General features: G+C 71.6%; 55 protein-coding genes and 1 pseudogene (1 of these 56 only partly in view). 28 read left to right on the forward strand and 28 right to left on the reverse strand.

The annotated features are described in order from the left end of the window. Positions 1–770: pseudogene (locus I7X39_RS15370) on the reverse strand (hypothetical protein); the annotation flags it as partial. A gap of 50 nt (positions 771–820) precedes the next feature. On the opposite strand from I7X39_RS15370, the gene senB reads away from it, so the two are divergent. The 3 genes from senB to I7X39_RS15385 are packed head-to-tail and all read left to right on the forward strand — an operon-like array spanning position 821 to position 3,219. Then, on the forward strand, positions 821–1,795 hold the full coding sequence (gene senB, locus I7X39_RS15375; protein WP_198112043.1) for a selenoneine biosynthesis selenosugar synthase SenB: 975 nt from the start codon (positions 821–823) through the stop codon (positions 1,793–1,795). A 26-nt stretch (positions 1,796–1,821) separates the two neighbouring features. Next, entirely contained in the window at positions 1,822–2,862 is a 1,041-nt protein-coding gene (gene selD, locus I7X39_RS15380; protein WP_198112044.1) for a selenide, water dikinase SelD, read from the forward strand. A 33-nt stretch (positions 2,863–2,895) separates the two neighbouring features. Next, positions 2,896–3,219 carry a hypothetical protein gene (locus tag I7X39_RS15385; protein ID WP_198112045.1) on the forward strand — a complete coding sequence of 108 codons (324 nt, stop codon included), beginning with the start codon at positions 2,896–2,898 and terminating at the stop codon, positions 3,217–3,219. Positions 3,220–3,222: 3 nt separating this feature from the next. On the opposite strand, the gene I7X39_RS15390 is transcribed toward I7X39_RS15385, so the two are convergent. Beyond that, positions 3,223–3,576 (reverse strand): ankyrin repeat domain-containing protein, encoded by a 354-nt coding sequence (locus I7X39_RS15390; protein ID WP_198112046.1) that lies wholly within the window; start codon positions 3,574–3,576, stop codon positions 3,223–3,225. 147 nt (positions 3,577–3,723) lie between these two features. Here I7X39_RS15390 and I7X39_RS15395 point away from each other — a divergent pair, with 147 nt between their 5' ends. Further along, entirely contained in the window at positions 3,724–4,086 is a 363-nt protein-coding gene (locus I7X39_RS15395) for a DUF4124 domain-containing protein (protein ID WP_198112047.1), read from the forward strand. Positions 4,087–4,117: 31 nt separating this feature from the next. Here the strand turns inward: I7X39_RS15395 and I7X39_RS15400 are convergent, their stop codons facing one another. The 6 genes from I7X39_RS15400 to I7X39_RS15425 all read right to left on the reverse strand — a co-directional run bounded on the left by I7X39_RS15400 (position 4,118) and on the right by I7X39_RS15425 (position 9,857). Further along, positions 4,118–4,399: a hypothetical protein gene (locus I7X39_RS15400; RefSeq protein WP_198112048.1), complete on the reverse strand. Its 282-nt coding sequence runs from the start codon at positions 4,397–4,399 to the stop codon at positions 4,118–4,120. Between the two features lie 17 nt (positions 4,400–4,416). Continuing rightward, positions 4,417–5,436: a bifunctional nicotinamide-nucleotide adenylyltransferase/Nudix hydroxylase gene (locus I7X39_RS15405; protein ID WP_198112049.1), complete on the reverse strand. Its 1,020-nt coding sequence runs from the start codon at positions 5,434–5,436 to the stop codon at positions 4,417–4,419. A 128-nt stretch (positions 5,437–5,564) separates the two neighbouring features. After that, a complete protein-coding gene (locus I7X39_RS15410) occupies positions 5,565–6,110 on the reverse strand; it encodes a 2OG-Fe(II) oxygenase (protein ID WP_232351984.1) in 546 nt (181 codons plus the stop codon). A gap of 5 nt (positions 6,111–6,115) precedes the next feature. Further along, entirely contained in the window at positions 6,116–7,828 is a 1,713-nt protein-coding gene (locus I7X39_RS15415) for an NAD+ synthase (protein ID WP_198112050.1), read from the reverse strand. Continuing rightward, a complete protein-coding gene (gene pncB, locus I7X39_RS15420) occupies positions 7,822–9,021 on the reverse strand; it encodes a nicotinate phosphoribosyltransferase (protein ID WP_198112051.1) in 1,200 nt (399 codons plus the stop codon). The genes I7X39_RS15415 and pncB overlap by 7 nt, the downstream gene beginning before the upstream one ends. A 2-nt stretch (positions 9,022–9,023) precedes the next feature. Next, a complete protein-coding gene (locus I7X39_RS15425) occupies positions 9,024–9,857 on the reverse strand; it encodes a cysteine hydrolase family protein (protein WP_198112052.1) in 834 nt (277 codons plus the stop codon). Positions 9,858–9,992: 135 nt separating this feature from the next. Here I7X39_RS15425 and I7X39_RS15430 point away from each other — a divergent pair, with 135 nt between their 5' ends. Together I7X39_RS15430 and I7X39_RS15435 are read left to right on the forward strand one after the other, a co-directional pair. Continuing rightward, positions 9,993–10,676, forward strand: coding sequence for an NUDIX hydrolase (locus I7X39_RS15430; protein ID WP_310739933.1), 684 nt, complete (start codon positions 9,993–9,995; stop codon positions 10,674–10,676). A 70-nt stretch (positions 10,677–10,746) separates the two neighbouring features. After that, positions 10,747–11,343 carry a hypothetical protein gene (locus I7X39_RS15435; protein WP_198112054.1) on the forward strand — a complete coding sequence of 199 codons (597 nt, stop codon included), beginning with the start codon at positions 10,747–10,749 and terminating at the stop codon, positions 11,341–11,343. A 31-nt stretch (positions 11,344–11,374) separates the two neighbouring features. On the opposite strand, the gene I7X39_RS15440 is transcribed toward I7X39_RS15435, so the two are convergent. Continuing rightward, complete coding sequence (locus tag I7X39_RS15440) at positions 11,375–11,629, reverse strand: VF530 family protein (RefSeq protein ID WP_375140796.1); 255 nt, start codon at positions 11,627–11,629, stop codon at positions 11,375–11,377. A 64-nt stretch (positions 11,630–11,693) separates the two neighbouring features. Here I7X39_RS15440 and I7X39_RS15445 point away from each other — a divergent pair, with 64 nt between their 5' ends. Both I7X39_RS15445 and I7X39_RS15450 read left to right on the forward strand, forming a co-directional pair. Continuing rightward, positions 11,694–11,984, forward strand: coding sequence for a hypothetical protein (locus tag I7X39_RS15445; RefSeq protein ID WP_198112056.1), 291 nt, complete (start codon positions 11,694–11,696; stop codon positions 11,982–11,984). 135 nt (positions 11,985–12,119) lie between these two features. Then, positions 12,120–13,442: a M48 family metallopeptidase gene (locus I7X39_RS15450; protein ID WP_198112057.1), complete on the forward strand. Its 1,323-nt coding sequence runs from the start codon at positions 12,120–12,122 to the stop codon at positions 13,440–13,442. Here I7X39_RS15450 and I7X39_RS15455 read toward each other — a convergent pair. The 3 genes from I7X39_RS15455 to I7X39_RS15465 form a co-directional block, all read right to left on the reverse strand. After that, positions 13,439–13,723 (reverse strand): hypothetical protein, encoded by a 285-nt coding sequence (locus I7X39_RS15455; protein ID WP_198112058.1) that lies wholly within the window; start codon positions 13,721–13,723, stop codon positions 13,439–13,441. The two genes, I7X39_RS15450 and I7X39_RS15455, sit on opposite strands and share 4 nt — an antisense overlap. Positions 13,724–13,834: 111 nt before the next feature. Beyond that, on the reverse strand, positions 13,835–14,416 hold the full coding sequence (locus I7X39_RS15460) for an RNA polymerase sigma factor (protein ID WP_198112059.1): 582 nt from the start codon (positions 14,414–14,416) through the stop codon (positions 13,835–13,837). Next, positions 14,416–14,625: a YgaP-like transmembrane domain gene (locus I7X39_RS15465; protein WP_198112060.1), complete on the reverse strand. Its 210-nt coding sequence runs from the start codon at positions 14,623–14,625 to the stop codon at positions 14,416–14,418. The genes I7X39_RS15460 and I7X39_RS15465 overlap by 1 nt, the downstream gene beginning before the upstream one ends. Positions 14,626–14,823: 198 nt before the next feature. Here I7X39_RS15465 and I7X39_RS15470 point away from each other — a divergent pair, with 198 nt between their 5' ends. Continuing rightward, on the forward strand, positions 14,824–16,251 hold the full coding sequence (locus I7X39_RS15470; protein WP_198112061.1) for a peptide MFS transporter: 1,428 nt from the start codon (positions 14,824–14,826) through the stop codon (positions 16,249–16,251). Here the strand turns inward: I7X39_RS15470 and I7X39_RS15475 are convergent. Next, positions 16,233–17,516, reverse strand: coding sequence for a glycosyltransferase (locus I7X39_RS15475; protein ID WP_198112062.1), 1,284 nt, complete (start codon positions 17,514–17,516; stop codon positions 16,233–16,235). The two genes, I7X39_RS15470 and I7X39_RS15475, sit on opposite strands and share 19 nt — an antisense overlap. Before the next feature lie 220 nt (positions 17,517–17,736). Here I7X39_RS15475 and I7X39_RS15480 point away from each other — a divergent pair, with 220 nt between their 5' ends. Together I7X39_RS15480 and I7X39_RS15485 are read left to right on the forward strand one after the other, a co-directional pair. After that, positions 17,737–18,210, forward strand: coding sequence for a cupin domain-containing protein (locus I7X39_RS15480; RefSeq protein WP_198112063.1), 474 nt, complete (start codon positions 17,737–17,739; stop codon positions 18,208–18,210). A 59-nt stretch (positions 18,211–18,269) separates the two neighbouring features. Next, positions 18,270–19,190 (forward strand): hypothetical protein, encoded by a 921-nt coding sequence (locus I7X39_RS15485; RefSeq protein ID WP_198112064.1) that lies wholly within the window; start codon positions 18,270–18,272, stop codon positions 19,188–19,190. A 17-nt stretch (positions 19,191–19,207) separates the two neighbouring features. Here I7X39_RS15485 and I7X39_RS15490 read toward each other — a convergent pair whose 3' ends face one another. Beyond that, on the reverse strand, positions 19,208–20,098 hold the full coding sequence (locus I7X39_RS15490; protein WP_198112065.1) for a class II glutamine amidotransferase: 891 nt from the start codon (positions 20,096–20,098) through the stop codon (positions 19,208–19,210). A gap of 64 nt (positions 20,099–20,162) precedes the next feature. Then, complete coding sequence (locus tag I7X39_RS15495; RefSeq protein WP_198112066.1) at positions 20,163–21,557, reverse strand: MFS transporter; 1,395 nt, start codon at positions 21,555–21,557, stop codon at positions 20,163–20,165. A 100-nt stretch (positions 21,558–21,657) separates the two neighbouring features. On the opposite strand from I7X39_RS15495, the gene I7X39_RS15500 reads away from it, so the two are divergent. After that, entirely contained in the window at positions 21,658–22,581 is a 924-nt protein-coding gene (locus tag I7X39_RS15500; protein WP_198112067.1) for a LysR family transcriptional regulator, read from the forward strand. Between the two features lie 817 nt (positions 22,582–23,398). Here the strand turns inward: I7X39_RS15500 and I7X39_RS15505 are convergent. Next, complete coding sequence (locus I7X39_RS15505; RefSeq protein WP_198112068.1) at positions 23,399–26,737, reverse strand: DUF748 domain-containing protein; 3,339 nt, start codon at positions 26,735–26,737, stop codon at positions 23,399–23,401. A gap of 749 nt (positions 26,738–27,486) precedes the next feature. On the opposite strand from I7X39_RS15505, the gene I7X39_RS15510 reads away from it, so the two are divergent. Both I7X39_RS15510 and fghA read left to right on the forward strand, forming a co-directional pair. Beyond that, positions 27,487–28,587, forward strand: coding sequence for an S-(hydroxymethyl)glutathione dehydrogenase/class III alcohol dehydrogenase (locus I7X39_RS15510; protein ID WP_198112186.1), 1,101 nt, complete (start codon positions 27,487–27,489; stop codon positions 28,585–28,587). A 2-nt stretch (positions 28,588–28,589) separates the two neighbouring features. After that, on the forward strand, positions 28,590–29,429 hold the full coding sequence (gene fghA, locus I7X39_RS15515; RefSeq protein ID WP_198112069.1) for an S-formylglutathione hydrolase: 840 nt from the start codon (positions 28,590–28,592) through the stop codon (positions 29,427–29,429). A gap of 4 nt (positions 29,430–29,433) precedes the next feature. Here the strand turns inward: fghA and I7X39_RS15520 are convergent, their stop codons facing one another. From I7X39_RS15520 to I7X39_RS15535, 4 genes are read right to left on the reverse strand one after another with little or no spacing between them, the layout of a single operon-like run. Next, positions 29,434–29,775: a hypothetical protein gene (locus tag I7X39_RS15520; protein WP_198112070.1), complete on the reverse strand. Its 342-nt coding sequence runs from the start codon at positions 29,773–29,775 to the stop codon at positions 29,434–29,436. Continuing rightward, a complete protein-coding gene (locus I7X39_RS15525) occupies positions 29,772–30,500 on the reverse strand; it encodes a lysozyme inhibitor LprI family protein (RefSeq protein WP_198112071.1) in 729 nt (242 codons plus the stop codon). The genes I7X39_RS15520 and I7X39_RS15525 overlap by 4 nt, the downstream gene beginning before the upstream one ends. Continuing rightward, on the reverse strand, positions 30,497–31,429 hold the full coding sequence (locus I7X39_RS15530) for a VTT domain-containing protein (protein WP_198112072.1): 933 nt from the start codon (positions 31,427–31,429) through the stop codon (positions 30,497–30,499). The genes I7X39_RS15525 and I7X39_RS15530 overlap by 4 nt, the downstream gene beginning before the upstream one ends. Before the next feature lie 10 nt (positions 31,430–31,439). Next, entirely contained in the window at positions 31,440–32,411 is a 972-nt protein-coding gene (locus tag I7X39_RS15535) for a GlxA family transcriptional regulator (RefSeq protein ID WP_198112073.1), read from the reverse strand. A 109-nt stretch (positions 32,412–32,520) separates the two neighbouring features. Here I7X39_RS15535 and I7X39_RS15540 point away from each other — a divergent pair, with 109 nt between their 5' ends. From I7X39_RS15540 to I7X39_RS15550, 3 genes are read left to right on the forward strand one after another with little or no spacing between them, the layout of a single operon-like run. Beyond that, positions 32,521–32,826, forward strand: a complete 306-nt coding sequence (locus I7X39_RS15540; protein ID WP_198112074.1) for a putative quinol monooxygenase — start codon at positions 32,521–32,523, stop codon at positions 32,824–32,826. A 25-nt stretch (positions 32,827–32,851) separates the two neighbouring features. Continuing rightward, entirely contained in the window at positions 32,852–33,241 is a 390-nt protein-coding gene (locus I7X39_RS15545) for a DUF488 domain-containing protein (protein WP_198112075.1), read from the forward strand. Then, complete coding sequence (locus I7X39_RS15550) at positions 33,238–33,750, forward strand: GNAT family N-acetyltransferase (protein ID WP_232351986.1); 513 nt, start codon at positions 33,238–33,240, stop codon at positions 33,748–33,750. The genes I7X39_RS15545 and I7X39_RS15550 overlap by 4 nt, the downstream gene beginning before the upstream one ends. Here the strand turns inward: I7X39_RS15550 and I7X39_RS15555 are convergent, their stop codons facing one another. Further along, complete coding sequence (locus I7X39_RS15555; RefSeq protein ID WP_198112076.1) at positions 33,751–34,263, reverse strand: GNAT family N-acetyltransferase; 513 nt, start codon at positions 34,261–34,263, stop codon at positions 33,751–33,753. 172 nt (positions 34,264–34,435) lie between these two features. Here I7X39_RS15555 and I7X39_RS15560 point away from each other — a divergent pair, with 172 nt between their 5' ends. Genes I7X39_RS15560 through I7X39_RS15585 form a run of 6 tightly spaced genes read left to right on the forward strand, consistent with a single transcriptional unit; the run spans position 34,436 to position 37,949 of the window. Then, positions 34,436–35,299 (forward strand): hypothetical protein, encoded by an 864-nt coding sequence (locus tag I7X39_RS15560; protein WP_198112077.1) that lies wholly within the window; start codon positions 34,436–34,438, stop codon positions 35,297–35,299. Beyond that, on the forward strand, positions 35,296–35,661 hold the full coding sequence (locus I7X39_RS15565; RefSeq protein WP_198112078.1) for a nuclear transport factor 2 family protein: 366 nt from the start codon (positions 35,296–35,298) through the stop codon (positions 35,659–35,661). The genes I7X39_RS15560 and I7X39_RS15565 overlap by 4 nt, the downstream gene beginning before the upstream one ends. Before the next feature lie 26 nt (positions 35,662–35,687). Continuing rightward, positions 35,688–36,176 (forward strand): nuclear transport factor 2 family protein, encoded by a 489-nt coding sequence (locus I7X39_RS15570; protein ID WP_198112079.1) that lies wholly within the window; start codon positions 35,688–35,690, stop codon positions 36,174–36,176. Beyond that, positions 36,177–36,668, forward strand: coding sequence for a GNAT family N-acetyltransferase (locus I7X39_RS15575; protein ID WP_198112080.1), 492 nt, complete (start codon positions 36,177–36,179; stop codon positions 36,666–36,668). Then, positions 36,665–37,045 (forward strand): hypothetical protein, encoded by a 381-nt coding sequence (locus tag I7X39_RS15580; protein ID WP_198112081.1) that lies wholly within the window; start codon positions 36,665–36,667, stop codon positions 37,043–37,045. The genes I7X39_RS15575 and I7X39_RS15580 overlap by 4 nt, the downstream gene beginning before the upstream one ends. Before the next feature lies 1 nt (position 37,046). Then, entirely contained in the window at positions 37,047–37,949 is a 903-nt protein-coding gene (locus I7X39_RS15585; RefSeq protein ID WP_198112082.1) for a hypothetical protein, read from the forward strand. A gap of 28 nt (positions 37,950–37,977) precedes the next feature. On the opposite strand, the gene I7X39_RS23710 is transcribed toward I7X39_RS15585, so the two are convergent. From I7X39_RS23710 to I7X39_RS15610, 5 genes are all read right to left on the reverse strand, one after another. Beyond that, a complete protein-coding gene (locus I7X39_RS23710) occupies positions 37,978–40,023 on the reverse strand; it encodes a sensor histidine kinase (RefSeq protein WP_198112083.1) in 2,046 nt (681 codons plus the stop codon). Further along, the gene (locus I7X39_RS15595) at positions 40,020–40,706 is read right to left on the reverse strand and encodes a response regulator transcription factor (protein WP_198112084.1); all 687 of its coding nucleotides are present in this window, start codon (positions 40,704–40,706) and stop codon (positions 40,020–40,022) included. Before I7X39_RS15595 ends, I7X39_RS23710 begins: the two co-directional genes overlap by 4 nt. A gap of 814 nt (positions 40,707–41,520) precedes the next feature. Further along, entirely contained in the window at positions 41,521–42,795 is a 1,275-nt protein-coding gene (locus tag I7X39_RS15600) for an ankyrin repeat domain-containing protein (protein ID WP_198112085.1), read from the reverse strand. 91 nt (positions 42,796–42,886) lie between these two features. After that, positions 42,887–43,552, reverse strand: a complete 666-nt coding sequence (locus I7X39_RS15605) for a penicillin-insensitive murein endopeptidase (RefSeq protein WP_198112086.1) — start codon at positions 43,550–43,552, stop codon at positions 42,887–42,889. Positions 43,553–43,575: 23 nt separating this feature from the next. Further along, on the reverse strand, positions 43,576–44,475 hold the full coding sequence (locus tag I7X39_RS15610) for a LysR family transcriptional regulator (protein WP_198112087.1): 900 nt from the start codon (positions 44,473–44,475) through the stop codon (positions 43,576–43,578). 106 nt (positions 44,476–44,581) lie between these two features. Between I7X39_RS15610 and I7X39_RS15615 the strand changes: the two genes are divergently transcribed. After that, positions 44,582–45,598, forward strand: coding sequence for a zinc-binding alcohol dehydrogenase family protein (locus tag I7X39_RS15615; RefSeq protein WP_198112088.1), 1,017 nt, complete (start codon positions 44,582–44,584; stop codon positions 45,596–45,598). 13 nt (positions 45,599–45,611) lie between these two features. Here the strand turns inward: I7X39_RS15615 and I7X39_RS15620 are convergent, their stop codons facing one another. Further along, complete coding sequence (locus tag I7X39_RS15620; RefSeq protein ID WP_198112089.1) at positions 45,612–46,451, reverse strand: substrate-binding periplasmic protein; 840 nt, start codon at positions 46,449–46,451, stop codon at positions 45,612–45,614. 220 nt (positions 46,452–46,671) lie between these two features. Here I7X39_RS15620 and I7X39_RS15625 point away from each other — a divergent pair, with 220 nt between their 5' ends. The 3 genes from I7X39_RS15625 to I7X39_RS15635 are packed head-to-tail and all read left to right on the forward strand — an operon-like array spanning position 46,672 to position 49,988. Beyond that, positions 46,672–47,877: an SPFH domain-containing protein gene (locus I7X39_RS15625; protein ID WP_232351987.1), complete on the forward strand. Its 1,206-nt coding sequence runs from the start codon at positions 46,672–46,674 to the stop codon at positions 47,875–47,877. A gap of 50 nt (positions 47,878–47,927) precedes the next feature. After that, positions 47,928–49,406: an SH3 domain-containing protein gene (locus I7X39_RS15630; protein ID WP_198112091.1), complete on the forward strand. Its 1,479-nt coding sequence runs from the start codon at positions 47,928–47,930 to the stop codon at positions 49,404–49,406. Positions 49,407–49,433: 27 nt separating this feature from the next. Then, a complete protein-coding gene (locus tag I7X39_RS15635; protein ID WP_198112092.1) occupies positions 49,434–49,988 on the forward strand; it encodes a DUF5063 domain-containing protein in 555 nt (184 codons plus the stop codon). 686 nt (positions 49,989–50,674) lie between these two features. Here the strand turns inward: I7X39_RS15635 and I7X39_RS15640 are convergent. Then, positions 50,675–51,190 carry a hypothetical protein gene (locus tag I7X39_RS15640; RefSeq protein WP_198112093.1) on the reverse strand — a complete coding sequence of 172 codons (516 nt, stop codon included), beginning with the start codon at positions 51,188–51,190 and terminating at the stop codon, positions 50,675–50,677. A gap of 106 nt (positions 51,191–51,296) precedes the next feature. Here I7X39_RS15640 and I7X39_RS15645 point away from each other — a divergent pair, with 106 nt between their 5' ends. Then, positions 51,297–53,040, forward strand: the 5' portion of a protein-coding gene (locus I7X39_RS15645) for a M3 family oligoendopeptidase (RefSeq protein ID WP_198112094.1). It continues 116 nt past the right edge of the window; the window shows 1,744 of its 1,860 coding nt (coding positions 1–1,744); its start codon is at positions 51,297–51,299; the stop codon falls past the right edge of the window.

A 53,040-nucleotide genomic window follows, 5' to 3' on the forward strand; every position in this document is an offset into this window, starting at 1 on the left:
CGCGCCGCCTCGGCCGCCGCCACGCGCTGCGCCTCGCGCCGCTCGGCTTCGCGGCGCAGCGCCTGCGCCCGCTCGGCCTCCTGGCGGGCCGCGGCCTGCGCGGCCTCCCGTGCCAAGCGCTCAGCGTCCTCAATCGGCAGCGCCGGCCCCCGCCAGGCCAGCGCTGACGGCGGGCGCAGGGCCTGCAGCGGCAAGGGCGCCAGCCGGGCCAGCGGCAGCACACGCAGCCGGCGTGGGGCCTCGGCGCGCTCCACCGTCAGCACGCCCAGGGTCGGCTCCGGTTCGGCGGGCTGTGCGGCAGGTTCCGCCGGCGCCTCTGCGGGCTGGGCGGGTGCGGGCGCTGTCGGGGTCGGCTGCGCGGGGGCGGGTTCGGGCTTGGGCTCGACCTGCGGCACCGCGGCGGTGCGCGGCACGCTGACCTCGAAGGCCTCGGCGGGCGGCGCACCCGGTTCCGGCAGGGCCAGCGGCGTGGGCTCGGGGGGCGCAGGCGGCAATGGAGCCGCCGCTGCCGGCGAGATGGGTGCCGGCGGGGGCAGCACCAGCTCCAGCTCCGGCACCTCCACGCGCCGCTCCTGCCAAGGCAGCTGGAAGCCGGGCAGCCCCGGGCCCAGACCGCCCAGGCTCAGGCTGGCCAGCAGCAGATGCACCCCCAGCGAACCCAGAAGCGCCAGGCTGAGGCGCCGCTGTTCCGCGCGCGGCCAGGCATCGCCGCCTTGGGCCGCGGCCACGGGCAGCGGACCAAAAAAGCTCGGGCTCGGCGAAGACGGCATGGCGCGAGAGGGGGCGGGCGGGGGGCGGCGACACTGCCGAGGCCCGCATCATGCCCAAGCTAACCCTCGTCACCCCCGCACCGGCCGATGTGCACAACGGCAACGCGCAGACGGCCGAGCGCTATGCGCGCCTGCTGGCGCCGGAGCACCGCGTGGACCTGCGCACGCAGTGGCGCCCCGGCGACCCGGCCGGCGCGCTGCTGATCGCCCTGCACGCGCGCCGCTCGGCCGCCAGCATCGCCGCCTGGCCGGTGCAGCAGCCGCTGCTGCTGGTGCTGACCGGCACCGACCTCTACCGCGACCTTGCCGCCGGCGATGCCGACACCCGCGCCAGCCTGGCGCGCGCCGATGCCCTGGTGCTGCTGAACCGGCTGGCGCCGCAGGCCCTGCCGCTGGCCTGGCGGGCCAAGGCCCGGGTGATCCTGCAAAGCTGCGCGGCCCGCGCTGGCGGGCCGCGGCCCCGGCGGCATCTGCGTGCGGTGGTGGTCGGCCATCTGCGCGCCGAGAAGGACCCTGCCACCCTGTTCGAGGCCGTGCGCCGCCTGGACCCGCAGGCCGGCATCCACATCGACCACCTGGGCGCCGCCCTGGACCCGGCGCTGGGCCGCGCCGCCCAGGCGCTGATGCGCGAAGCACCGCATTACCGCTGGCTGGGTGCGCGCCCGCATGGCGAGGCGCGGGCGCGCATCGCGCGCGCCAACCTGCTCGTGCACCCCAGCCGCATGGAGGGCGGCGCCCATGTGCTGATCGAGGCGCTGCGCTCGGGCACACCGGTGCTGGCCTCGCGCGTGGACGGCAACCTGGGCCTGCTGGGCAGCGACTGGCCGTTGCTGTTCGAGCCCGGCGACGCCCCCGCGCTGGCCGCGCCGCTGCAGCAGCTGCGCCAGCAGCCGCAGATCCTCGACCGCCTGGCGCCGCAGGTGCAGGCGCTTGCCGCCGACTTCGAGCCCGCGCGCGAGCGCGCCGCCCTGCAAGCCCTGGTGGCGCAACTGCTGGCGGGCGCGGCACGCGGGCCGGCTTCCTAAACTGCGGCCCTGTTCAAGGAGAGCCCGTGACCGAACCCCGCCTCACCTCCCTCAGCCACGGCGGTGGCTGCGGCTGCAAGATCGCCCCCGGCCTGCTGAGCGAGATCCTGAAGGGCAGCACCGCGCTGCCCGTGCCGCCGGAGCTGCTGGTCGGCATCGAGACCGCCGACGATGCCGCCGTCTACAAGCTGAACGACGAGCAGGCCCTGATCGCGACGACGGACTTCTTCATGCCCATCGTCGACGACCCCTTCGACTTCGGCCGCATCGCCGCCACCAATGCCATCAGCGATGTCTACGCCATGGGCGGCCGGCCCATCCTCGCGCTGGCCATCGTCGGCATGCCGATCGCCCAGCTCTCCACCCAGACCATCGGCCGCATCCTCGAAGGCGGCGCCTCGGTCTGCCGCGCCGCCGGCATCCCGATCGCAGGCGGCCACACCATCGATTCGGTCGAGCCCATTTACGGCCTGGTGGCGCTGGGCCTGGTGCACCCGAGCCGCGTCAAGCGCAATGCCGATGCGCGGGCCGGCGACCTGCTGGTGCTGGGCAAGCCGCTGGGCGTGGGCGTGTACTCGGCCGCGCTCAAGAAAGAGCAGCTGGATGCCGCCGGCTACGCCGAGATGATTGGCGCGACGACCAAGCTCAACACCCCGGGGCCGGAACTCGCGGCCATCGAAGGCGTGCACGCGCTCACCGACGTGACGGGCTTCGGCCTGGCCGGCCACGCGCTGGAACTGGCCCGCGGTGCGGGCCTGGGCGTGGAGATCGACTGGCCCGCCGTGCCCCTGCTGCCGGGCGTGCGCGAACTGGCCGCGCGCGGCTTCGTCACCGGCGCCAGCGGGCGCAACTGGGCGGCCTATGGCGCCGAGGTCGAGCTGCCCGCCGGCTTCGACCCCGTGGACCGCGCCCTGCTGAGCGACCCCCAGACCAGCGGCGGCCTGCTGGTGAGCTGCAGCGCCGCGGCCCTGCCCGCCGTGCAGGCCTGCTTCGCCGCCCAGGGTTTTGCGCAGGCCGCGGTGGTCGGGCGCATCATCGAGGGCCGCGGCCTGAGGCTGCGTGCCTGAACGACTGCGGGCCCCAGGCCCCTGGAGAACGCCATGCTGAAGGGGCTGATCGTGATCGTGCTGCTCGCGGGCGGCTTCTGGCTGTGGCGCCGCGCGCGGCGCGCGGCCACACCGGCAGCGCCGGGCGACCGCCTTCGCCGCCGCGGCGCCAGCCGGCGCGATGACATCGACAGCGTGCCCGCCTACTCCTCGGCGAGCAGCGGCAGCGCCTTCGCCTTTGGCAGCGACGCCGGCGACAGCCGCCCGCGCTGTGGCGACGGCGGCTCCGACGGCGGTTCGGACAGCAGCTCGAACGGTGGCGGCAGCTGCGACAGCGGCGGCGGTAGCGACAGCAGCAGTAGCAGCAGCAGCGACTGAGCCTCAGCCCCCGCCGAACAGGCGGCGCCAGCGCGCCCGCGGTGCAGGTGCCGGCCGCGCCCAGCGCCGCGCCGGATCCAGCCGCAGCGCCAGCGCCTCATGCCCACCCTGCCAGGCCGCCTGGGCCGGGTTCAGGCCATCGGCCTCGGAGTGCAAATCGGGGCGGGCGCCGAACGCCAGCAGCAGCTCGGCCGCCGCCAGCTGCCCCTTCAGGATGGCCGCCACCAGGGCCGTGGCCAGGTACTCGGGGTGCGCGAAGTTCGGGTCCACGCCGCGCTCCAGGTGGTAGCGCAGCAGCTCCAAGTCACCGTCTTCGGCGGCGCCGAACATCTCTTTCCAGTTGCCACCGTCGGGCATGGGCCGGGCTCCAGGTTCGCGGGGGCGCCAGTGTGCCGTGCGCGGGTCCGGGGCCCCAAAGATCAGGGGGTGGCGCGCCGCCGGCGCGGTGCCACGGCGTGCGCACAATGCCGCCGCCCGGCCGACCGGGCAGGGAGGAAGAACACGATGAGGATTCGCTTGTGGGTGGCGCTGGCGCTGCTGGTGGTGGGCGGCATGGCACTGCTGGTGGGCATCGGCCCGGCGGGTTGGTCGCCGCTGCGCCTGCCGCAGGCGCCGAAGCTGCCGAGCCTGCCCGGCAAGGACGCCAGCCAGGTGCACAAGTGCCGCGGCTCCGACGGCCAGCTGCTCTACAGCACCGAGCCCTGCCCCAAGGGCCAGCGGTCCGAACCCCTGGGCGGCCAGCTGAACGTGGTGCCCGCCACGCCGCTGCCCCAGGCGCCGGCCAGCAGCGTGCTGCGTCAGCTGAACGACCCGGCCGAGGCTGCGGCGCTGCGCGAGAAGCGCATGGAGAAGGCCATCCAGCCGTGAAGCCGCGGGCCCTCACGGGTCTCACGGGTCGCTAGCTCCGCCGGCGCTTCCGCCACTGCAAGACGGTGATCAGCAGCGCCGCCAAAAACAGCCCTCCCAGCACCGGCAGGCCCGTCTGCACCCAGACCATGACGGTGGTCAGCAGCCAGCCGGGCAGTTCCACACCCGGCGTGCAGGTGCCTCCACCGCCAAAGCTCAGGCAGCTTTGGGAGAACGCCCGGGCCGCCAGCACCCAGCTGCCCGCGCCGATGGCGAAGGCCAGCCACCAGCGTCCGGGGCGCTCCCAGGGCGTCCAGCCGTCTGCCGGCGCCACGGTCGGTCCTGCCTCTTTCAACGCGTCAGCCCCAGGAAACGGTCCAGCATGTGGAAGTGGTCGTCGAAGAACTGGTCTTCCATGCCGGCCAGCTCGGCAATCGGCACCCAGCGCGCCGCGCTGGCGTCGTCGGCGGCGCGCAGCTCGGGCAGTTCGCGCTCGCCCAGGTCGAAGTAATGCGCGTGCGTGACGGTGCGGCCGCGCTGGCTGCGGTCAGGGTGGTCGAACACCGCCACCTCTTTGAGCGCACGCGCCAGGGTGTCGGGCAGCAGGCGCAGGCTGGTCTCTTCTTCCAGCTCGCGCAGCGCCGACTGGTAGAGCGTGTCGCGCGGCTCCAGAAAGCCACCCGGCAGCGCCCACAGGCCCTGGCCCGGGTCCTGCCCGCGCTGGATCAGCAGCACATGGTTCGAGCAGCGCAGCACCGCGTCCACAGTGACGAACACCGGCGCATAGGGCGCGGCCGCCCAGGCCTGGCGATAGGTCTTCAGCATGGCCCACTCGCGCTTCAGCGCGGCCAGGTAGGGCAGGCGCGCCCAGGCCTGCACGAAGGCGCGCGTGCTCGGGGGCACCTGGTCCACCCAGCTGGCCAGCGTGGCGTCCAGGTCCTCGGTTTCAAAGAGTGCCGCGCGCAGGTCGGTGGCATCGACGCGGTGCTGGCGCGGCAGGCTGAGCAGCTGCCAGGGCGCGAAGCGGCGCAGGTAGTCGCTGGTGGCGTCCTTGAAGTGGCCCACCAGCAAGGCCTCGCTCTTGCCTGTGGCCGCTTGGACGCCAGCGCGAACGGCCTCGACCCAGCGGGCTTCGTCGTACAGGTCGCGCAGCGGCAGGAACCCGACCCGCGCGCGCTCGGCTTCCGGCAGCGCGAGCTTGACCATCTCGGCGCGCTCCTGCCAGCTGAAAGGGTGGCGCGGCGAACGCGCCTGGTGGGCCGAACCCAGCACCACGATGACGCGCTCGGCCTTTTGCAGGGCTTGCTGCAGCAGGGCGAGGTGGCCGTTGTGGAGGGGTTGGAAGCGGCCGATGAGGACGGCGGTGTTCATGGTCGTTCTGCTTTCGAGTGGATGTTCCGTTTCGACAGACCCCGCAGGGGCTTCACCCCTGCGGGCTCTTACGACCTCCGCCTCAAAGCGGCGAGTGAAAACGGCGTGCTGGCTCATCGAGGCTCCTTTCAACTGACGCTTGGGCCGTAAAGCAGATCGGAACGCAGCACGTACTTGGTGCCCTCGACAAGGTTCGCGCCCTCATGCCAGGTGTCGTGCACGAAGAGCAGCCCCATGCCGGCCTCACCATGAATGGCGAACTCGCGGAAATCCGTCTCTCCCCCTTGGTAGCCGTGAGTCAGATAGATCAGCACCGTCAGCTTGCTGGTGTGTCCGGCCTCGTGCCACGGACCATCCTTGTGCATCTTGAAGCGTTGGCCGGGTCGGTAGCGGTAAAAGCGCAGTGCCTTGGGTAGGCCAATCGGCACCTGCCCGTCAAGCTCAGGCAAGGGCAGCGCCCGCAGACGCCCCCAAATGCGCGCCACCCAGACGGGATCCTCGAACATCGCCCGATCGTTGTTGCGGATTTGGGGCATTGCCACAGGACCTTCCGCGGTCCGCACACCGGCCGGTTCAAAGCCAACTGCCTCGGCCAGCGCCACCAACTCGTCACACTCGCGAGCATTCAACAGGTCCGGCACCGTGCAGACGCGCTCGCCATGCCAGCGCAGCAAGCCACTCACTCAAACACCCCCGGCACCCGCGCCGCAATCGGCATCTGCCTCCCCTGCCCGAAGGCCCGCGAACGCAGCCGGATGATGGGCGGCGCCTGGCGGCGCTTGTATTCGCTGCGGTGGATCATGCGCGCCACCTTCTCGATCAAAGCCCGCCCTTCGGCGGTGGCCTTGAGCGCATCGAACTGCGCAAACGCAGCGGCGCGTTCCCACGCGGCCAGGCGCTCGCCTTCGATCAGCACCTTCAGCACCTCATCCAGCACCGGGTAGGGCGGCAGCGAGTCGCTGTCCTTCTGCCCCGGCGCCAGCTCGGCCGAGGGCTCTTTCTCGATGATGGCCACGGGAATCAACTCGCGCCCGGCCGCTTCGTTCAGATGGCGCGAGAGCGCGAACACCTCGGTCTTGAACAGGTCGCCGATGAGCCCGAGGCCGCCGTTGGTGTCGCCGTACAGCGTGCAGTAGCCCACCGAGACCTCGCTCTTGTTGCCAGTGGTCAGCAGCAAATGGCCGCGCGCGTTCGAGAAGGCCATCAGCGTGGTGCCACGCACGCGCGCCTGCAGGTTCTCCAGCGTCAGGCCCTGCATGGGCTGGCCGAAGCTTTCCGCGAACTGCGCCTTGAAAGCCTCGACCGCGCCTTTGATCGGGTGGTTCAGCAGCTCGATGCCGAGGTTGCGGCAGAGCGCCTCCGAGTCCGTCACCGAGCCGCTGGACGAGAAGCTCGAGGGCATGGTGATGCCGACCACGTTCTGCGGCCCGAGCGCCTCGGCGGCCAGGGCGAGCGTGAGTGCGCTGTCGATGCCGCCCGAGCTGCCCACCACCGCCTGCGTGAAGCCGCAGCGGCGCGCGTAGTCGCGCAGGCCCAGCACGATTTGCGCGCGGTAGAAGGCCATCGGGCTCAGGCCTTCCGGCACCGGGCGCGGCAGACGCGCACCGCCGGGCTCCAGGAAGCGGCCGTTCTCGAAGCGCAGCGTGCGCACGGATTCGGCAAAGCGCTCGGCCTCGAACACCACGCCGGCCTCGGGTTCGACGGCGAAGCTGGCGCCGTCGTAGACCAGCTGGTCGTGCCCGCCCACATGGTTGACGTAGAGCAGGGGCAGGCCGTGGCGGCGGCTGGCGGCGGCAAAGATCTGGTGGCGCTGCTCGCGCTTGCCGATGTTGCTGGGGCTGGCGTTGATGCTGACCACCAGCTCGGGCGCGGCGTCGCGCAGGCGCTCGAAGGGGTTGACGCGGTAGTCCGCACCCTCGTCGTTCCAGCCGTCCTCGCAGATCAGCAGGCCGATTTGGGTATTGCCCAGGCGCAGCACCTTGGCCACGTCCGGGCCGGGCTCGAAGTGGCGGCGCTCGTCGAAGATGTTGTAGGTGGGCAGCAGCTGCTTGGCGTAGCGCAGCAGCACCTCGCCATCCTTCAGCACCAGCAGGCCGTTCTCCAGCTTCTTGCCGGGCCCCGTGCGCTCCAGCGGCGCACCGAACACCCAGGCCAGGCCGGGCAGTTCTGCCGAGGCACGCTGCAGCGTCGCCAGCCCCTGCTGCACCTGGCGCAGGAAGGCGGGCTCGTCGAGCAGGTCACCGGGGTAGTAGCCCCCTACCGCCAGCTCGGGGAAGACGATCAGCTGCGAGCCCTCGCGCGCCGCCTGCTGCGCGGCTTCGACCATGCGGGCCACGTTGCCGGGCACGTCGCCGACGGTGAGGTTGAGTTGGGCGATGGTGAGGTTCAGCATGGCTGGACTCCAAACACCTGGCGCAGGTAGGCCAGGAAGGTCTCGTCCTCGCACAGGGTCTTGCCGGGCGAGTCGCTCAGCTTGGCCACCGGCTGGCCGTTGGCGTGCGTCAGCTTCATCACGATGTTCAAGGGCTTGGGCCCGAGGTCGTTGCTCAGGTGCGTGCCGATGCCGAAGCCCAGCTGCACGCGGTCGGCAAAGTGGCGGTAGAGCTCGATAGCCTTGTCGACGGTGAGCCCGTCGCTGAACACCAGGCGCTTGGTGTGGGCGTCGATGCGCAGCTTGGCGTAGTGCGCCAGCGCCAGTTCGCCCCACCACACGGGGTCGCCGCTGTCGTGGCGCAGGCCGTCGAAGAGCTTGGCGAAGTAGAGGTCGAAGTCGGCCAGGAAGGCTTGCATGCCCACCACATCGGTGAGCGCCGTGCCCAGGTCGCCGCGGTACTCCTGCACCCAGTCCTCCAGTGCGGCCTTTTGCGAATCGCGCAGGCGCACGGTGCCCAGCGCCTGGAAGGTCTGCAGGTACTCATGCGCCATGGTGCCGATGGGCACCAGGCCCAGCTCCTTGGCCAGCAGCACGTTGCTGGTGCCCTTGAAGTGCTGCGGCAGCGCATCGCGCAGGCGCTCCACCACCTCGCGCTGCCAGCCGCCCGAGAAGCGCCGGCGCAGGCCGAAGTCGAACAGCTCGAAGGGGTGGCGGTAGGCAGCGGCCGCGGGGGCAAAGGCCTGCAGCGCGTCGATCTTGGCGGCCAGGCGGCGGCCACCCTCGGCGCGCACTTCGGGGTTGTCGAAGCGGCGGAAGTAGAGCTCGTTGACGATGGCCAGCACCGGGATCTCGAAGCCCATCACATGCACCTGCGGGCCCTTGGCGACGATGCGCAGCAGCTCCCCTTCCGCACGCACCTCAATGAAATCCCGCTGGAAGCGGAAGATGCGCAGGAAGTCGACGAAGTCGCTCTTCATGAAGCGCAGGCCGCGCAGGTAGGCCAGCTCGTCGGCGCGGAAGCTCAAGGCGCACAGCGCATCCAGCTCGCGTTCCACATCGGCCTGCAGTTCGGCCAGCGGGTAGGCCGGCTGGTTGCGGCAGACGAAGTGGTACTCGGCCTGCGTCTCGGGGTGGCGATGCAGCAGGGTCTGCCACATCGTGAACTTGTAGAGGTCGGTGTCCAGCAGGCTGGTGATGACGGGGTTCGACATGCTCAGACCTCGGTGCTGAGGGCCAGTTGCACGCCCTGCGCGCGCATGGCCTCGAAGAACTCGGCCTGCTGGGCCTCGAAGCCGGTGACGGGGCTGATGCAGTCGGTCAGCAGCACCAGCTTGTCCAGCTTGCGCGAGGGCAGATGCGCGGCCAGGTGCTCGACGGTGGCGCGCACACAGTGGCTGCCGGCCTCGCCGGCGATCAGCACGCGGTCAAAGCGGTCCAGCTCGGCCAGCAGAGTGGCGTTCAGCGTGGTGCGCACATCGCTCGGGTCGGGCACCTCGGCCTGCAGCGCGCTGTAGTGCTCGGTCCAGGGGTTTTCGCCCTTGGTGACGATGGCCACCGAGCGCCCCTGCGCATCGGCCCAGGCATCCAGCGCGGCCTGCAGGCCGGCGTGCACGGTGTGGCCCCAGGTGCCCATCTGGCAGTGCACCGGCCACACCATCAGCGTGTAGCGGCCGCTGGCCTCCAGCGCGTCCAGGTAGGCCAGCACGCGCTCCAGCGCCTGGGCGTCGCGCGGGCGAAAAGCCCCGGCGCGCACCTGCGCGGCGGTGATGGGCGTGAACGGTGCCGGGGTGTGGCCGGCCAGATCGCGCCAGAAGCCGGGGTGGGCCACGTCGATGCGGTGGTGCGAATCCAGCGTCACCGTGATGGCGTCCAGCTTCGCGCCCAGGCGCTGCACCAGCGCGGCGGCGCGCAGCAGGTCGGCATGGGCTCCCGTCACCGGCAGCGCGGGTTGCAGGGGTTCTTCGCCTGGCATGGCGTGCGGCCGCCAGTTCTCGGGCAGGTCGCAGAAGTCGTTCTGCGGGTCGATCAGCAGCAGATGCGTGTGCATGGTCTTCGTCCTTTTCGTCTGTGTGCGTGCCATCCTAAGCCTGTTAATTGCACTTTGCAATTAACAAGACTTGATGCCGACCGCAGCCCCCGTGAATGGGTGCACGACCCGACCACGGGCGCTATCCTTGCTTCGGTGAACCGCACAACAAACTCCGAGAGCAAGCTGATCTGCACCGTGGACGTGGTGCTGCTGACCCTGCACGAGGGCCAGCTCCAGGTGCTGCTATTGAAGCGCGAACGCGAGCCCTTTGCCGGCGCCCTCGCCCTGCCTGGGGGGTATGTGCACGAGCAGGAGGACCAGGACTGCGCCGACGCCGCCCAGCGCGTGCTGCGCGACAAGCTCGGCCTGCAGAGCCCCTACCTGGAGCAGCTGGCCAGCTTCAGCGGCCCCGGGCGCGACCCGCGCGGCTGGTCGGTCTCGGTCGCCTACTTCGCCCTGGTGCCCGCGCTGGAGGCCCTGCCGGCCGGCGCGCAGTGGCGCCCCGTGGACAAGCTGCCCACCCTGCCCTTCGACCACGGCGCCATCGTGACTACCGCGCTGGAGCGGGTGCGCAACAAGAGCCAGTACTCGTCGCTGCCCGTGCACCTCTGCCCCGAGCCCTTCACGCTGCCGCAGCTGCAGGCGGTGTACGAGGCCCTGCTGGGCGAGCCGATCAACCCGGTGAGCTTCCGCCGCAAGATGGAGGAACTGGATGCGATTGAGGCGATCCCCGGCGCCAAGAGCAGCGGCGGGGCGCATCGGCCGGCGCAGCTGTATCGGGTGCGGGAGGGGTTTCGGGAGCGGTTGCGGGTGGTGGGACGGGGGTTGAAGGCGTGACAGTGCGCGCAAATGGAAAGTTTGGATCCGCGCAGGTTTTGCTGCGACCCGGCGCAGAAGGAAACATTGCGTGAATCTGATTCTGGAGAAGACGACCCATCCGCCCTACTTCACCAATATGCGCTGGACGCTCGACGCCATGAATCTGAAGGCCGCAGCGTTCGACTGGTACGTGAGGGAGATCGAAGCCAACTGCGGCGAGTCCGTCTTTTCGGATGCCGATCGCTGGGTGGACGGCGATGAACTGCAGCGCGTGCTGGAAACGCATGAGATCCAGTTCATATGGGGTGTGTTCAGCGCCTTCCCGAAGGGCCAGCGCCTCGACCTTCAAGACTTGAAGGGCGCTCCCAGCGATGGGCGCCCGTGGACCCGCGATCCACTGACCGATCCACTGCCCGGAGCCCTCTTTGAAATTGAGTGCTTTGACGGTGGCGCGACCCTGCTGATCGGCGTGCCGGATGAGGCGGGACGCTGCTTCTGCAAGGCTTTTCCAGATGCTCGCCCGCTGTCCAGTTCCGATTGGCAGCAAGGCTCACAGCAAGACGCCGACTGGGATGACCTGGTCACAGCCCGCGCCGAGCGGATCGAGCAGGGTGGCCCCACGCTGAGCCTGGATGAGCTGAAGTCCCTCGGACACTGGCGGAAGTCCTCGCAGAAGTCGCGCTGAACCGCCCATTGCCTCAGCGGTCGGACCGGCATCAGCCCCGCCGCCGCTCCCGCAACATGAACAAGTAGAGCCCCTCCACCTTCTCCCGCGCCCAGGGCGTCTTGCGCAGCACCTTCAGGCTGGAGTTGATGCTGGGCTCCTGGCTGAAGCAGCGCAGCGCGATGCGTTCGCTCAGGCCCTGCCAGCCGTACTCGGCGACCAGCTCGGTCAGGATCTTTTCCAGCGTCATACCGTGCAGGGGGTTGCGCGGCTGTGGGGTGGGGGTCGGGTCGCTCATCGGCGCCATGCTGCCTCAAGTGGCGGCAGGCGGTGGCCGCGATGATGCGGCCCCCCTCGCTTCCACCCCCATGATGAGCCGCCTGCTGAAGTTACTGACCCCGCTGCTGGCGCTGGCCGCCCTGCACAGCGCCCCCGCGCAGGCCGCCGTGAGCGTGCAGTACTACAACCGCGACAGCCAGATCCACATCTGGGAAGCCTGGTGCGGCGGCAGCCGCTACAGCGTGCGCTTCGATGCCAATGCCTCGGGCACCACCACGATTCCGGGCGAAGGCCCCTGCAGGGTGAAGACGCCGCATGGCGAGGTGCGCCTGGGTCAGGGCGCGCACATCGAGATCAAGGACGGCAAGATCCGGATCCAGTAGCAGCCAGCGCTCGGCGGCCCGGCCCGGGTTGCAGCTGGTGCAGCCCAAAGCACCATCCGTCGCACAGCGCCGCGGCGCCCGGGCGCGCTCCGCAAGACTGCCGGCCCTCTGCACCATGCGCCCCGCGCCGCCGCCATGAAACCCCTGCGTTTGCTTGCCGCCTTGCTCGCCCCGCTGCTCCTGTTGCTGCTGTGCCTGGCCGGCCCCGCGCGGGCCGACGAGGGGCCGGACCCGAAGGCGCCCATCGCCGTGGCGCCGGTGGACGACGCCTGGCGTGCCGCCCTGCCGCGTGACGCCCAGCTCGCCACCCAGGCCTATCTGGACCGGCTGGCCCCGGCCGCCGTGCAGCGCGCCAACCAGTACGAGGAAGGCGGCTACTGGCTGCAGCTGGCGGAGTTCCTGCTCGGCCTGGGGGTGGCGGCGCTGATGCTGGGCGGGCGCCGTTCGGCGCGGGTGCGCGACTGGACGCAGCGCGTGGGCCGCCGGCCCCTTTTCCGCGACGGCCTGTACGGCGCCGTGTACGGCTTCAGCGCCGCAGTACTGATGCTGCCGCTGCGCTTCTACCAAGGCCATGTGCGCGAGCACGCCTATGGCATGTCCACCCAAAGCGTGGGCGCCTGGTGGGGCGAGTGGGCCATCGGCCTGGGCCTCGAAGCCCTGGGCGCGGCCCTGGTGGTGGCGCTGCTGTATGCGGTGATCCGGCGCGCCGGCGCGCACTGGTGGCTCTGGGGCACGGCCCTGTGCGGCGGCCTGCTGGCGCTGCTGCTGCTGGTGCACCCGGTGTGGATCGCACCGCTCTTCAACACCTACACCCCGCTCGAACCCGGGCCGGTGCGCAGCGCAGTGCTGGCGATGGCGCAGGCCAATGGCGTGCCCACGGCCGAGGTCTACACCTTCGACGCCTCGCGCCAGACGCAGCGCATCAGCGCCAACGTCAGCGGTCTGGGCAGCTCGGCCCAGGTGCGGCTGAACGACAACCTGCTCAAGCGCACTTCACTGCCCGAGATCCGCGCGGTGATGGGCCACGAGCTCGGTCACTACGTGCTGAACCACGGTCTGAAGATGCTGATGCAGTTCACGCTGCTGATCCTGTTCGGCTTCCTGTTCTGCCAATGGGCGCTGAGCCGCCTGTTCGCCCACTTCGGCGCGCGCTGGGGCACGCAGGCGGTGGGCGATGTGGCCAGCCTGCCGCTGCTGGCCGCGGTGTTCTCGTTCTTCATGCTGCTGGCCACGCCGGTGTTCAACACCATCGTGCGCACGCAGGAAATCGAGGCCGACCGCTTCGGCCTGAACCTGGCCCGCGACCCGCACGGCTTTGCCGAGGCGATGCTGAAGCTGGCCGACTACCGCAAGCCCGACCCCGGCGCGCTGGAAGAGTTCGTGTTCTTCCACCACCCGAGCGCCCGCCACCGCATCCATGACGCGATGCGCTGGCGCGAGGCGATGGGGACGCCCTAAGCCCTGCCCATGCCGCTGCTGGCTGGCGGCGCCGGCTGCACGGCCTGGCCGCTGTCCGGCGGGCCCAGCACCCAGGGCGAGGCGGCCTGCTGGGCATGCAGGTACAGCCAGGCGGCCAGGCCGAGCAGCAAGGCCAGCAGCAGCAGGCCGGCCAGGCGGCGCCACAGGCTGACGGGCGCGCGCCGCGAGGGCAGGCCGCGCGGCCTCAGGGGTTCGCGGGCACGGCGGCGGTGGATCTCGTGATCCTCCTGCCAGGGGTTGGAAGTGCGTTGCGGGTCCATGCGGAGCGGAAAAGGGTCGGCGCGATCCGGCCGGACCGCCAGGGCCGCAGTCTGAAAGCGGCGCCGCGCGCCGAATGTGGGAGCAGCGCGCGATCGCCTGTAGGACGGTGGCTAGGGCGCGCCGCTCGGGGCGCCCTTTTCGCCCCCGTCCTGGTCGCCGTCCTTCTCCCAGTAACCGCTGGCCAGCAGGCGCTTGCGCAGCTGGGCCCGGGCACGGTGCAGGCGACTCTTCACCGCCTCCAGGCTCAGGCCCAGCTGGGCTGCCACCTCGGGGGCACTCAGCTCCTGCACATCGCGCAATAGCAGCACCTCGCGGTGGGGCGGGCTCAGCGCCGCGAGCGCGCGCTGCAGGTCCAGGCGCAGGTCGATGGGCAGGCCGGCGGCGGCCGGCTGCTCGGCCTCGGGCAGCTCGTCCAGGGGTTCGGCCGTCTCGCGGCCCCGCCACTGGCGCCGGCACTCGCGCTCGACGATGCGGAACAGCCAGCTCGCGAAGGTGGCGACCGTGCGCAACGCACCGAGCTTGCGGTAGAGCTGCCAGAGCGCGTGCTGCACGGCGTCCTCGGCGTCCTCGGCCTGGCGGCAGCTGCGGCGCGCAAAGCGCCTCAGATCGGGCTGGCAGACGGCCAGCAGCTCGGTCAGGGCGGCGGCCTCGCCGCGCTGCGCCGCCTCGATCAGTGCCGGCTGGACGCGCATCAAGGCCGACGCTCCAGGCTGCAGCGCCCCAGCAGCGCGCAGGCTGGGCAGAAGCCGGCCAGGGCCGTCAGCGCCAGGATGGCAGCCGTGGCCAGGGTCAGCAGCAGCCAGGGGCCGCTGGCCAGGGGCACCAGGCCCAGCAGCATCAGGGCGGCCAGGCCGCGCAGCAGGCGTTCCCAGCGGGGCAGTTTGCTTTTGAAGAGAGACATGGGGGACAAAGGAGGGAAGTGGTTGACCCTTGTCTGGAGGCAGGCGGGCGGCAAAAGGATTCGGCCGACCGCGAATTCTTTCCTGCACTCGGCGGCCTTCAGCCATCGGCTTCGGCGAACCCCAGGCGAACGCCACTTGCGCGCGCCGGGGCTTTCGCCAACAGTGCCGCCCTTCCCAAGTCCGGCGCCTGCCCCATCGTGTCCAGCATTCCTGTTCCCTCCTCCACCGCCGCGGCGGTGCCTTCCGCCGGCCCGGCCGGCCGCAGCTTTCTCGGCCACCCGGTGGGCCTGGGCTGGCTGGCCTTCTGCGAGTTCTGGGAGCGCTTCTCCTACTACGGCATGCAGGCCCTGTTGGTGCTCTACCTCAGCAACCACCTGTTCCTGCCGGAGCACGCCGGCAGCGTGGCCGGCCTGCAGACGCTGCGCGGCTGGATCGAGGGCGTCACCGGCCCGCGCTCGCCGCAGCAACTCGCCTCGGTGGTGTTCGGGCTGTATGCGGGTCTGGTCTATCTGACGCCGATCTTCGGCGGCCTGCTGGCCGACCGCTGGCTCGGCCGCACGCGCACCGTCGTCATCGGCGCCAGCCTGATGGCGGCCGGCCATTTCCTGATGGCCTTCGAAGCCGCGCTGCTGCCGGCCCTGGGCTGCCTGCTGCTGGGCGTGGGCTGCTTCAAGGGCAATATCGCCGCGCAGGTGGGCGATCTGTACGTGCCGGGTGACCAACGCCGCGCCTCGGCCTTCCAGATCTTCATGCTGGCGGTGCAGGTCGCCGTGATCGCCTCGCCCATCGTGTGCGGCACGCTGGGCGAGAAGATCGGCTGGCACTGGGGCTTCGGCGCGGCCGGCGTGGGCATGCTGATCGGGCTGCTGATCTACCTGGCCGGGCGCAAGCACCTGCCGCCCGAGCTGCCGCGCGGCCAGGCCGCACGCGCCGCCACTGCACCGGCCGAAAGGCTCGGCCGCGAAGGCTGGGCGCGCCTGCTGCTGCTCGTCGGCCTGCTGCCGCTGCTGATGCTCTCCATCGTCGGCAACCAGCAGTTCAACAACGCCTACCCGCTGTGGTCGCAGAAGCACATGGACCTGCTGCTCTGGGGCTTCCAGGTGCCGGTGAGCTGGCTGCAGGCGGTGGATGCGGCGGTGAGCCTGGGCACGATGCTGGCCTCGATCGCCTTCTGGCGCTGGTGGGCCACCAAGCGCCGCGAGCCGGATGAGCTGAGCAAGATGGCGCTGGGCTCGCTGATTGCCGCCTGTGCCCCGGCCCTCTTGATCCTGGCCGCGCAGCAGATCGAGAGCAATGGCGCCAAGATCAGCCCGCTCTGGACCCTGGGCTACACGCTGATCAACAACCTGGGCTTCGCCAACATCCTGCCGGTGGGCCTGGCGCTGTACTCGCGCGTCTCGCCGGTGCGCCTGCAGGGCGTGCTGATCGGCGTGTACTACCTGCACCTGTTCTTCGGCAACAGCTTCGTGGGCTGGCTGGCGGGCCTGCTGGACGAGATGCCCGGCACGCAGTTCTGGGCCCTGCACGCGGTGCTGGTGGCCAGCGCGGGCGTGGGTCTGATCGTGGTGAAGCTGGTGTTCGGGAAGTTGCTGGCGCCGCAGCCGACTCAGGCCGTGGCGAGCTGAGGCGCACAACGCGCCAGGATCGCCTCGCAAGCCTGCGCCATCGCCTGCCCCGGGCCTTGCAGGCGCGGGGCCAGGGCCTGGCAGCGGGCGCGCAGGGCGGCGTCGCCCAGCAGGGCGGTGAGCGCGCCGGCGGCGCGCTCGGCACGGTAGTGGGCGGGCAGCAGCTCGCGCGCCACGCCCAGGTCGATGAGTCGGCGGGCGTTGTCGAACTGGTCATAGGCCTGGGGCCGCACCAGCTGCGACAGGCCGGCGCGCAGGGCCTGGGCGCTGGTGCCGATGCCGCCGTGGTGCACCAGCGCCGCCAGCTGGGGCAGCAGCCGGGCATAGGGCGCAAAGGGCACATGCAGCAGCTGCGGTGGCAGCTGTGCCGGCACCTGCTCGGGGAAGTGGCTGAGCAGCAGGCCGCGCAGCCCGGCCTGCGCACAGGCCTGGGCAGATTCCGCAAAGAAGCCGCGTGCCGTGGCGGTAGCCGTGCCGGCGCTGAAGCCGACCGGCGCGGGGCCGGCGGCCAGGAACGCCTGCAGCGCCTGCGGCAGCGGAGCAGCATGGGCCGGGTCGTCGAGCGGGAAGTCGAGCAGCTGCAGGTGCGCAGGCCAGTCGACGGGGGGCGGGGCGAACCAGGCCGGGAACAGACCCAGCAGCGCGTCGCTGCGGTGGATCCAGTCGTTGAACAGATCGCGCACCGGCGCCAGGCCGAGCCGGGCACGCAGCTGGTTGAGCGGCGTGCGGAAATGCGGCTCCATGAAGGCCTTGTCCATCAGCCACCAGGCCAGGCGCTTCAAGGCCCGCGGCGTGCCGCTGCCCAGCTCCTGCAGCGCATGCGGGCCCACGCGAGCCGGCTGCAGCGTGGAGCGGATGGCCGCCGGCGCGAGGTGCACGGTGGCACAGGGCATGCCGGTGGTTTCTGCCGCCAGGCGGTGCGAGAACTGCAGCGCGCTGCCGATGAGCACGCTGCCGGCCGGGTCGATGTCGGCACGCATGGCCTCATAGCAGGGCGCCAGCAGCGCGGCCAGTTCCTGCGCCACGCGCGCCATCGCTTGGTCAGGCTTGGCGTCGCTGAGTTGGGCGAACAGGCGGTGGTAATCCGCCACCTCGCCCACCGGCCGGAACTGCACTCTGCTGGGGGCGAGTGCCGCTTCGAAGTAGGGGTTGGCAAAGAAATGGACGCGATGGCCGCGCCGCACAAACTCGGCCGCCAGGGCAGCAAAGGGCAGCACATCGCCATGGCTGCCGAAGCTGGCGATCAGGATGCGCGGAAGGCTCACGCTTGAAGGGGTGCAAGGGCCGGGCAGGCGGGAGCGCCAGTGTCCGGCCCGAGCGCCGGGCTGGCCGCCACAAACCCCCGGACTGGGGAGAGGGTGCCGAATGGCAGGGGGTTGGCCAACCCCGCGCCCCGCTGCCGTGCTGGATTGATAGACCCAGCGCATCAATCCCGGCCAAGGATTGCATTGGACGGCAGCGCCCGGCGCGCCCAGCATCGCGGCCATGCACACCCCTCCCGAACTGCTGCGCGCCGCCGCCATTGCGGCAATGCCGGCCCAGACCAAGACGCATCTGCTGAACCCCAACGCGGTGCGCAGCGCCAAGGCGCTGGGCGCGGCCACCGGCTTGAAGCACCTTGGCATCCACCTGATGACGGTGCAGCCCGGCCATGCGGCCACCGAGTACCACCGCCACCACTACGAGGAGCAGTGCTTCTACGTGCTGGCCGGCCAGGGCGAGGTGTGGATCGACGAGCAGCCCTATGCCGTGGGCGTGGGGGATTTCGTCGGCCTGCCGGCGCGGGGCGCGGCCCACACGCTGCTGAACACCGGCAGCGAACCGCTGGTCTTCCTGGCCGCCCGCCAGATGCTGGCCCAGGACGTGTGCGACTACCCGCGCCAGCGCCAGCGCCTCTACATGGATGGCGACGAGGAGGTGCTGGTGGCGTACGAGCAGATCCGCCCCGCACCCGGCTGAGCGGCGCGCGGGCGCCGAGAATGCGCGCGCGCCGGGCCGCTTCCCGCGCTGCCCTGCCCATGAACGTTCCGCCGCGCCGCCTCCTTCTTGCCGCCCTGGCCTGCCTGGCCCTGGGCCTGCCCGGCGCCGTGCGGGCCGACCCGCTGCGCATCCTCTGGGTGGTGACGCACAGCCCGCCGATGTTCAGCCTGGAAAACGGCCGCGCGCCCCAGCGGCCCGAGCAGCTGGGCCAGGGCGAGCTGGACGGCATGCTGCGCCTGCTGACGCAGCGCATGCCGCAGTACCGGCACGAGTTCGTGGTGGCCGAGTACCCGCGCCTGGAGGCGCTGGCGCGCCAGGGCGAGCCGGTGTGCTCGAACCTGCTGCTGCGCACCCCCGAGCGCCTCAGCTGGCTCCACTTCACGCACACCCATGTGCCGCTGCAGGCGCGCCAGATCCACTTCGTCACCCGCGCCGAGCTGCTGCCGCGCCTGGGCCTGAAGTCCGGTGCGGTGGTGGACCTGGCGGCGCTGCTGGCACGGCCCGAGCTCAGGGGCCTGCTGGAGCGTCACCGCTCCTACGGCAAGGAAGTGGATGCGCTGCTGCAGCGCCACGGTCAGGACCTGCTGGCGCGGGCCATGCCGCGGCGCGGCACCAATTTGCTGCGCATGCTCAGCGCCGGCCGCATGGACTTCACGCTCGACTACGGCGTGACGGTGGCCGCCTACAACCGCAACGAGACGCCGCAGACGCCGCTGGTGGCCCTGCCGCTGAGCGGCGCACCCCCCACCACGGCGCGCGCCACCCTGGCCTGCGTGCGCAATGCCGAGGGGCGCGAGCGCATCGCGGCGGTGGACGCCGCCGTGCGCCGCCTGGCCGCCGAGCAGCCGCGCGAGGCCTGGATGCGCAGCTGGCTGGGCCACGCCCCCGAGGGCTCGGACCGCGAACGCCTGGAACGCTACTTCGACGAGCGCGCGCGCGGCGGGCCGCAGATCGACTGAGGCTGCGACGCGGCGCCTCAGTGCGCCAGCTCGGCGCCGGCCCCCAGCGGCAGCAGGCGCGGCGCCGCACCGCGTTCCAGCACCACCAGATGGTTGCGCGGCACCGCGGCCCAGGCACGCGCGGGCGTCAGGCGCTCGGACGAGACGATGCTCGCCGGCTCGCGCTCTTCCTGCGCGCGCTGGCCGAATTCCTGCGCCGTGGTCTCGTACAGCTGGCCCTGCAGCACGTAGAGCGAATCGCCTTCGCTCGCGGGGTCGGTGGTGAAACGGCTCACCACCGCCTGCTGGCCGTTGGACACCGCCAGGTTCAGGTAGTGCGGCGCCTGCACGCCGGCCGCCTGGCTGGCGGCCAGCACGCGCTGCAGCGTGGCGGCCAGGCGCTCGGCCAGGCGCAGCGCGGGGTCGGGCGCACGCTCGTCGGCCTTCTCATGGCGCAGCAGCTGGTCCACGAAGACGGCGAACACATGTTCGGTATCGGTGCTGCCGCGCACCCGATTGAAGGCCTCGTCGCACAGCGGTTCGAGCAGGCGGCGGCGCAGGCGGGTGAACTCGTTCAGGTAGCCGTTGTGCATCAACAGGTGGCGGCGCCAGGCAAAGGGGTGGCAGTTCGCCAGGTCCACCCCGAAGCCCGGCGTGGCAGCGCGCACATGGGCCAGCACGCAGGGCGAGGCCACCACGCGCGAGAGCTCGCGCAGATTGCGGTCGCTCCAGGCCGGCGTGACCGAATGGAACACCGCGGGCTCGCGCGACAGGCGCGGCGCGTACCAGCCCACGCCGAAGCCGTCGCCGTTCAACGGCTCGCGCCGCTCCTTCGAGCGCACGCTCTGGTGGATGAGCGAATGCTCGGGCTCGATCAGCAGCTTGCTGAGCCGGATGGAAGGGCCGAGGTAAAGCGTGAAGCGGCACATGGCGGGGCATCCGATTGCCAGGGCCGCAGCGTAGCGCTGCGCACACGGCTCGCGCGCCGGGCATTCAGGCCGGTGGCCGGGGCGGCGCCAGCCGGGCCCAGGCCACGGCCAGCGCCAGCAGCAGCAGGCCGCTGGCCAGCACAAAGCTGTGGCGCAGCGCCGCCGCCACCTCGGCCGGCCCGGCCCGGCCCAGGCCGCCAGACGGCAGGGCCTGCACGAACACCGCGCCCATCAGCGCCGCGCCGCTGACCAGGCCCAGATTGCGCGCCAGGTTCAAGAGCCCCGACACCAGCCCGCGCTGCATCGGCGCCACCCCCGCCAGCAGCGCGCTGGGCGTGGCCGCCTGGAACAGCGCGTAGCTGCTCGTCAGCGCCACCAGCGGGCCCAGGTAGCCGGCCAGGCCCCAGGCCAGCGGCGCCAGCGCCAGGCCGGTGCTGGCCAGCAGCATGCCCAGCAGCCCCAGGCGTCCCACGGCGGCGCTGCCCCAGCGGTCCACCGCGCGGCCGGCCGGCCAGCCCACCAGGGCCACGCAGGCCGGGCCCACGGCCATGGCCAGGCCCAGGCCGGCAGCATCCAGGCCCAGGCTGTGCACCAGGTGGAAGGGGCCGAGCACCAGCGTCGTCATCAGCACCACCGCCACCAGCGCCGTGGCCAGCAGCTGGGCGCGCAGACGCGGTGCGCGCAGCTGCGCCAAGTTCACCAGCGGTGCCGCCACGCGGCGCTGCGCCCACACGAACAGCGCCAGCCCCAGGGCCGCCAATCCGAGCAACGGGCCGCGCAGGCCCCAGGCGGCGCCTTGGGTCAGCGCCAGCGCGTAGGCGGCCAGCGTCAGGGCCAGCAGCAGCGCACCCAGCGCATCGAAGCGCTCGGCCGTGCGCGCCGGCCCATCGGCCGGCAGAAAGCGTACGGCCAAGCCAAGGGCCAGCAGCGCCAGCGGCAGCTGCAGCAGGAAGAGCGCGCGCCAACCCAGGCCGGCCAGCAGCAGCCCGCCGAGTGCGGGCCCGAGCGCGGTGCCAAAGGCCGAGAGCGTGGCCATCAAGCCCATGGCCTGGCCGCTGCGCTGGGCCGGCACGGCGGCCGCCACCAGGGCCAGGCCCAAGGCCATCATGCCGGCCGCGCCGGCGCCCTGCAGCGCCCGCGCCGCCACCAGGCTCCACAAGCCCGGCGCGGCCGCGGCCAGGCCCGAGCCCAGGCCGAACAGCGCGATGCTGGCGAGCAGCAGCCGGCGCCGCCCCAACAGATCACCGAGCCGCCCGGCGCTGACCACCAGCGTGGTGCTGGCCAGCAGATGGGCCAGCACCACCCACTGCACGCTCTCGAAGCGGCTGCCGAAGGCCTGCACCAGCGTGGGCAGGGCGACGTTGGCAATGCTGGTGCCGAGCGCCGGCAGCAGGGCACACAGGGCGAGTGCAGCGAGCGCCGAGCGGCCCGCGGCAGCGGGGCTTGGGGGGTGGGTCATCAGGGGCTCCAGGGTCTGTTTTGAACCTGGCGCCACGGTAGGCAGGCCGGTGAGCAGGCGGAAGGCGCATCATCTGCACTTCATCTGTGCACCAGACGCCATGTCACCCCCCGATCTGAACCTGCTGCCGACGCTGGACGCCCTGCTGGCCGAGGGCAGCGTGGCCGGCGCGGCACGCCGCCTGGGCCTCAGCCCCTCGGCCATGAGCCGCGCGCTGGCGCGCCTGCGCGCCGCCACCGGCGACCCCCTGCTGGTGCGCGCCGGCCGCGGCCTGGTGCCCTCGCCGCGCGCGGTCGAATTGCGCGAGCGCATCGGCAGCCTGGTGCAGGAGGCCGAAGCCATGCTGCGCCCGGCGCGCCGGCTGCGCCTCAAGCAGCTGCAGCGCCGCTTCACGCTGCGCAGCCGCGAGGGCTTCGTGGAGAACTTCGGCGCGCGCCTGCTGCAACGCGTGGCCGCCGAGGCCCCGGGCGTGCAGCTGCACTTCCTGCCCAAGCTGGACAAGGACAGCGCACCGCTGCGCGACGGCCGGGTGGCCCTGGAGACCGGCGTGGTGGCCGCCGACAGCGGCCCCGAGCTGCGCACCCAGGCCCTGTTCCGCGACCGCCTGGTGGGCGTGGTGCGGCCTGGCCATCCCCTCAGCCGCGGCCGCGTCACGGCCGAGCAACTGGCCGCCGCCCGCCACGTGGCCGTGGCCTTGCAGGGCAGCGGGCCGGAGGCCATCGACACCGCACTGGCCGCCCTGGGCCTGCAGCGCGAGCAGGCCGCCACGGTCGGCGGCTTCGCCGCCGCCCTGGCCCTGGTGCGCGACGCCGAGCTGGTGGCCTGCGTGCCCGAACGCCACACCGGCAGCCTGCGCGCCGGCCTGCACAGCTTCGCGCTGCCGGCCGAGCTGCAGATCGGCGCGCTGACGATCTCGCTGCTCTGGCATCCGCGCTGGGACGGCGATGCGGCGCACCGCTGGTTGCGGGGGTGTGTGCAGGAGGTCTGCGGTGATTCGGAGCAGGGCTGCACCCACCGTGGTTGAGGCCTGCGGGACAGCCCTCGGGGGCTTCACCCCCACCCCAGCCAGTCCGCTTGCAAGCGGACTGTCCTTCGCCCGGGGTCGCAGGGCCCGCAGTGGGCCCTGCTCGCTCCGGGCTCAGCCCCTCCCCGCATTTCTTTGCTGCGCCAAAGAAAAGGGGGAAAAAGAAAAGCGCTGAATGCGCGCACGCCGCCTAGGGCGGCGCGCGATTGCACGTCCGGTTCACATGGCTCCCACACCCCTCCTGGGACTGCGAAAACCTGCCCGCTAAGCTGGCCGGAGTACCGGCCGACTAGACCACCGCAAACCATTGCGGGCTTTCTGCGATGAATGGACCCCCAACGAGCAACTGGGTACCCCAGGGCGCTGGTTGGGGGTCTGTTCTTCGGAGCGCCGAGGGTGATGGTCTGCGGTGCCCGGGACGACCGGTACCCCGGGCGCCTTCGTCGTCCTGACCGTCGAAGTCAGATGAGGGCTCCTCTCAGTGTGAGCCCAAGCACCGCCATCACAGTTCGCCCCTAGGGCTGAGCGCGGAGCGAGGTGAGTCCCAATGGACTCACCGACCCCGCCGCGAAGGCCCGAGCCCGTCTCGCGGGCGAGGGCGACTGTGTGGGTTGGCGCCTTTCTTTGCCCCGCGTTTCTTTGGCGCAGCAAAGAAATGCGGGGAGGGGCTGAGCCCGGAGCGAGCAGGGCCCACTGCGGGCCCTGCGACCCCGGGCGAAGGACAGTCCGCTTGCAAGCGGACTGGCTGGGGTGGGGTTGAAGACCCCACGGGCTCTCACAATCAGCGCTCGACACGCTTCAGGGCGCCGTCACCCCCTCACTGCTTCGGCAGCACCTCTACCTGCAAAGGCAGCTCAAGCGCATCACCCGGCAGCGCCGCCGGAGCTTCCACCCGCAGGCGCTGCAGGCCCTGGGCGCGCAGCCAATCCGCCATGGCAGCGGCACGTGCCTGGCCCAGCTGTTCCAGCGCCTGCGGGGCCAGCGGTTCGGCGGCCAGCAGGCGTTGCCAGAGCAGCTCGGGCAGGGGCCGGCCGGCCAGTTCGGTGCGTTCGGCCTCGCTGAGCGGCGCCGGCGCGCGGCCCAGCGCGGCCTGGGCGCGGGCCAGCAGGCGCTGGGCCATGTTGGGGGGCGGTGCGGGCTGGGCCAGCGCGTGGCGTTCTTCCAGGCGCTCCAGTTCGGCGGCGCTGAAGCGTCGCGCGTAGAGCTGGCGCAGGGCCTTGGCGGATTGGGCGGGCAGCAGCAGCGCGTCCTCGGCTTCGAGCCGGTGACCCTCGATCTGCGCCAGCTCCTCGCGCAGCTGGCGGGCCTTGAGTACCGGGGCGTCGCGCTCGGGCGTGTAGCCGGCGCTCAGGCGCAGCTGCAGGCCGGGGCGCTTGGCCAGGGCCTGGGCCAGCTGCTGCAGCTTCTCGCGCTCGGGCGGGGCCAGCTGGGCGCTGCCGGCGGGGAAGCCGATGCGGTCGCTCAGTTCCTTGTCACCGCCGAACAGCGCACCCAGCGCGCGGAAGGGCGCGCTGACGATCTTGCCCAGCACATTGGTGATGACCTTCCAGATCAGGCCGCCGTAGCTGAACTTGGGTTCGTCCAGGCTGCCGCTGACGGGCAGGCCGAGGTCGATGCGGCCCTCGCTGTCTTCCAGCAGCGCGATCGCCAGGTCCAGCGGCAGGGAGGTGGCGCTGGGGCTCTCGATGCGCTCGCCCAGCACCAGGCTTTGCATGACGATGCGGTTGTGGCCCTGCAGCTGGCGCGCACGCAGCTGGTAGTCGAGGTCCAGGTCGAGCTTGCCCGAGGCGATGCGGCGGCCGGCGAAGGTGGCGGTGTAGGGCGTCAGCCGTGTCATCTCGATGTTGCGGAAGCGCAGCTGCAGGTCGCTGAAGCCGGTCGGGTCCAGGGCCTGCAGGCGGCCGCTGGCTTGGGCCTGGCCGTAGTCGTCCACCTGGCCGTCGAAGCGCAGCTCGGCCGGGCCGCTGCCGGGCGCGCTGTCCAGGCCGGCCAGCTCGCCCTCGCCCTGGTGGATGCGCACCGCAAAGGGCAGGGCCAGCGAAAGGTCGGCGAAATCGACGCGGGCCTCGCGCAGGCGCAGGTGCTGCAGGCGCAGGCGGGGCGGCGGGGTGCTGGCCGTTGTGCTGGCGGCGGCGCCCGTTGCGGCGGACGGCGGCGTCTGCCACAGCCCGTCCCAGTTGACGTTCTTCTGCGCGTCGATCAGCAGCTTGGCCTGCAGGCCGTCGATCTGCAGCCGGCCCAGGTCCAGCAGGGTGGGCGAGAGGCGCAGGCGCGGCGCTTGCAGGCGGCGCCAGGCCAGGAAGGGTTCGTTCAGCACGCCGGGCTCGTCCACGCGCAGCGCGGCCAGCGTGGCCTGGCCGGCGAACTGCCAGGCCGGGGCCTGCCGCAGCCGGCCCTGTGCATCGAAGCGGCCGCCCGTCAGACGCAGCGGCGTGTAGGCGGCCAGATAGGGCTGCAGCGGCGCCAGCGCCAGCTGCTGCAGGCCGAGCTGCAGATCCAGCTGCGGCAGCAATTGGCCTTGCGCGCGCAGCCGACCGCCGCTGGCCAGCTCGGCCTCGGCCTGCAGCTGCAGCGCGGCCGCACCCAGGCCTTCCAGGCGCGCCTGCGGCAGGCGCAGCGTCCAGCGCTGCGGCGGCTGCACACCGGCATCGTCCAGCTGCAGCTGGGCGTCGGCCAGGGTCAGGGGGGCGATGCGGGTCTGCCAGGCCGGGCCTGCTGCGGGCGGTGCGGCTTCGCGGCGCTGCAGGGCTGCCAGCAGGGGCAGGCCGCCGCTGGCATCGCGCTGCAGCTGCAGCGCCGCGCCCTGCAGCCGGATCGGGCCGAGCTCCAGCTGCCGCGCTGCCAGGTCCAGGGTGCCGCCGCTCAGCTGGGCCTGCGGCAGGCGCAGCCAATCGCCCCCGCGCAGGCCCTGGGTCTGCAGCTGCAGGCCTTGCAGCTTCAGCGCGGGGGCCTCCGTGCCGCCCCAGGCGGCCTCGGCAGCGAGCTGCAGGTTCAGGGCGTCCAGCTCGACGCGCTGTGGCTGTTGGAAGCCGGCTTCATCGAGGCGCAGGGCCAGGCCCTGCAGATCGAGCGCGCCGAGCGCGAGCTGCCAGCGTGGGCCGGGGGGCTGCTCAGCCGCGGCGGCGGCGGGCAGCCAGGCCTCCACATCGAAGCGCCCCGCGGCATCGCGCGCCAGCTGCAGATTGCCGCCCTGCAGGCGCAGCGCAGCGAGCTGCAGGCGGCGTTGGCGCAGGTCCAGGCGGCCGCCTTCCAGCAGCAGGCGCGGCAGCTGCACGGCGGGTTCGGCCGCCTGCAGGCCTTGCAGGCGCAGGCCGTCAAGCTGCAGGCGCAGATCGTCCACCTGCAGCTGCGGCGCCTGGCCGGGGTCGCTCTGGGCCTCGTAGCGCAGGCTCAAGGCCATCTGCCCGCCGGGCGGCTGCACGGCCAGTGGCGGGTTGGGCATCAGGGCCCAGAGCTTGGCCAGCTGCAGGCCGTCGAGCTGGATCTGGCCCTGGGCGCGCAGCGGCTGCAGGCCGAACTCGCCGCGCCAGCGCAGCTCGCCACCCAGGCCGGTGCGTGCCACCAGCTGGTGCGCGCCGCGTTCTTCGGGCAGGGTGGAGAGATCGCGCAGCTCCAGCTGCAGGCGGTCGAGGGTGTCGGTGCGCAGCGCCTGGGCGCGCCGGTCCTCGTAATCGAAGCGCCCCTGCTCGACCTGCAGCAGCGCGATGCGCAGGCGCGGGGGCGTGGCATCGGGCGCGGCGGGCTGCGCCTGCAGCGCCGCCAGCAGCGCGCCCCAGTTGCTGCGCCCCTGCGGCAGCAGCTGCAGGCGCAGCTGCGGGCCCTCCAGGCGCAGCAGGTCCAACGCGGTGGCGCGGTGGCGCAGCGCGCCCAGCAGGTTGATGTCCAGGCGCACCCGCTGCACCCCGGCCAGACGCTCGCCCTGCGGACTCTGCAACTGCAGCTGCTCCACTTCGAGCGCAATGCGCCAGGGCGAAAAGCGCGCCGCCTGGAAACGCAGCATGTGCCCGGCCAGCCCCGCCTCGGCCCGCCCCAGGCCCCAGCGCAGCAGCGGCTCCACCGCCAGCGGCAGGGCGATGAACCAGAGCACCAGCAACAGGCCGAGCAGGGCCAGCAGTGCGCGCAGAGGGCGGGAGGTGGGGAGCAGGCGGCGCGGCATGGCTTCAGCTTACGGCGGGCAGGACCTCCTCTGGCAATGGAAGTTGGCTGCTCGGAAGACCCCGCCGGGTCTCGGCCCGGCGGCCGACCTACTTCTCTTTGCTTCGCCAAAGAGAAGTAGGCAAGAGAAAGGCGACCCCGATGCCTGCGCCCCCGGCTTTGCCGGGGGTGCCCTGTGGTGCTCGAAGAGCGGGCCCAGGCGCAAAACTCACTTCGCTCGCGTTGCTCGCTCCGTTCAAACAATTGCGCCAAGTCAGATCACGAAGCGCGCTACCGCGCGCGGGCCCACTCTTCTGTGCTCCTCGGCTTGGCATAGGGGAGACCCCAAACAGCCAAGCAGCCAACAGCCGAATACCGAACAGCCCGGACGTCACCCATCGCGCCGTTTCCCGGCTGTTGGCTGTTCGGCTGTTCGGGCTGCTGCCCCTATGCGCTGCCGAGCAGCACAGCTTGCCTGGGCAGCGTGCGAAGCACGCGTTCCCGTCATGCTCGGTCCAACTGTTTGAACGGAGTGAGCGAAGCGAACGCAGTGAGTTTTGGGCCGGCCCAGGCAAGCGAGCAGCGCAGGGGACCCCAGCCGCAGGCTGGGGCTGCGCATCGGGGCTTGACCTTTTGGTTCCTTTTGGGTCAAGCCAAAAGGAACTCGCCTGCCGGGGCGAGACCCGGCGGGGTCTTGCGCTGACCGCCAATCAGGCTCGCCACGCTCCGCACTAGCATCCGCGCCCAGACCTTAAGGAGCCCCCCATGCCCATTCAAACCCGCGCCGCCGTTGCCTGGAAGGCCGGCGCCCCGCTGACGATCGAGACCGTGGAGCTGGAAGGCCCGCGCGAGGGCGAGGTGCTGGTGGAGGTGAAGGCCACCGGCGTGTGCCATACCGATGCCTACACGCTCAGCGGTGCCGACCCGGAAGGCCTGTTCCCGGCCATCCTGGGCCACGAGGGCGCGGGCGTGGTGCTGGAGAGCAAGGTGCCTTGGCTGAAGCCCGGCGACCACGTCATTCCGCTCTACACGCCCGAGTGCCGTGAGTGCAAGTTCTGCCTCTCGCGCAAGACCAATCTCTGCCAGGCCATCCGCCCCACGCAAGGCAAGGGCCTGATGCCCGACGGCACCAGCCGCTTCAGCCTGAACGGCCAGCCCATCCTGCACTACATGGGCACCAGCACCTTCGCTAACCACATCGTGGTGCCGGGCATCGCGCTGGCCAAGATCCGGCCCGATGCACCGTTTGACAAGGTCTGCTACATCGGCTGCGGCGTCACCACCGGCGTGGGCGCGGTGCTGTTCACCGCCAAGGTGGAAGCGGGTGCGAACGTGGTGGTGTTCGGCCTGGGCGGCATCGGCCTCAACGTGATCCAGGGCGCCAAGATGGTGGGCGCCAACCAGATCATCGGCGTGGACATCAACCCGGCGCGCGAGGCGATGGCGCGGCGCTTCGGCATGACCGACTTCGTCAACCCCAAGGACGTGCCCAATCTGGTGGACCACCTCGTGCAGATGACCGATGGCGGCGCCGACTACAGCTTCGAATGCGTGGGCAACACCACGCTGATGCGCCAGGCGCTGGAGTGCACGCACAAGGGCTGGGGGCGCAGCATCATCATCGGCGTGGCCCCAGCCGGCGCCGAGATCAGCACCCGGCCCTTCCAGCTGGTGACCGGGCGGAAATGGGAGGGCAGCGCCTTCGGCGGCGCACGCGGCCGCACCGATGTGCCCAAGCTGGTGGACTGGTACATGGACGGCAAGCTGCAGATCGACGAGCTGATCACCCACAAGCTGCCGCTGGAGCGCATCAACGAGGCGTTTGACTTGATGCACGCCGGCACCAGCATCCGCACCGTCATCGAGTTTTGAACATGAGCTGGAACCCCGAAGTGATTGGCGAGTACCGCTGCTTCGGCGGCGTGCAGGGCTACTACCGCCACGCCTCCAGAGCCGTCGGCCTGCCGATGCAGTACAGCCTGTACCGCCCGCCCGGCACGCCGCGCGGTCTGCTGCTCTGCCTGGCCGGGCTGACCTGCAGCGAGGAAACCTTCCCCATCAAGGCCGGCGCGCAGCGCCTGGCCAGCGCGCTGGGCCTGGCCCTCTTGAGCCCCGACACCAGCCCGCGCGGCACGAACATCCCCGGACAGGCCGACGACTGGGGCTTCGGCGTGGCCGCAGGCTTCTACCTGGACGCCACGCAGGCGCCCTGGGCCCCGCACTGGCGCATGGAAAGCCATGTGATGCAGGAGCTGCTGCCGGCCGTGCAGGCGCAGCTGGGCGGGCTGCCCACCAGCATCCTGGGCCACTCGATGGGCGGGCATGGCGCGCTGACGTTGGCGCAGCGCCACCCCGGGAGCTTCCAGTCGCTGTCGGTCATCGCGCCCATCAGCGCGCTCAGCCAATGCCCCTGGGGACAGAAGGCCCTGCCGGCCTATCTGGGCGCGGACGAGGCGCAATGGGCCGCGCACGACGCCAGCGCGCTGATGCGCGCGCAAAGCGCGCCGCCCTTCCCGGCCGGCATCCTGATGGACCAGGGCGAGGCCGACCAGTTCCTCAGCGATCAGCTCAAGCCCGAGCTGTTCGAGGCCGCCTGCGCGGCGGTGGGCCAGCCGCTGACGCTGCGCCGCCATGCCGGCTACGGGCATGGCTATTACTTCGTCAGCACCGTCATCGACGACCACCTGCGCCACCACGCGGCGGCGCTGGGCTGATCGATCAGGGCCTGGGGCGACGCAGCCAGCGCCCCACCCAGCGCAGGCAGCCGTAGGCGCCGCTGAAGAGCACACAACCGATGGCGATCAGGCCCAGCGTCAGCGGCCAGTCGTCGGCGCCCATCCAGACGGCCAGCCCCAGCAGGGCCAGCGCGTACAGCGCCAGCAGGCGCAGCAGGCCCGGCCCGGGGCGCCACACGGCCCACAAGCCGGCACCCATGCCCAGGAGCACGGCCGAGTAGCTGACGGCCACGGCCAGCATCCAGTCGCTGCCGCCATGGGCCCAGGCGGCCGGGCTCAGGCCCGCCAGCAGCAGGGCCAGGCCCCAGCGTGGGGCAGACCTCATTCGCCCGCTCCGCAGCGCGCCGCGCCGGCGGGGGCGCGTTCGCGGCGCAGGAACTCCACGCCCTCAAAGCCCGCACGCACGCCGCAAAACTGCGCGCGGCAATGGCCTTCGGGGTCCTCCAGCACCAGGCTGTGGGCCTTGAAGCGCAGGCGCAGCCGGCAGGGGCGATCGGGCAGGACGGATTCGGCGGGCCGCAGCTCCAGCGCCTCGCCGACGCGCTCGGCCGCGCCTTCCAGCGTGCAGGTGTGGGCATTGGCCTGCACCAGCTCCACCGCCAGCTGCCAGCGCCCGTCGGGCCGCGGCTGCAAGCTCAGGCAATCGGCCGCGGCGCTGCTCACCCATTGCTGGCGCTCGACGTCCAGCACCTGGATGCGGCGCGGCATCAGGTAGTGGCCGGCGGCATCGGCCGGCCAGGGTGCCGCCGCCTGCCAGCCCTGCAGCTGGGCAAGCCGCTCGCGCTGCACGCGCGCTAGGCAGGCGTCGTCGGCGCAGGGGTTGCGCTGCTGGCGCAGCCAACGCTGCTGGTCCAGGCGCAGCGGGTCGGTGTCGATGCTCTGCTGTTGCGCCGCGCGGAAGGCCGCCGCCACGGCTTCGTCCAGCGCGCTCAGTTCGGGGTTGGCGCACAGGCGCCGCTCAACCGGCAGCTGGGCCTTGCGGCAGTCGAAGCTGGCGGCCTGGGCCGCTCCCTGCGCGGCGATCGGCAGGGTGAACGTCAGAGCCTTCATGCCGACTCCTCCAAGGCCAGCCCGGCGCGCTGCCAGCCCTCGATGCCACCGCGCAGCACGCGCGCGCGCCGGCCCTGCTGCTGCAGCCAGCGCGCCGCCTTGGCGGCGGAGACATCGTGCGGGCAGGCGCAGTAGGTGACGAACTCGGCCTCAGCGGGCCAGCGCTGGAGCAGCGCGGGGTCCAGCGCGCCCAGGTCCAGGCCCTGCGCGCCGGGGATGCGCGTCTGCCCCGGCAGGGGCGCGCGCACGTCCAGCAGCACCGGCGCGGCCTGGTATTGCTGCTGCAGCGCGGCCAGCTCGCTGGGCCCGATGCTGCGCGTGCCGCGCAGTGCGAACTGTTCGTGCAGGCGGCGCAGCAGGCGCCAGAGCAGGTAGGCGGCCACCAGGCCGGCCAGCATCAGCAGCGCCTGCTGGCCCAGCTGCGCCAAGCCGGCCAGAAGCTGCTCGATCTGGCGGTGGAACAGCGCGCCCAGGCCCAGGCCGGTGGCGCCCCAGAGCAGGGTGCCGGCGCCGTTCAGGCGCATGAAGGTGGCGGCCGGCATGCCCATGGCCCCGGCCAGCGGCGCGGCCAGGATGCTCAGGCCCGGCAGGAACTTGGCCAGCACCAGGGTCAGGCCGCCGCGGCGCGCGAAGCTGGCTTCATTGCGGCGCACGCACAGATCGGGCGAGAGCGAGATGCGGCACAGGGTGCTGAGCACCTGCCGGCCCCAGCGCCGCCCGGCCCAGAACCACAGGCTGTTGGCCAAAGTGGCGGCCAGGCCCGCCAGCAGCAGGGCCTGCAGGCCGAACAGCGGCTCGTGCGCGGCGCGCCCGCCCACCAGCATCAAGAGCGGCAGCGAGGGCAGGGGCGCGCCCAGCTGTTCGGCCAGCACAGCCAGAAAGACCAGCAGCAGGCCATGCTGTTGCAGCAGGTGAAGCAGGGTGTCCATGCCGGCAAGCCTAACGGTCGGTGCGGCGCAGCTCACGCACGCCCCGGCCCAGCTTGCGGCGCAACAGCGCGCGCAGGCTCACGCCATCCGCATAGCCCACCTGGGCGGCGATCTGCTCGATGTCCAGCCGCGTGCTGCGCAGCAGGTGGGCGGCCTGCTGCACGCGCAGGTCCTGCACAAAGGCCAGCGGGCCCTTGCCCAGCACGGCCTCGCAGCGGCGCTGCAGGGTGCGCGGGCTCACCGCCAGCGCGGCGGCAGCGGCCTGCAGCTCGAAGCCCTGGGCCAGGCGCTCGCGCGCCCATTGCTCGAAGCGGGCGATCAGCGGGTCCGCATGGGCCAGGTGGTCGGGGATCACGTAGGGCGCCTGCGAGGGCCGCTCGTCGACGATCAGGTAGCGCGCCACCAGGGCCGCCAGCGCCGGGCTGGTCTGGCGCAGCAGCCACAGGCTCAGGTCCAGATGACCCATGGCCGCGCCCGAGGTGACGAAGCGCCCGCTCTCCAGCACCAGGCGCGATTCGTCCAGGCCGATCTGCGGGTAGCGCTGGCGGAACAGCGGTGCCAGCCACCAGGTGGTGGTGGCGGCGTGCCCGTCCAGCAGCCCGCTTTCGGCCAGCACGAAGCCGCCGATGCAGGCCGCGGCCACGCGCGCGCCGCCCTGCTCATGGCGTTCGCGCAGCCAGGTGCAGGCCTCGCGCACCTCGGGCCGCTCCAGCGCCGGCAGCAGGGTCTGCGGCATCTTGGCGCCCAGCGCGGGCAGCAGGATCCAGTCGGGTCGCTCGTCGCCGCGCAGGGCCTGCACCGGCAGCCGCAGGCCCTGCGCGCTGCGCACCTGGCGGCGCAGGCCGGCGAGCCGGAACTCGAAGGGCGGCGGCGCGTCCGGGCTCTGCAGGGCCGCCAGCTCATTGGCCGTGCCCAGTGCGTCCAGCATGCAGGCAAGGCCCAGATCGAACACGCCATCGAGGGCCAGCACAAGGATTTTCATGATGGCGTGAACGATATCAAGGATGTCATTTGTGCACCTACCGGCCGGGGCCGTGAATTCCTAGAGTCCAGCCCGTCGAATGTCCGACAGCCCCCTACCGGAGATCCCCATGAGCATCCAACTCGCCCTGTTCGCCCGCATCGAAGCCAAGCCCGGCAAGGAAGCCGAGGTCGAGGCCCTTCTGAAGGCCGCCCTGTCCATGGCCAATGACGAACCGACGACGCCGATCTGGTTCGCGCTCAAGCTCTCGCCCAGCACCTTCGGCGTGTTCGACGCCTTCCACGACGAGGCCGGGCGCCAGCGCCATCTGAGCGGGCCGATCGCCCAGGCCCTGATGGCCCAAGGCCCCGAACTGTTCGCCCAGCCGCCCTCGATCGAGCCGATCGAGGTGCTGGGGCTGAAGAATCGGGCCTGACGCGTCTGCCCCCGGAGAGCCTGCCATGCCCATCCATATCGTCCGCCTCGGCAGCCCGCGTGGCCCCGATGAAGGCCCGCGCATCGGCACCGTGCGCCGCCCGCCGCGCGGCGTGCCCAAGACCGAGTTCGCCACGCAGAACTGGTACGACAGTTGGTTCCCGCTGCTGGCCCCCAGTGCCGAGCTGATGAAGCAGGGCCAGGCGGTCGAAACGGATGCGCAATGGCAGGCCTTCGCCAAGGCCTACCGGCGCGAGATGGCCGAGCCCGCCGCGGCCCAGTCCATCGCCCTGCTGGCCACGCTCTCCACCCACAGCAGCTTCGCCGTCGGCTGCTATTGCGAGCACGAGGCGCGCTGCCACCGCTCGCTGCTGCGCGGCCTGCTGCTCGAAGCCGGCGCACAGGTGGCGCCATGACGAAGATCCAGGACGCCACCCCCGACCAGGCCGCGGCCCTGGGCCGGCTGCTGGTGCGGGTCTACGCCGCCCTGCCGGGCTTCCCCAGCCCGGCCGAGCAGCCCGGCTATTACGAGATGCTGGCGCAGGTGGGCGCGCTGGCCGAGCGCCCGCGCACCCAGGTGCGCGTGGCGCTGGATGCGGACGGCGCCGTGCGCGGCGGCCTGGTCTATTTCGGCGACATGGCCCAGTACGGCTCGGGTGGCGCGGCCACCCAGTTGCAGGGCTGCGCCGGCATCCGCCTGCTGGCGGTGGACCCGGCCGCGCGCGGCCAGGGCCTGGGCAAGGCGCTGACCCTGGACGCGCTGGCCCTGGCGCGTGCCCAGGGCCGGCAGGCCATGGTGCTGCACACCACGCAGGCCATGCAGACGGCGTGGCGGATGTACGAAGGCCTGGGCTTTGCGCGCGCGCCCGAACTGGACTTCAGCCAGCAGGGCCTGGCGGTGTTTGGGTTTCGGCTGACGCTGTGATCAGGCGTGCGTGTAGACCCAGCAGGGCCCACCCAGCAGCTCCAGCTCACCGGTGCGCCGCGCGCCCAGGCGCTCGGCCAGGCGGATCGAAGGCTCGTTGGCCGGACGGATCAGGCTGATCAGCGGCCGACCCTGCTGCAAGGCCGGCGCCTCGCGCAGCGCGGCCTGCGTGGCCTCGAAGGCATAGCCCTGGCCCCAGTGGGCGTGGCCCAGCAGCCAGCCCAGCTCGAAGCCGGGCCAGCCCTCGGGGTCGATGAAGCCGGTACGGCCGAGCAGCAGGCCATCGCTCTTGCGCTCGATCGCCCATTGCCCATAGCCGCGCAGCGCCCAATGCCCCAGCATGCCGGCCAGCGCGCGCCAGCTCATCGCCCGGTCGATCACGCTGCCGTCGCCGATGAAGCGCATCACCTCGGCGTCGGCCGACATGGCGGCAAAGGCGTCCAGGTCGGCGCCGGTGAAAGGCCGCAGGCGCAGGCGCGGGGTGTCGAGCGTGAGCGGGGCTTGGGGCTGCATGGGCACCGATGCTAGGCAGGCGGCGCAGGCCTGGACGAAAGCCAGGGGGTGCCATCCGCCCCCCGCGTTTGCCGCTTCAGCCCCAAGGTCTGGCACTCCATCCGGCCGCGCTGGCGGGCGGGCCAGGAGCTGGCTAGGCTGCGCCTCTTTCGATGCTTCCGCCCTCCTTCCCATGCAAGCTCTGCGCCCCCTGCTGCTCGCCCTGAGCCTGGCCACCTCCGCCGCCCTCGCCGCCCCCAGCCAGTCGCTCGATCAATACGAGATCAAGCCCGAGCGCGCGCCGCAAGGCCAGCTGGTCAACTACATCAAGTCCAACCTGGACGGCAGCAAGCGCCTGGTGCTCTCGCTGTACTTCGCCAAGCCCTTCGAGGTGGAGGCGCTGAAGGTCGAAGGCGACGGCCGCTACATCGCGCACGTGCAGGCCAAGCTGGACCCGCAGACCCTCACCGCCACCTGGATGCGCAGCTTCAACGGCCTGGAGAACGGCCCCGGCAAGCAGCGCCTGCAGATGCAGATGGACGGCAGCGCGCAGCGCCTGGTGGCCAGCGTGGCCGGCACGCAGATGCCCGTGGCCCCCAGCCACCTGCCCGCGCATGTCTACAACTTCGACCTCAGCAGCCTGAACCTCACGCTGCCGCTGCTGAAGAACCCGCGCGCCGACTTCACGATCGGCCTCATCGACCCCGACTTCGCCGCCCTGCGCACGCGCTTCAAGCCGAACGCGGGCGAGCTCGAGGGCCTGTTCATCGACAAGGGCCAGGCCCAGTTCCGCTACCTGCGCGACGAGGAGCTGGACGGCGTGCCCACGCATCGCTTCGAAGTCGGCGGCCCGGCCTTCGGGGGCGTCACCGGCACGCTCTGGGTCAATGCCAAGGACCGCCTGATCGAGCGCTTCGAACACGCCCTGCCCGACAACCCGGACTGGAAGAGCTTCAAGCTCAGCCGCATCTCCGAGCGCGCGATGGACGCCGCCGCCTGGGAAGCCTTCAAGGCCGCCAGCGTGCAGCGCGCCATGGGCTTGGTGGAGGCGGAATGAAGGCGGCGGACTTCATCGCCCTGGAGCGCCGCCGCACCCAGGCACTGGTGCAGCGCGACATCGCCACGGCGCGCGCCCTGCACGCGCCCGAGTACCAGCTCATCACGCCCGGTGGCGGCGCCTTCAGCCGGGAGCAGTACCTGGACAAGATCGAGCGCGGCGAGCTGGTCTATCTGGGCTGGGAGCTGGGCGAAGTGGCCGTGCGCCAGGGCACCGACATGGCCCTGCTGCGCTACCGCGCCACCCTGACGCTGGCCGGCGGCGAGGAGCGGCCCTTCCAGGTCTGGCACACCGATTCCTACGAGCTGCGCGAGGGCCAGTGGCTGGCGGTGTGGTCGCAGGCCACGGCCATCAAGGCCTGATGCGGCTACGCTGCGCGCCCTCCACCATGAAAACCACCGCCGCCCTCATCGCCCTGCTGCTGGGCCTGCTCGCCGCACCAACCCAGGCCCAGACCCCGCCCGCACTGCAGCAGGAACTCGACGCCCTGGACGCCGCGCTGTTCGAGCCGCTGTTCAACCGCTGCGAGCTGGAGCGCATGGACGAGCTGCTGCACCCGCAGCTGGAGTTTCTGCATGACCAGGCCGGCCGCCAGGACCGCGCCGGCTTCGAGCGCGCCACGCGCCAGAACCTGTGCAGCGGTCAGGGCGACAAGCCCCTGCGCCGCTTGTTGCCGGGCACGCTGGAAAGCCACCCGCTGTACGCCAACGGCGAGCTCTACGGTGCGGTGCAGACCGGGCGCCACGCCTTCTTCCTGCGCGGGGCCGATGGGCGCGAGCGCCCCACCTCGCAGGCGCGCTTCGTGCACACCTGGCTGCGCGTGGGGGGGCGCTGGCAGCTCTATCGCGTGCTCAGCTTCGACCACCGGCCGCAGTGAATGACGCTCGACCTGATTCCCGCCAGCGCACGTGAGCAGCTGGACTGCATCGAGAACCTGATGCAGTTCTTCAACTACGAGCTCAGCGCCTGGTACCCGGTGCGCCTGGCCGAGCACGGCCTGTACCGCCTGCGCCCCAAGGCGCCCTACTGGGCCGAGCCGCGCACCCGGCCCTACCTGCTGCAGGTCGATGGCGAGCCCGCCGGCTTTGCGGTGCTGGACGGCGACTGCCTGGAGCCCGCCCAGCAGCTCAACCTGGGCTACTTCTTCATCGTGCGGCGCTTCCGCGGCCAGGGCCTGGCACGCCAGGCCTTTGCCGAGCTGCTGCGCCGGCACCCGGGCGCCTGGGAGGTCTATTACCTGGCGCACAACCAGCACGCCGACGCCTTCTGGCCGCGCCTGCTGCCCAGCCTGGGACTGCAGGGCCTGCAGCGCGAGCACCGCGTGGTGGACGAGGAGCCCAGCGTCTGGTTCCGCTTCGACACCCCATGAACTGGATGCTGGCGTGGGCCGATTCGGAGCTGGCGGGCATCGAGCGCCAGGGGGCTGATCTGCACCTGCGCCTCTCTGCCGCGCGCCTGCGCCAGGGTGAGCAAGCCCGCTACGCACGGGGCCTCGTGCTGGTGCTGGAGCAGGCCGAGCCCGAGGGCGACGCCGCTGCGCTGGCCGGGCTGTTCGGCGCGCTGGAGGCCGGCGAGCTGCAGGTGGGCGGCCAGCGCCAGCGCAGCGTGGCCCTGGGTCAGCGCGTCGCCGGCCCCGTGCGGCTGGTGCTGCAGCTGCGCCGCGGTCGCGAGTGGTGTGTGCAGGCCCAGGCTCTGTGCCTGCCGCCGGCGCAAGGCCTCACGCTGCATGAGGACTGGGCCTGCTGAGATGAGCTGGCTGCGCCGAGGTTTGCTGCTGTGCGCTGCCGCCTGGTTGGTGCTGCGCCCCGCGCTGGCGGCGGAGACCATTCGCTGGGTGGTGCACGACATGCCGCCCGTCTTCAGCCTGCCCGGCGGCCACACGCCCAAGCGCGCCAGCGAGTTCGGCCATGGCGAGCTGGATGGCCTGCAGCGCCTGCTGGTGGCGCGCCTGCCGCAGTTCCAGCACGAGTTCGTGGTGGCGGTGCCCACGCGCTTCGAAGCCCTGGTGCGCCAGGGCGAGCCGATCTGCAGCCTGCTGCCGCGCCGCACGCCCGAGCGCCTGAGCTGGCTCTACTTCACGCCCACGCACCCGCCGCTGAACTCGCGCGCGGTGCACCTCGTCACGCGCGCCGAACTGCTGCCGCGCCTGAACGCCCTGGGCACGCCGTTGAGCCTGGCGCGCGTGCTGCAGGAGGCCGGGCTGCAGGGCGTGCTGACGCGCGACCGCTCCTTCGGCCCGCGCATCGACCAGCTGCTGCAAACCCAGGGCCAAGCCCTGCTGCAGGGGGCGCTGGCCTGGCGCGGGCAGAACCTGCTGAGCATGCTGCAGGCAGGCCGCATGGACTACACGCTGGAACACCCCGTGCTGGTGGACGAATACCTGCGCCAGCAAGGCAGCGGGGTGGCGCTGGTCAAGCTGCCGCTGCTAGAGGCGCAGGCGATCAGCCAGGCCACCGTGGCCTGCGCCCGCAACCCGGCGGGCCGGCGCCACATCGAGGCCATCGACGCCGTCATCCGCGCGCTCGCCCGCGCGCCCGACCGCAGCGCCTGGCTGAAGGAATGGCTGGGCGAACTGCCCGAGCCGGGCGACCGCGAGCGCATCGACCGCTTCATGGACGCGCGGGCGCGGCGTGGGGCGCAGATCGAGTGAGGGCTCGCGCGAGGTGCGAGCGGCCGGCTCAAGCCGCCCGCTGCAGCCGCAACTCGAAGCACACCCCGTCCGCCACATTGCGCACTGCAATCGCCCCGCCCATCTTGGCCAGATAGGCCCGCGCCACCGCCAGGCCCTGGCCGCGGTGGGGGCCGCCCTCGGCGTCGCTGGCGCCCAGCTCGAACAGGCTGGGCAGGCGCTCGGGGGCGATCTGCGGGCCCTGGTTGTGCACCGCCACCACGGCCTGCTCGCCAGCCTGTGAAAGGGCCAGCGTGATCGGCGTGCCCGGCGGCCGGTAGCGCGCGGCGTTGTTGAGCAGATGGGTCAATGCGTCTTCCAGCTTCAGCGGGTCGGCGAACACCCAGCAGGGTGATTCGCAGCCGGTGGCGACGACCTGCTCGATGCCCGCAAAGGGCGCATTGGCCGCCACCTCGCGCAGGAAGGCCGCCAGGTCCAGGCGCTCGCGCTGGGCGCTGGCGTGGGCCAGGGCTTCGCCCACCGAGGCCTGGCCGTACAGCAGCTGCAGCGCCGCCTGCATGCGCTGCAGGTAGCGGCGGCTCGGGTCCTCGTCCTGCGCGTGCAGGGCCAGCAGGGATTGCAGCGGGCTCATGATCTCGTGCCCCACCGCATGCCATTGCTCGCGCTCCTGCACGGCGCGGATCTGCTCGTGGCGCAGATGTTCGCGCGAGCGCGCCAGCAGCTCGGCCAGCGAGCCGGCCAGGATGCCGAGCTCGTCGCGGCCCTTGAGGTCGGCCACGTCGAGTGCCGGCAGCTCGTCGGGCTTGGCCTGCAGGGCCTGCGTCAGCGCATTGGCGCGGCGCGTCAGCTGGGCCATGCGGCGCAGCAGGCCGATCTCGACGATCAGCCAGGCCAGGGCGATGGCACCGGCCAGCAGCGCGAAGTACAGGGTGTAGCGGGTGGCGGTGGCGGCGAGCTTGCGGTCCAGCGCGCGTGGGTCGCCTTCCAGCGCCAGGCGGTAGCTGCGGCCCTCGTGCTGCAGCTCGGTCTGCATGAACAGCGGCCCTTCCAGCCGTGCCGCGGGCAGGCGGCGGATCAGGCGCGTCAGCCAGGGGTAGGCGGGTTCGTCGCCGCCTTCGGCCTGCAGCGTGGCCAGGGGCTGCGTGCCGGCGCCGAACACGCGCAGGCGCTCACCGGCGCGCAGCTGGGTGCGCAGGGCCGCCAGGCTCAGCGGCGCCTGGGCGCCGGGCGCGGCGCTGTCCAGCAGCACGCTGCCGTCGGGGCCGAGCAGGCGCAGCTGCAGGCGCAGCAGGGTCCAGTCCGGCGGCGGCCAGGCCGCGCCGGCGCGCGCCGCCTCGCGCCAGGCTTCCAGCGGCAGCGGAATGCGCAGGCTCAGCAGCGCGCGGCGCGAGCAGCCGGGGGCGTCGGCACAGGCCTCGTCCTGCCACAGCCAGGCACGGAAGTCGCGATCCGGCCGGGCCTTGGGCGGCAGCTGGTCGGGGTCGGCCGCCAAGGGCAGCGCAAAGCCCGGCAGCTGGCCGCGCCGCTCGCGGAGCAGCTCCAGCGGCGCGCTCCACAGCTGGCGCCCCTGCGGGTGCTGCACGCGCACCTGCACGCGGTGCAGGCCGGCCAGTTGCAGCGCCCCGCGCTCGCGGCCTTGCAGCGCGCCCTCCAGCGGTAGGCGCGCCACCGCATACACCACCGCCCCGGCGCTGGCGCGCTGGCCAAGGCCCATACAGAGCTCGCGCCCATCGGCCCAGCGCGCCGCGCAGCCGCTCAGCTCCATCACGCGCTCGGCCTTGGTGGGGTCGTCGAAGTCGATCGCGCCCACCGGCAGGCGCAGCGGCACCCCGCCCTCGGCATCGGGCGCGGGGCGCTCGGCGTTCAGCAGCGCCAGCTGGCCGCTGGGGTGGCGCAGGCGCTCGGCCAGCACCTCCAGCTGGCCGCGAAAGCCCGCCTCGAAGGCATCGCGCTGGCGCTGCTTCTCATCGGTGAGCAGCTGCAGGGCCAGCGCGGCGCTGCCCACCAGCAGGGCCAGGAAGACCAGGCGCAGCAGCACGCGGCGGCGGAAGGCCGCAAGCGGCAACCGGGGCAGCTTGTCGAAGTGGCGGATCACCGTGCCGACCAGCGAAAGCCGCGCATCGGCACGTTCTCCAAGCCGTCAAAGCCAGGGTCCACATCGCGCAGCGCGTCGCGAATCGTGGCCACATGCTTGCGCACGTTGTCCTTGCTGCGGCCGCTCTTCACCACGTCGAAGAGTTCCTCGTAGCTCACCACCTCGCCGCGCCGCTCCAGCAGGGTGGCGAGGATGCGCTGCGCCGTGAGCGGCAGGTTCAGCTTCTGGCCGCGCCACAGCGGGCTGCGCTGCCACAACGGGTCCAGCGTCGGGGCGTCGTCCGCCGCGGCGGGCTTGTTGGCGCGCAGCAGGGCCAGCACGGTCTCGATGAACTCGGCCTCCTCGAACTGGGTCTTCTGCAGATAGTCCCAGGCATCCAGCGCCTTCATGATGGAGCGGTACACCGCCGCCGGCATGGCGCTGACCACCAGCACCGGCGTGCCCAAGGAGCGCTTGTTCAGCGCGTTGATGAGCGCGATGCCGGCATGGCGCTCACGGCCCAGCTCCAGGTCGAGTGTGACGAGGTCGAAGCGCTGCGTGGTCAGCGCCGCCTCGGCGGCCTCGCGGGTGAAGAAGGGCTCGATCACGGCATCGGGCCGCGCGGCGCGCAGCCATTGCTGCAGCTGTTCGCTGGTGGGGCGGTCGTCCTCGACGACGGCGATGCGGGGGGCGGCGGGGCTCATGAGGGCGGATTGTCAAAGCCGCCGGGGTGCGGGGGTGTGGAAGCTTTCTTCCGCGGCGCGGGTTTGGCAATGCACTTAAAGCGCCGGTCTTCCCAAGACCCCGCCGGGTCTCGCCCCGGCAGGCGAGTTCCTTTTGGCTTGACCCAAAAGGAACCAAAAGGTCAAGCCCCGATGCGCAGCCCGAACGGCCAGCAGCCGGGAAGCGGCGTGATGAGTGAAGTCCGGGCTGTTCGGTTTGCAGCTGTTGGCTGTTGGCTGTTGGCTGTTTGGAGCCTCCCCTATGCCAAGCCGAGGAGCACAGAAGACGCGGGCCCGCGCGCGTCAGCGCGCCTCGTGCTCTGACTTGGCCCAACTGTCTGAACGGAGCGACCGCAGTGAGCGAAGTGAGTTTTGGGCCTGGGCCCGCTCTTCGCGCACCGCAGGGAACCCGTCGCCGCAGGCGAGGGGCGCAGGCATCGGGGGCGCCTTTCTTGGCCTACCTTCTTTGGCGAAGCAGAGAAGGCAGGTCGGGTGCAGGGGTGAAGCCCCTGCGGGCTCCTTCGATCTGGCACCAATCCAAAACCCGTGATCAGGCCTCCCCGCCAAGTTGGCGCCAATCGCGAGCCGCCGGGGAACTCGCCGGGGCCTCAGGCGACATGCCGAAGAAGATCAGCGCCTTGTTGGCACCGAATAGGTGCAGAGTCAATCGATTGAACTCGGCCCACAGGTAGATCGGGCCGGTAGTCGAGGCGGGGCCGATCCGCGCCGATGCGAGGCGCGGCTGCGGCCCTGGGTGACGGTCAAGGCGTGAGCAGTCTTCATCGCCGTCTGGGCGCTACCGAATCGGATCCGCCTCCCACAACTTGGCCACCTTCCTGGGTACGCAGCACACCAGCTCGACGCTGTCGAACTCCATGCGCCAGTAGCGCAGGTTCTTGTCGTGAGCCTTCAGCAGCGCATCGGCCTCGACCCAGAAGCCGCAGTCGAAGCCCTCGTGTGCCGGGTTCAAGGGCCAGCGCTGCGCTTGGCCCAGGGCCTCGAAGCTGAGCACATAACCCGGCTGGCCGGTCTTGCACTGGAGCTTGTCCACTGCAGGGCCGCCCAGGCCGGCCAGCTCCTGCACCAGGTCGCGATAGAAGTCGGCCGAGAGTCCGTCGGGGTCGCAGTCGATGGCCGTGGTGCGGGTCGGCAGCAGCGCTTCGGTCAGCTCCAGCATGCCCCAGCGGGCATCCTGGCAGTCACAGGCACGCGTGAGGGCGCCGGCAAGATCGATCCAGGCGGGTTCGACGTCTGCGGCCCGCAGGAAGGCCCCAAAGGCTTCGACCTGCTGCTCCGGGCCTTCGGCCTCATGGCAGGCATCCCAAAGCTTGTCCAGCTTGCCAAGGCGTTTGGCTGGTCGCTCGCTCTGGGCGCCGGCCTGGGCCAGCAGGCGGTGCATGGCGCGGTGGTCCGAGCTCCAGTCCAGCAGCGTGGAGTGGTCCAGGCGCGAATTCGGGTTGGCGCCGGCGGCGAGCAGTCGCCGCGCAGCCGGCACCGAATCGGCACGAACGGCCGAACCCAGCGGGGTTTCCAGGTTGCGATTGACGAGCTCCAGAGACGCGCCGCGGGCCAGCAGGAAGTCCAGCCAAGCCAGATCCCCGCGCCACGCCGCGATGTGGAGCGCGGTGTCGCTGAACTCGAAATGCCGGCTGTCCACCGACAGGCCCTGCGCCAGCGCCTGTTCAGCGTGGCGGCCGTATTCACTGAAGGGCTGACGCACCAGGGCTTGCAGCATGCCCGTCACGTTCAAGGGGGCGCCGGCTGCTAACAGCGGCAGGAACAGCGCCGCCCGAAAGGGCTCGGACAGCGCCTCTTCCAGCGGGCTGACCCAGTGGGGATCCCGGCCGCCGATGTTGACGCGGTCGATGCGCATGCCGGCACCGATCAGGGCCTGCAGCACAGGCAGGGGCAGGGCCTGCCGCCGGTCCGCATCGCCGCGCAGCGCCTGCAGCAGCACCTGAGGCTCGGTGGGATCGGCGCCTTGCGCGAGCGCAGCCTCCAAGTCCTGGAGGGAGCCGCTGCGTATCGCGGCGAGCAGGGCCGTGGTGCTGCTGTTCTGTTGGGGATTCACCGTGGGTTCTCCGTGGCGATCAGTCGATTTCAGATCAGTCGATTTCAGGAGCGGGGATTCTGGGCGCACGCCGGAGCCTGCAGCCGTGCCTTCAGCGTGGCCGGCACGCTACCCCGAAGTCCAGATGCACATGCTCGTCATGCCGCACCCAGGGCCTACCCTTCATCCAGGGCAGCTCCTTCAGCCCGGGGTCGATGGCGATCACGCGCGCCTGGTAGGCCGGCTCCAGGATCACGCGCACCAGTGGTGCGTTTTGGGCCTGAGCCGCATCGTGCAAGGCACGCAGCCAGGCGGCCAGGGCCTCGAAATCGATGCGGTAGTCCTGCCAGCGCCCCTGGGCATCGAACTCGATGTCATAGCCGAAGCGCTGGCTCAGCGGCGTGGGCAGGGGCACCGAGCGGCCCTGTGCATCGCGCACCGGCACGAACAGATCGACCGACAGGCCGTTCTGGTGCGTGCGGTGCGGCGGCATCGGGCCGCCCTTCTCCTTGCCAGTCTCGCCGTAGACGAACTGCAGTTCGGGCCGCTCGCTCTGCAGGCGCTCGAAGGATCGCGCCAGCACCGCCGCCACCTGTTCGTGCACATGGGTGCGGCCCAGCGTGGCGGCCAGGGTGCTGTAAGCGCGGAAGTTCGGGCCGTCGAGCGGCAGCTGGACGGCGCCTTCGATGCGGCCCTGGGCCACGGTGCCATGGCATTGGCTCCCGGCAAGGGCGGGTACAGCGGTGAACAGGGACAGGGCAAGCAGCAGCGGTCTCATGGGCCGCAGCGTAGCGAAGCGGGTCAGGCCGCCGCCTGCGCCACGCATGCCTGCAAATGCTCGATCAAGGCCCGCAGCGCCGGCCGCAGGCTGCGCCGTTCGGGCATCAACAGCACCAAGGGCGTGGGCTCGCCCAGCCAGTCGGGGCAGAGCCGCTCCAGGCGGCCGGCCTGCAGATCGGCCGCCACGTCAAGCGCGCTCTTGTAGGCGATGCCGGCGCCGGCCAGGGCCAGGCGGCGCACGGCGTCGCCATCGTCGGCCGCCAGCGGGCCGCCCACTTCCACACGCACGCTCTCGGCACCGCGCTCAAAGGTCCACACGCGGTGCAGCTGGTCCTGGATGGCGAAGCACAGGCAGTCGTGTTCGCGCAGCTGCTCGGGGTGGCTGGGGCGGCCGCGGCGCTGCAGGTACTCGGGCGCGGCCACCAGCACGCGGCGGTTCTGCGGCGCCAGCGGCAGGGCCACCAGGCCGGAGTCGGGCGGGGCGCCGTAGCGCAGCGCCAGGTCGAGCTGCTCGCGCAGCAGGCCGGCCAGGCGGTCGGCCACCTGCAGGCGCAGCTCGATGCCGGGATGCTGGCGGCGGAATTCCAGCAGCCAGTCCAGCGCCAGGTTGCGGCCCAGGTCGGAGGGCAGGGCCACATGCAGCCGGCCCTGGATCTGGCAATGCCCGGCGCACAGCGCCTCATGGCCCTGGGTGATCAGCTCCAGGCCCTGCTCGCAGGACTGCAGGAACTGCTCGCCCGCCAAGGTGAGGCGCAGCTGGCGGGTGGAGCGCAGGAACAGCGGCACGCCGATCTCGGCCTCCAGGCGCTTGATGGCGGCGCTCACCGCCGCCGGGCTCAGGTTCAGCGCCCGCGCCGCCTCGGAAAAGCTGGCGGCGCGGGCGGCGCGCACGAAGAGCTGCAGGTCTTGGAGGGCTTTCATGCGGTGATTTTCAAACAGGCGTTGAAACTGAATGCTGGCGCAGTGGGTTTTTCTCCTTATGGCAAGCAGCCAAAGTTCAGCCCATCGCAACCGGAGCCTGAAACCCATGAAAGCCATTGCCTACCAACACAGCCTGCCCATCAGCAATCCCCTGGCCCTGCAGGACGTCGACCTGCCCGCCCCCGAGGCGCGCGGCCACGACCTGCTGGTCGAGGTCAAGGCCATCGCCGTCAACCCGGTGGACCACAAGATCCGCCAGGGCGTGCAGCCGGAAGCCGGGCAGTGGAAGGTGCTAGGCTGGGATGCCGCCGGCGTGGTGCGCGCGGTGGGCGAGCAGGTCACGCGCTTCAAGGTGGGCGACCGCGTCTGGTACGCCGGCGCCATCGACCGCCCCGGCAGCTATGCCGAGCTGCAGCTCGTGGACGAGCACCTGGTGGGCGCCATGCCCGCCAGCCTGGACTTCGCGGCCGCGGCCGCCCTGCCGCTGACCACGATCACCGCCTGGGAGCTGCTGTTCGAGCGGCTGGGCGTTGAACAGGGTGGCGGCCAGGGCCAGAGCCTGCTCGTCATCGGCGCGGCCGGCGGCGTGGGCTCCATCCTGGTGCAGCTGGCGCGCCAGCTGACGCAGCTGACGGTGATCGCCACCGCCTCGCGCCCCGAGACCGAAGCCTGGGTGCGTGAACTCGGCGCCCACCAGGTCATCAACCACCGCCGCCCGCTGGCCGAGGAAATCCAGCGCCTGGGCCTGCCCGCGCCCCAGCTGGTGGCCAGCCTGACCGAGACCGGGGCGCATTTCGCGCAGATCGTCGAGCTGATGGCACCGCAGGGCAAGCTGGCGCTGATCGACGACCTGCAGCCCGGTCAGCTGGACGTGATGGCGCTGAAGCGCAAGAGCCTCTCCTTGCACTGGGAAATGATGTTCACGCGCTCGCTGTTCAACACCGCCGACAAGATCCGCCAGGGCGAACTGCTGAGCGAGGCCGCGCGCCGGGTGGATGCCGGCACGCTGCGCAGCACCGTGGGTGAGCATTTCGGGCGCATCAACGCCAGCAACCTGCGGCGTGCGCAGGCGCTGCAGGAAAGCGGTGCGGCGCGCGGGAAGATCGTGCTGGAAGGGTTCTGAGCGCGACCGGCCCTCAAGGGCCGGTGTGCCCGGCCTGTTCCAGTGCACGCGCCTCGGCCTGGTGATAGGCCGCGGAATCGCGCACGGCCGCAATGTCACGCCACAGGTCCAGCACCTGTCGCGGGTTGCGCCGCCAGTAGGCATGCGAGAAGACGGTGAAGTAGGCGCGCTCCTGCAACAGGGGCTGCAGCTTGCGCAGGCGCGCGGCCAGGCCGGGGTTGCCGCGCAGCACGCGGTCGGCCTCGTTGACCTGCAGCGCCGCCGCCTGCACATGGCCGCGCGCCAGCTTTTCCAGATTGGCCTCGGCCGTGCGCGCGCCTTCGTCCACCGTGAGGCCCAGGCCGCGCACCACCGAGGCAATCGAGTAGCCGGACTGCACACCCACCCGCAGCGCCTCGGTCGGTGCGCCACTCAAGTGCTGGCCGTCCCAGCGCAGCGGGCTGGCCTTGGCCACGTACCAGCTGTAGCGGTTGTGGCGCAGGGCCAGGCTTTCGTCCACCATGCCGCGCCGGGTCGGGTACACGCCCAGCTCCTCGCGCTCGGGCAGATGGCTCATGCTCAGCACGACGTCGCGCTCGCCGTTCTTCAGTTCGGCCAGGCAGCGCTTCCAGGGCAGCAGGGCGATCTGAACCGGCACGCCGCTGCGTCGCGCCAGCAATTCCAGGAACACGAAATCCAGGCCCTCGCGCTGGATGCGCCCCTGGGCATCGGCCATGCGCCAGGGGATGTGGGGCACATCGTTCAGGCAGACCCGCAGCGGTGTGGGCTCCGCGGTCTGCGCCGCGGCCTGCCCCAGGCCGCCCAGGGCCAAGAGCAGCGTGAGGGTGCACAGCACAAGGCGGGGCAGGCGCATGGAACTTCCTGGCAGGGCAGTGCCTGCAGTGTGCGCCCGCCGCGGTGATTTGGGGGGCTGGCGAGGATCCGCGCATCACCAAGTGGAGGTCGTTTCCAACGGGGCTGAACCTCGGGCGCGGAAGTTTTCTTCCGCGCCCACGCCCACACCCTCCCGGCGCCGGCATGGCGGGTTCGCGGGGTGCAAGGGAACCATGGCGGCACCGCAACCGGAGCCGACCATGAACGACACCCACCCCACCGAAGCCCTGCCCCAAGCCACGCTGCGCACGCAGCTCACCGAACTGGGCCAGGCCCTGCAATCCCGCGCGCTGCGCCGCAGCGCCCTCGCCCTGGCCGCCGTGGCCGCACTGGCGGGTGGCACGCACTGGCTGCTGGGCCAGCTGCAAACCGTGCCGCGCGGCAGCGTGCTGGTGCGCACGGGCATGGGCAAGCCCGAGCTCATCGCCGAAGGCCGCGCCTGGGTGCTGCCCGGCCTGCACGAGGCACGCGTGCTGCCGGCGCGCGACCTGCTGCTGCGCCGCGATGCCCGCCAGACCGTGCAGACCGTCGAAGGCCTGGCCGTGGGCCTGGAGGTGCAGCTGCGCCTGCAGCTGGACCCGCAGCGCTACGCCCAGCTGGCGCGCGAGCTGCCCGAGAACTTCGAGAAGGAGCTGGTGGCGCCGGCGCTCAACACCGTGCTGCTGCCGCTGGTGGCGCAGCGCACCGTGCGCGAGCTGTTCTCCACCCAGCGCGGCGAGATCGAGAAGCTCGCCCTGCTGCAGCTGCGCCAGCGCCTGGCCGCCGATGGCCTGATCCTGAAGTCGCTCAGCTTCGGCCAGCTGACGCTGCCGGACGACTACCGCCGCGGCATGGAGAGCCTGCTCAGCGAAGGCCTGGCCGCCGAGAAGATGCGCTACACGCTGGAGCTGAAGGAGAAGGAAGGCCTGCAGACTGAGATCGAGGCCAAGGCCGCCGGCAAGCAGCGCGAGATCGCCGCCGAGGCCTCGGCGCGCGAGCAGCTCATCGCCGCCAAGGCGCAGGAAGAGGCGATGAAGCATGTGCTGCCCTTCAAGCAGCGCCAGATCGAGCAGCGCCAGCTCGAAGCCGAGGCCGAGCGCCAGGCGCGCGTGAAGCTGGCCGAGGGTGCCGCGCAGGCCCGGCGCATCGAAGCCGAGGGCGAGGCCGCGGCGCGCCAGAAGCTGGCCGATGCCGAGGCCTACCGCGTGGCCGAGCTGGGCAAGGTCAACGCCATTCAGATGGAGCGCGAGGGCCAGCTCATCACCAAGCACCCGCTGCTGGTGCAGAAGACCCTGGCCGACAAGCTCGGCGACAAGGTGCGCGTCATCGTGGCGCCCCCGGGCATTGCCGGCAGCCTGATGGGCGGCCCGCTCGAAGCCCAGCCCCAGAAGGCCAAGGCCGAAGACACCGAAGCCAGCGCCGAGTAAACCCCCACCCAACCCCCGGCCCACCCCCCAGTTCACCCCAGCCCCACACCATGAACGCCCTTCGCAACAGCCTCGCCACTTTGGTGGCCAGCGCCGCCGCCCTTGCCCTGGCCTTGATTGCCCCCACGCCCGCCCGCGCGGCCAGCGCCCTGGTGCTCCAGGACAGCACCCCGCTGCGCGCCGCTGCCAAGGACAGCAGCCCGCTGCTCACCCCGCTGTGGCGCGGCGAGGCGCTGGAGCTGCGCGGGGCCAAGGGCGACTGGCTGCAGGTCTGGGACCACGCCCGCGAGCGCGGCGGCTTCGTGCGTGCCGAGCGCCTGCTGCCTCTGCCCACGGGCGAGGCCGCCCTGCCCGAGCTGCTGGCCCAGCTGCGCCTGCTGCGCCAGCAAGCCGGCGCGGAAAGCCTGGGCCTGGGCGTGGCCGCCGCACTGATCGAACGCGCCGATGCCGACTGGCTGGCCAGCCCGCAGGGCGCCGAACTGCTGGACGCACTGGTGCAGCTGCAAGAACGCCTGGCCGAGCGCGTCCAGAGCGCCGGCCCCCAGCAGCAAACCAGCAGCGCCGCGCACGCCGAGGTGGCCAAGCGCTACGGCTACCCGCTGCGCAGCCTGGCCCAGGCCGATGGCAGCCAGCGCATCTGCCCGAACGAGGAACCGGCCCGCCTGCTGCGCGCCCATGCCAGCGCCAGCGCCGCACAGCAAGCCCGCGCCGCCCTGGCCCTGACGCGACCCGACTGCACCGCGGCCGAGCTGCTGCCCAGCCAACTGCTCGCCCTGCACGAGCAACGCACCGCCTGGCTCGAAGGCATCGCCCTGAACGAGCTGCCGCCCACGCTGCGCAACCGCCTGCTGCTGCGCCGCGCCGGCGCTTGGAGCAGCCTGGCCTTTGCCGAACGCGCCCGCGACATGCGCCCCGCCGCCACCCTGGCCCTGCAGGCCTGGGCCCAGCTGATTCCGGCCGAGCTGGGCGAGGACGATGCCGCCGCGCTGCGCGAGGCCGCCATCCGCCTCGCCCCGATGCGCCACGCCGTGCAAGCCCGCCCGACCCAGCTGCGCTGGGGCAAGCTGGAGCTGCGCCTGGAAGCCGCCGGCCCCGGCCAGACCTGCTTCCAGCTGCTGGAGCAGCGCGGCCCGACCGCCGAGCCGCGCGGTGCGCGCCAGTGCAGCCATGGCGCCGTGCATTGGGCCAGCGCGCGCCTGGCCCCCGATGGCCGCAGCCTGGTGCTGGCCGTGCAGCCGCTCGACGGCTGGACCGAGCTGTGGCGCCTGCAGGCCGACGGCCCGCTGCAGGTGCTGCCGCCGAATAGTTCCGCGCCCGGCCTGGGCGTGGCCGAGTTCGCCGGCTTCATGGGCCCGCAGCTGCTGGTGGCGCGCGAGGCCATCGCCGAGGGCAAGACCCTGCGCCGCTTCGAGGTCTATGGGCCCGAGCTGCTGCAGCCGCAGCGCTGGGCGGGTGAGTACGCGCTGCTGGGCGCCTTTCAGCGCGGGGTGGATGCGGGGTGGAGGGCGGGGAGCCCGCTGGCGCGCTGAAGAAGCCTTCGCCGATGATCGGTTCGCATGAAACCGTCGAATCCCATAGACCAGTTCGCTGTCAGCGCTTCGAGCTTTTGCCGTTGGTGCGAGGCAGCGCCCAGCGAGCAGGCTGACAGGGAACTGCGTTCACGAGAGGTTCGGCGACTGCTCGCTCGTCTGATCGCCGACGCGTTGGCGCTTCCAGAGACGAACCCTGGCAACTCGCCGGATTCGGTGCGCGCCACGGACGACGAGTTGAAGGCCTTGACCCCACGACTGGCCGACCTTCCGGTCGATAAGTACGGTGTGTATTTCTGGCCTGCGGACCTGCAATCGGATCCCGTGGTGGCGAGTTTGATTGACGACCTGCAGGAAATTTATCGGGACTTGAGGGATGGCCTGTGGCTTTATGAGCAAGGCCACATCGACGCTGCGGCCTGGCAATGGCTACTTCTGTTTGAGATTCATTGGGGACATCACGCCAGCAACGCCCTGCATGCTTTGCAGGGCCAGACTGCCAACACTTCGTACGGTGCTGCAGTCTTAATCGGCGGTAAGACGAGCCACACCAGCGCTTTGAAGGATCTTGGCGGTTTGTAAGAGCCCGCCGGGATTTCGTCCCGGCAGCCGACTCCCTTTCTTGCTCGTGCAAGAAAGGAAGCAAAGAACACGGCCCCGATTCCGGCGCCCGGCTTGCAGCCGGGTCCCCTGCGCTGCGCGAAATACTGGGCCGGCCCAAAACTCACTGCGTTCGCGGAGCTCACTCCGTTCAGACAGTTGGGCCGAGCTTGATGGGTGGGCGTGCGTGCCGCACGCCGCCCAGCATTTCTGTGCTGCTCGGCACCTGCATAGGGGCAGCGGCCAACAGCCGAATACCGAACAGCCCGCGCTGCAACCTCCTGCGCGCCGTTTCCCGGCTGTTCGGCTGTTGGCTGCTCGCCCTTCGTAGCTGCCGAGCAGCACAGCGGCTTGGGGCGCGCGCGCAGCGCGCATCAACTTCTGGCCCAGGGCGGCCGTTCAAACGGAGAGAGTGAAGCGAACGTAGTGCGTTCCGCCCTGCAGCCCCAAGACGCGAGCAGCGCAGGGAATCCCCGGCCGCAGGCCGGGGACAGCGGAGCGGGCGCGTGTTCTTTGCCTACTTTCTTGCACGAGCAAGAAAGTAGGTCGGCTGCCGGGACGAAAGCCCGGCGGGATCTCTCGTATCGCCCCCCACTCATCAAGTGCGAACAGCCTGGCGCAATGCCCTGCACGCTTTGCAGGCCCTGGCAGGCAATTCGTAAATGAGCTCAGGACAACTCCGCATCCCCTGCTGACTCTTGGCTGAGCAAGCGCCGCGCCGCCGCCCGCAGCAGCGCCCGCGAATACCAGACATGAAAACCCAGCAGCGCCCGAAAGCCCCAGCCGAAGCCGCCGCCCGGGCGCGGCAGCACGGCGGAGCCAAAGATCAGGCGGGTGCCGGCGGGTAGCGGCTCCACGCGCAGCCAGGAGCGCGTGCGGCCGCTCAGGTCCTGCAGCAGCAGCTCCTGCCCGTTGCGGTCCAGCACCTGCCAGGCCGAGAACGCCGTGCGTTCGCCGCGGCCCAGCGCGGCGGCATCGGCGTCGCGGGCGGGGCGGCGCAGCAGCAGGCCGATCAGGCCGCGCTCCAGCTTGAAGAGCGGCGTGGCATAGAAGGCGGCCACGTAGTCGGCCAGGCGCACGGTCTGGGGGATCTGCAGCGCATAGGCGTCGGCAAAGGCGCCGGCCGGGTTGTGCTGCAGCAGCAGGCCGGGCGGCACGGGGTTCAGGGCTTGGAGCTCGTTCATGGCCGCGCAGCATAGGCAGGGCTGGGGTTTGCCCGCTGTGAGTGACGTCACGGCCGCGCGGCGCCGCGACACTGCGCGCCTTTCAAACGCTCCACCCCCCGCCCCCATGCCCGCCCTGCGCCCCCTCCTGCTCGCCCTCGGCCTCGCCCTGGGCGCCACCGCCTTCGCCCAAGCCCCGGCCGCCGCGCCGCTGCCCACGGTCTGGGACTTGAAGCCCATCTTCGCCAGCGAGGGTGACTGGGATGCCGCGCGCAAGGCCCTGGTGGCCGAGCTGCCGCAGCTGCAGGCGCTCAAGGGCACGCTGGGCAAGAGCCCGGCCGCCTTCCGCGCCGGCCTGGAGCGCCTGAGCCGCGCCGCCCAGGCCTGGGAAAAGGTGCAGGTCTACGCCTACCTGCAGCAGAGCACCGACAACCGCAACGCCGCCTACCAGGAGCGCGGCAATCTGGTGGCCGCGCTGGGTGGGCAGTACGCCGCCGCCATCGCCTGGCTGGAGCCCGAGATCCAGCAGATCGGCGCGGCCAAGGTGCAGGGCTTCGTGAAGGCCGAGCCGGCGCTGCAACGCCATGCCGAGCGCCTGCGCAACATCCTGCGCCGCCAGGCGCACACGCTGAGCGCCGAGACCGAGGCCGCCATCGCCGCGCTGGCGCCCATCCGCGCCGCCACCGGCCAGGTGCGCACCCTGCTGGTGGACGCCGACATGCGCTGGCCCGAGCTGCAGATCGACGGCAAGACCGAGAAGGTGGACGACACCCGCTACGGCCTGCTGCGCCAGCACCCGGACCGCGCCGTGCGCGAGCAGGTCTTCAAGGCCTTCTTCGGCGCACTCGGCCAGTACGAGAACAGCTTCGGCGCGACCCTGGCCAACACGGTGCAGGACGGCACCGTGATGGCCGGCCTGCGCAAGCACAAGAGCGCCGTGGCCGCCAGCCTGGACGGCGAGGAGATCCCCGAGGCCGTCTACCGCACCCTGGTGGCCGAGGTGCACAAGGGCCTGCCCACGCTGCACCGCTACTTCAAGCTGCGCCAGAAGATGCTGGGCCTGCCCGACCTGGCGTACCACGACATCTACCCCGCCCTCGTCAAGCAGAGCAAGAGCTACAGCCTGGAAGAGGCCGCGCGCCTGACGGTCGAGGCCACGAAGCCCCTGGGCGCCGACTACCAGCGCCTGCTGCAGGGCGCCTTGAGCGCCGGCACCATGCACGCCCTGCCCGCCGAGGGCAAGAGCGGCGGCGCCTACCAGTGGGGCGTGTACGGCAAGACGCCCTATGTGTTCCTGAACCACCAGAACGACTTCGAGTCCGTCAGCACCTTCGCGCACGAATGGGGCCATGGCATCCATACCGCGCTGGTGAATGAGGGCCAGCCCTACGAGACCGCGAACTACGCGATGTTCGTGGCCGAGATCGCCTCCACCGCCAACGAGCTGCTGCTCAGCCAGCACATGCAGCGCCAGGCGCAGAGCAAGGAAGAAAAGCTCTACCAGCTGGGCTACGCGCTGGAGCGCCTGCGCAGCACCTTCTTCCGCCAGGCCATGTTCGGCGAGTTCGAGCTGATGACCCACGACGCCGCCGCCAAGGGCGAGGCGCTGAGCGGCAAGCGCTTCACCGAGATGTACTGCGGCTTGCTGAAGCAGTACCACGGGCATGAGCAGGGCGTGATGAAGATCGACCCCGCCTACTGCAGCGAGTGGGCCTTCATCCCGCACTTCTACCGGCCCTTCTACGTCTACCAGTACGCCACCTCGATCACCGCAGCCCTGCACTTCGCCGAGCGCGTGCAGGCCGACCCGAGCGGCGCCGCGGCCAAGGTCTTCCTCGACACCCTGCGCCTGGGCAGCACCGTGCCGCCCT

The sequence above is a fragment of the Inhella proteolytica genome, assembly GCF_016093275.1.
Taxonomy (GTDB): Bacteria; Pseudomonadota; Gammaproteobacteria; order Burkholderiales; family Burkholderiaceae_C; genus Inhella; species Inhella proteolytica.

Excerpts from the sequence above, each read along its gene's own strand:
- I7X39_RS15550 (WP_232351986.1), top strand. The coding sequence starts at position 33,238 with ATGACGAAGATCCAGGACGCCACCCCCGACCAGGCCGCGGCCCTGGGC.
- I7X39_RS15605 (WP_198112086.1), bottom strand. The coding sequence starts at position 43,552 with ATGAGACCGCTGCTGCTTGCCCTGTCCCTGTTCACCGCTGTACCCGCC.
- fghA (WP_198112069.1), top strand. The coding sequence starts at position 28,590 with ATGAGCTGGAACCCCGAAGTGATTGGCGAGTACCGCTGCTTCGGCGGC.
- I7X39_RS15480 (WP_198112063.1), top strand. The coding sequence starts at position 17,737 with ATGCACACCCCTCCCGAACTGCTGCGCGCCGCCGCCATTGCGGCAATG.
- I7X39_RS15525 (WP_198112071.1), bottom strand. The coding sequence starts at position 30,500 with ATGAAGGCTCTGACGTTCACCCTGCCGATCGCCGCGCAGGGAGCGGCC.
- I7X39_RS15535 (WP_198112073.1), bottom strand. The coding sequence starts at position 32,411 with ATGAAAATCCTTGTGCTGGCCCTCGATGGCGTGTTCGATCTGGGCCTT.
- I7X39_RS15595 (WP_198112084.1), bottom strand. The coding sequence starts at position 40,706 with ATGAGCCCCGCCGCCCCCCGCATCGCCGTCGTCGAGGACGACCGCCCC.
- I7X39_RS15490 (WP_198112065.1), bottom strand. The coding sequence starts at position 20,098 with ATGTGCCGCTTCACGCTTTACCTCGGCCCTTCCATCCGGCTCAGCAAG.
- I7X39_RS15530 (WP_198112072.1), bottom strand. The coding sequence starts at position 31,429 with ATGGACACCCTGCTTCACCTGCTGCAACAGCATGGCCTGCTGCTGGTC.
- I7X39_RS15395 (WP_198112047.1), top strand. The coding sequence starts at position 3,724 with ATGAGGATTCGCTTGTGGGTGGCGCTGGCGCTGCTGGTGGTGGGCGGC.
- I7X39_RS15520 (WP_198112070.1), bottom strand. The coding sequence starts at position 29,775 with ATGAGGTCTGCCCCACGCTGGGGCCTGGCCCTGCTGCTGGCGGGCCTG.
- I7X39_RS15425 (WP_198112052.1), bottom strand. The coding sequence starts at position 9,857 with ATGCACACGCATCTGCTGCTGATCGACCCGCAGAACGACTTCTGCGAC.
- I7X39_RS15465 (WP_198112060.1), bottom strand. The coding sequence starts at position 14,625 with ATGTCTCTCTTCAAAAGCAAACTGCCCCGCTGGGAACGCCTGCTGCGC.
- I7X39_RS15555 (WP_198112076.1), bottom strand. The coding sequence starts at position 34,263 with ATGCAGCCCCAAGCCCCGCTCACGCTCGACACCCCGCGCCTGCGCCTG.
- I7X39_RS15445 (WP_198112056.1), top strand. The coding sequence starts at position 11,694 with ATGAGCCGCCTGCTGAAGTTACTGACCCCGCTGCTGGCGCTGGCCGCC.
- I7X39_RS15615 (WP_198112088.1), top strand. The coding sequence starts at position 44,582 with ATGAAAGCCATTGCCTACCAACACAGCCTGCCCATCAGCAATCCCCTG.
- I7X39_RS15540 (WP_198112074.1), top strand. The coding sequence starts at position 32,521 with ATGAGCATCCAACTCGCCCTGTTCGCCCGCATCGAAGCCAAGCCCGGC.
- I7X39_RS15390 (WP_198112046.1), bottom strand. The coding sequence starts at position 3,576 with ATGCCCGACGGTGGCAACTGGAAAGAGATGTTCGGCGCCGCCGAAGAC.
- I7X39_RS15385 (WP_198112045.1), top strand. The coding sequence starts at position 2,896 with ATGCTGAAGGGGCTGATCGTGATCGTGCTGCTCGCGGGCGGCTTCTGG.
- I7X39_RS15635 (WP_198112092.1), top strand. The coding sequence starts at position 49,434 with ATGAAACCGTCGAATCCCATAGACCAGTTCGCTGTCAGCGCTTCGAGC.
- I7X39_RS15500 (WP_198112067.1), top strand. The coding sequence starts at position 21,658 with ATGTCACCCCCCGATCTGAACCTGCTGCCGACGCTGGACGCCCTGCTG.
- I7X39_RS15545 (WP_198112075.1), top strand. The coding sequence starts at position 32,852 with ATGCCCATCCATATCGTCCGCCTCGGCAGCCCGCGTGGCCCCGATGAA.
- I7X39_RS15640 (WP_198112093.1), bottom strand. The coding sequence starts at position 51,190 with ATGAACGAGCTCCAAGCCCTGAACCCCGTGCCGCCCGGCCTGCTGCTG.
- I7X39_RS15620 (WP_198112089.1), bottom strand. The coding sequence starts at position 46,451 with ATGCGCCTGCCCCGCCTTGTGCTGTGCACCCTCACGCTGCTCTTGGCC.
- pncB (WP_198112051.1), bottom strand. The coding sequence starts at position 9,021 with ATGTCGAACCCCGTCATCACCAGCCTGCTGGACACCGACCTCTACAAG.
- I7X39_RS15560 (WP_198112077.1), top strand. The coding sequence starts at position 34,436 with ATGCAAGCTCTGCGCCCCCTGCTGCTCGCCCTGAGCCTGGCCACCTCC.
- I7X39_RS15505 (WP_198112068.1), bottom strand. The coding sequence starts at position 26,737 with ATGCCGCGCCGCCTGCTCCCCACCTCCCGCCCTCTGCGCGCACTGCTG.
- I7X39_RS15575 (WP_198112080.1), top strand. The coding sequence starts at position 36,177 with ATGACGCTCGACCTGATTCCCGCCAGCGCACGTGAGCAGCTGGACTGC.
- I7X39_RS15630 (WP_198112091.1), top strand. The coding sequence starts at position 47,928 with ATGAACGCCCTTCGCAACAGCCTCGCCACTTTGGTGGCCAGCGCCGCC.
- I7X39_RS15440 (WP_375140796.1), bottom strand. The coding sequence starts at position 11,629 with ATGGCGCCGATGAGCGACCCGACCCCCACCCCACAGCCGCGCAACCCC.
- I7X39_RS15495 (WP_198112066.1), bottom strand. The coding sequence starts at position 21,557 with ATGACCCACCCCCCAAGCCCCGCTGCCGCGGGCCGCTCGGCGCTCGCT.
- I7X39_RS15460 (WP_198112059.1), bottom strand. The coding sequence starts at position 14,416 with ATGCGCGTCCAGCCGGCACTGATCGAGGCGGCGCAGCGCGGCGAGGCC.
- senB (WP_198112043.1), top strand. The coding sequence starts at position 821 with ATGCCCAAGCTAACCCTCGTCACCCCCGCACCGGCCGATGTGCACAAC.
- I7X39_RS15415 (WP_198112050.1), bottom strand. The coding sequence starts at position 7,828 with ATGCTGAACCTCACCATCGCCCAACTCAACCTCACCGTCGGCGACGTG.
- I7X39_RS15565 (WP_198112078.1), top strand. The coding sequence starts at position 35,296 with ATGAAGGCGGCGGACTTCATCGCCCTGGAGCGCCGCCGCACCCAGGCA.
- I7X39_RS15485 (WP_198112064.1), top strand. The coding sequence starts at position 18,270 with ATGAACGTTCCGCCGCGCCGCCTCCTTCTTGCCGCCCTGGCCTGCCTG.
- I7X39_RS15450 (WP_198112057.1), top strand. The coding sequence starts at position 12,120 with ATGAAACCCCTGCGTTTGCTTGCCGCCTTGCTCGCCCCGCTGCTCCTG.
- I7X39_RS15585 (WP_198112082.1), top strand. The coding sequence starts at position 37,047 with ATGAGCTGGCTGCGCCGAGGTTTGCTGCTGTGCGCTGCCGCCTGGTTG.
- I7X39_RS15610 (WP_198112087.1), bottom strand. The coding sequence starts at position 44,475 with ATGAAAGCCCTCCAAGACCTGCAGCTCTTCGTGCGCGCCGCCCGCGCC.
- I7X39_RS15405 (WP_198112049.1), bottom strand. The coding sequence starts at position 5,436 with ATGAACACCGCCGTCCTCATCGGCCGCTTCCAACCCCTCCACAACGGC.
- I7X39_RS15580 (WP_198112081.1), top strand. The coding sequence starts at position 36,665 with ATGAACTGGATGCTGGCGTGGGCCGATTCGGAGCTGGCGGGCATCGAG.
- I7X39_RS15455 (WP_198112058.1), bottom strand. The coding sequence starts at position 13,723 with ATGGACCCGCAACGCACTTCCAACCCCTGGCAGGAGGATCACGAGATC.
- I7X39_RS15570 (WP_198112079.1), top strand. The coding sequence starts at position 35,688 with ATGAAAACCACCGCCGCCCTCATCGCCCTGCTGCTGGGCCTGCTCGCC.
- I7X39_RS15625 (WP_232351987.1), top strand. The coding sequence starts at position 46,672 with ATGAACGACACCCACCCCACCGAAGCCCTGCCCCAAGCCACGCTGCGC.